We start from the raw sequence: 56,067 nt of genomic DNA on the forward strand, positions 1-56,067 counted from the left end.
CTCGTCAGGGAGTAAGATATGGGACTTTTCAACAAACGCAAAATTCAGGGCGACGAGCTTCTAAACTATCTCGATTACCTTGGAGAAGAGTGGAAGCTTCGAGCTTTTCAAGAAAAAGAGGCCGCGCTATACACTGAGGCGCTCGATGGTTACAATCCTCATAATTCCAAGGACGCGTCTGCCCTCGAAGGACTTCTGGACGCTTCCAACCGGTTGGCGCTTTCCGCGGCTGAACTGCTACGGCGCAAAGACGCCATTACCTCGGTGCCGGACAAGGCGACATCTCTTTTCTTCGCCTGGCACGCTGCGTACATGGATTATCTGGCATGGGCCGTTGCCCAGGCAGAATCTCTGGAAGCACGGCTGAACAACGCGGTCGCCGACACTACGACGGTCAAAGAACTCCAGGCTAAGAGCGAAAAATCCCGCAGCGAAGCCGATGCCGAAGAGCAAAAGCTCATGAAACTGCTCGGATTCACTGACGCCGACATGCAGCAGTTACTCGACCGTGTCGCTCAATCCGTCGAGCAGGATACATGGCGCCCCCGCTCCCTGAGCCCCCGCAAACGTCCGGCGTCCGGAAGATAACATTTCAATTTCGTTCTTTAGGAGATCGCCCTGAAAATACTGGTAATCGGCGGCGGCGGGCGGGAGCACGCCCTCGTCTGGAAACTCAAGAGCAGCCCCAGGGTTACCGCCGTTTTTGTCGCGCCAGGTAACGGCGGCACGGCGGCTGTCGCCCAAAATCTGGATATCGAACCGACGGACTTCCCACGACTGCTGGCTGCGGTGGAATCCAACGGCATCGACCTGGTGGTAGTTGGCCCGGAGGGACCTTTGGCCGCCGGCATCGTCGATGAGTTCCAGTCACGGTTCATTCCCGTTTTCGGCCCGTCACGGGCGGCGGCGCAACTTGAAGCCTCAAAATCCTTCGCCCGATCGATAATGGAAAAATACGCCATTCCCTGTGCCCAGGGACGGTCCTTCACGAATTACACCGAAGCCAAGGAATACCTGCGAAACCAGGCGCTGCCGCTGGTAATAAAAGCTGACGGCCTGGCTGCCGGCAAAGGCGTCAGCGTCTGCGCTACCATGGGCGAGGCCGAGACGGCGCTTTCCAGGATCATGGAATCCCGGGCTTTCGGCAATGCCGGCGCGACGGTGGTCATCGAGGAATGCCTGATCGGGCAGGAGATGAGCTACCTAGCCTTCACCGACGGCAAAACCGTCCTGCCGATGCCTCCCGCCTGCGATTATAAGAGGGTTTTCGACGGCAACGCCGGTCCCAATACCGGCGGCATGGGCGCCTACTGCCCGCCGCCCTTCTTCACGCCCCGCTTGGCGGCACAGTTGGATGCCACTGTCATGTACCCTGTCATCCGGGCGCTGGCTGATGAAGGGATCGCTTACCGCGGCGTTCTCTACGCCGGGATGATGCTGACCGATTCCGGACCTAAGGTACTTGAGTTCAACGCCCGCTTCGGTGACCCGGAAACCCAGGTCATCGTGCCGCGCCTGAAGACCGACCTGGTGGATATCATGCTCCATGTAATCGACAGTTCCCTGGATAAGATCAATGTCGAATGGTCTGAAGACGCCTGTGTAACCGTGGTCATGGCTTCCGGCGGATATCCTGATAATTACAAAAAAGGTCTCCCGATCAGCGGCCTCGATGATATCAACTCCGATGCCACCGTCTTTCACGCCGGTACCAAACTCTCAAATGACGGCAGGATAATCACCGCCGGCGGCCGTGTCTTGAGTGTCACCGGGTGCGGCCAGTCTCTCGACGAAGCGCGCCGCAAGGCTTATGATAATATAAAGCATATCGCATTCGACGGCGCCCACTACCGCCGCGATATCGCGCTTTTTAACGCGGTATAAACCTTTGCGAGGTAATGTCTATGCCTAAAGTTGCAGTTATTATGGGTTCCAAATCCGATATGGACACTATGAAACACACCTCCGACGCCCTGGAACAGATGGGTATCGAGCCTGAAGTGCTGGTCATGTCGGCCCACCGCCAGCCTGAAAAAGTACATGCTTTCTGCACCGCCGCCCGTGATTCAGGTTTCGAGGTCATCATCGCCGGCGCCGGCGCCGCCGCCCACCTCCCCGGTGTTATCGCCTCCTGGACGACGCTTCCGGTAATCGGCGTGCCTATCTCATCGAGCGAACTCAAAGGTGTCGATTCCCTTTACGCCATCGTCCAGATGCCGGCCGGAATCCCAGTTGCCACCGTGGCCGTCGGAGTAGCCGGCGCTAAAAACGCCGCTTATCTCGCCGCCCAGATACTGGGTTTGAAATACCCGGATGTCGCCCGGGCGTATGAAAACTACCGTACCGAATTAAAAGGAAACTAGGTTATGATCGAACGTTACAGCCGGCCCCAGATGAAAAAAGTCTGGAGCGATGAAAACAAATTTGCCAAGTGGCTCGATGTGGAGATCGCCGTCTGCGAGGGCTGGGTTAAACAAGGGGTCATCCCGCGTGAGGCGCTGCCCAAGATCAAGATGGCGCGCCTCAACATCAAGCGCATGGAAGAACTGCTCCAGGAAACTCACCACGACATGACCGCCTTCCTCGGCTCTGTAGCTGAAAGCGTCGGTGAGGAATCCAGGTTCATTCACCTTGGTCTTACCTCCTCCGATGTCATGGATACCGCCACCAGTCTGCAACTCGTCGAGGCCTCCAAGATCCTGGCCGACGACATCAAGGCGCTTATCACCGCCCTGGGCAAACGCGCCATCGAGCACAAGTACACCGTCATGGCCGGTCGGACCCACGGCGTCCATGCCGAACCGATCACCTTTGGTCTGAAACTGGCGCTCTGGATGGAAGAAATGCAGCGCAACCGCCAGCGTCTGACCGATGCCGTCCGCGGCATCGCCGTCGGCAAGATGAGCGGCGCGGTCGGCACTTACGCCACGGTTCCGCCTGATGTAGAGGAATACGCCTGCGCCAAACTCGGCATTGCCCCGGCGCCGGTCTCCAACCAGGTTATCCAGCGTGACCGGCACGCGCAGTTCATGACCACTCTGGCCATCATCGGCGGGTCGTTGGAGAAATTCTCCACCGAGATCCGGGCGCTGCAAAAAACCGAATTCCGTGAGGCGGAAGAGCCGTTCGGCGCCGGGCAAACCGGCAGTTCTGCCATGCCCCATAAGCGCAATCCGGAACTGTGCGAGCGCGTCAGCGGCATTTCCCGCCTGCTGCGCGGCTACGCCGTAACCTCCCTGGAGAACATCGCCCTGTGGCATGAGCGGGATATATCGCACTCCTCGACTGAGCGCGTCATCCTGCCTGACGCATGCCTCGTGCTGGACTACGCCATGAACATCTTCACTTCCGTCATTAAAGGCATGACCGTCTTCCCGCAACGCATGCGGCAAAACATGGACCTCACCCGCGGCTTGTTGTTCTCCCAGCGAGTGCTCCTGGCGCTAATCGATAAAGGTCTTTCCCGGCAGGCAGCCTATAAACTGGTGCAGCGCAACGCCATGGCCACCTGGGGTAGCGAGGACCAGAAGTTCATCGACCTGTTGAAAGCCGACGCTGATGTGGCGGCATCTCTGTCAGCCGAGGAACTGGACGAACTGTTCGATTATAAATTCTATACCCGCCATGTGGATGACATCTTCAAACGCCTCGGTCTTACCACCGCGCAGTGGAAAACCCGCGCTGACACCGATGCTGATAAGCTGTCGCCAAGATCGCTATAATCAAGGAGTTTTATAGTGACCGACAATAACGTCGTCTTAAAAACCGATCTTCCTCTCAAACGTTTCATATCTGGGAAAGTTCGCGACACCTATGACCTGGGTGATTATCTCCTGATCGTGGTCACCGACCGCATCTCGGCTTTCGACGTCGTCCTGCCGGTCGGTATTCCCGATAAAGGAAGGGTGTTAAACCTGATTTCGGCTTTCTGGTTTGAGAAGACCGCCAAGATCATCCCCAACCACGTCGTCGCTGTCATCGAGGATGTGAAACAACTTGATGAATACATTCCTGAAGATCAGCGTTTCGACTATCCGGCCTACCTCACCGGACGGTCGATGATCGTCAAGAAAGTTCAGCGCTTGCCGGTGGAATGCGTCGTCCGCGGCTACCTGGCCGGTTCAGGATGGTCGGAGTATAAGAAAAGCCAGTCAGTTTGCGGCGTACCGCTGCCCCCCGGCCTGCGCCAGAGCCAGATGCTGCCGGAGATCATCTTCACGCCCACGACTAAAGGCGATGACACCCACGACCTGCCCATGACCTACCAGGAAGTAGAGAAGACTGTCGGCGCCGCCCTGGCGCTCAAACTCAAGGCCATCAGCATCGCTTTATACGCCTTCGCCCGAGACTACGCCCGCCACCATGACATCATCATCGCAGACACCAAGTTCGAGTTCGGCCTGGATAACGGCAACCTGATCCTGATAGATGAAGCACTGACGCCGGATTCATCCCGCTTCTGGGACGAAAAGCTCTACAAGGTTGGCGAAGCCCAGGACTCCTACGACAAGCAGCCTGTCCGCGACTGGCTGGAGGCCTCTGGTTGGAATAAGGAACCCCCGGGCCTTGCGTTGCCGCCGGAGGTCATCGAAAGCACACGGCGACGATATGTGCACGCGTTTGAGGTGTTGACGGGGAAGCTGCCTTAATAACGCGGCAGAGGTGTAATTTTACCCCTCAATAAACTCTTTCGTAGAAGGCAACCTGTCGCTGATACGCGAATCAATCCGCGTCGCCTTATCCAGCGCCCTGCCCAGGGCTTTAAACACCGCTTCAGCCTTGTGGTGGTCGTTGGTACCATAGGCTACACCGGCATGAAGGCAAAGCCTTCCTTCCGCGGCGAAGCTCTCCAGGAAGTGGCGGATGAGGTCGGCGGGGAAGCCGGACATGTCGTTGTTCTCGAATTCCATATTCAGTACGGCGTAGCCGCGGCCGGAAATATCGATGGCTACGGTCGCCAGCGCCTCATCCATGGGGACAGTGGAATCCGCCGCTCGCACCAGACCCTTTTTATCTCCCAGCGCCTCATTGAAGGCCTTGCCCAGGCAGATACCGACATCTTCAACCAGGTGATGCACGTCGTCGCCTGTGGCTGACACCTTTATGTCAATTACACCGTGGCGGGCGATCTGCGACAACATATGGTCAAAAAGACGTATTCCGGTGCACATCTCGTCTTTGCCGGTGCCGTCTAAATTCACCGCCACACTGATGGTGGTTTCTTTGGTTTCCCGTTTGACCGTAGCTTTGCGTTCAGCTTGTGGTGAGCTTTGTCGAACTACCATGTTAGATCTCTCCTATTCTCTGGAGCTCCGTTATTAGCCTATCGGTGTCCTGCGGCCGGCCGATGCTGAAACGCAGGCTGTTTTCCATTTGCGGTGAATTGAAATACCTGACCAGGATGCCGCGGCGTTCCAGTTTTAACTGGATGTCCAGGGCGATTTTCCCGGTAACTTTGCACAGTATGAAATTAGCGCTCGACGGGTATGGTTTCAGGTAGTCAATCTGCGTCAAGGCATCGAAAAGTCGATCACGCTCCCCGACAATCAAATTCACCTTATGCATGAGGTAATCGACATCCTTAAGCGATTCCCGTGCCGCTACCACCGCCGCAGAATTGACGCAATACGGGTCCTTAAGGGCGTCCAACCGTTCAGCCACGGCGTGGGGGAAGAGACCGTAGCCGACGCGCAGACCAGCCAGACCGGCCCACTTGCTGAAGGTCCTTAGAATCATCAGATTGGGAAATAAATCAAGCGCATCAGCCAAAGTCTGGCCGGTGAATTCATAATACGCCTCATCGACTACCACCGGCAGCCCCGTTTCGATGAGCTTCATCACCACTTCGACAGGGACCTGTGTGCCGGTGGGGTTGTTGGGCATAGCGATGAAGATGAGTTTGGTCTTAGGCGTCAGCGCCCGCGGCAGCCCGTCGAGAACAACATTGTAGTTCTCATCGCGCGGCACCGCCACGAATTTCCCGCCAGCCAGTTCGGTAAAGAACTTGTACATAGCAAAGGTCGGGGTAAAGCTGAGCACTTCATCGCCGGGGTTGACGAACAACCTGACCAGCAGGTCGATGAGTTGATCAGAGCCGGAACCGGCCACGATGTGTTCCGCGGCGACGCCAGTATAACCTGCTAGCGCTTTCCTGAGTTCAGTCTGACAACTATCAGGATAAATGTGATAATCCTCGAAGGAAGCAAAAGCGGCCTTCACCCGAGGCGACGGACCATAAACATTCTCATTAGCGTCCAGCTTCAGGATGCCCATGCGCCGGGTTTCTTCGTCCAGGGCTTCCGGCGATTTGCAGGCGGCATAACCGGCAAACTTGTTTAATTCTGGGCGCATGAATCTCTTAATATCGCTCATCAAGCATCAGCCTTCATTCTAACTTCAACAGCTTGAGCATGGCTTTCCAGCCCTTCGGCGCGCGCGATGGACACCGCCACCGGACCGAAGTTCTTTAGCATATCATCATCGACATCGACGACATCAATGATCTTCACAAAATCCAGGATATTGAGCGGCGAGCTGAAACGCGCTGTGCCTCCGGTGGGCAGTGCGTGAGAGGGCCCGGCCACATAGTCACCAACCGCGACGGTGGCCCGTTCCCCGATGAAGACGCAGCCGGCATGGCGGATCTTCGGCAAGTATTCCCTGGCATCGGATGACAGGAAGCATAGATGCTCCGGAGCGTAAAGGTTAGCCAACTCCACCGCCTCATCCAAGGTATCGACGATAGCGATAACGCCGCGTTCTTCCAACGACTTCTCGATAATTTCACGCCGTTCCAGACCGGCCAACTTGTCCTTGATCAAACCCAACACCTGCCGCGCCAGAGCCTGGGAAGTGGTCACCAGCACCGATTGCGCCATAGCGTCGTGTTCTGCCTGGGCCAGCATATCAGCGGCGCAGTATTCAGGATTGGCGGTGGCGTCGGCGATGATAAGCACCTCGCTAGGCCCTTGCAGTCCATCTATCGCCGCAGCTCCATAGACCAGGCGCTTGGCGGTCATGACATAGACATTGCCCGGCCCGCAGATCTTGTCTACCCGAGGTACAGATTCCGTGCCGTATGCCATGGCGGCGATTGCCTGTGCGCCGCCGATACTGAAAACGCGGTCAACTCCGGCAATCGAGGCCGCAGCCAGTGTCGGCGCGGGGATTTTACCGTCCGGGCCGGGGGGCGTAGCCAGGATGACTTCATCCACGCCGGCCACCCTGGCCGGAATGGCAGTCATCAACACAGTGGAAGGATACCAGGCTTTACCGCCAGGGGCATATACCCCGACCCGTTCAAGCGGTCTCAGCAACTGTTTGCCACGCATGGCAATGATGGCGGCAGCCACGGCGTCGCGTTGCTCCTCGTGGTAAGCCCGGATGCGTCCGGCCGCCGCTTCCAACGCGCTCAGAAGGTCCGAGGCGATAGTGTTACGAGCCTCAGCGATCTCCGCAGCCAGTACCTCAATCGCTTTCAGATCCGCGTTGTCGTACTTTGCCGTAAGGCGTTTTAAGGCAGCATCGCCACCGCGTACGACCTCATCGATGACAGCTTTAACGGCCGCTTCCACTCCGGCGCTACCCGCCGCGGGATTGACCCGCCGCTCAAGGAGTTTTTTTGCCGCGGCGAAGCCGGAGACGAGGCGCATTACCCCTGCTCCAGGGCTTTGGCCAGACGGTTCACCAGGGCTTCCATCCGCTGCCGCTTCACCGGATTATCGGCTGCCCGGGTATTGCCGATAACGCAGGCTGTCGATTCGAACAGCGTGTCGATGATACGTAGGTTATGCCGGGCAATGGTGCCGCCGGTCTCGGTATTTTCGATTAAAAGATCGGCGTCCTCCGGCAGAAAGGCCTCGGTGGAACCCCAGGTCGGGGCGATACGGTAGCGCCCGAAATGGTTGTTGCGGGCATATTCATCGGCGATGTTGATGTATTCGGTGGCTACCCGGAGGTTCTGGCCGCGGAAGTATTCTTTCAATTCGGCGGCGTTGGTCACCGGCACTTCGTTAGCCACGACGGCGACGATGCGCACCCAGCCGTATTTCAGATCCAACAGCCGCTTGACCGGACTGCCGGGGAACTGGTGCAGATGATCCGTCAGCCAGTCCCAGCCGGTGATGGCCAGGTCAAAGTTGCCGTTGGCTACCTGCAGCGGCATGTCCTGCGGCCGGATGGTCTTGATGGCGAAACCTTCCAGGTCGCTCTTGGGCCGCCGGAAGCCGCGGTCTGAAGGATAGTCTTCCATGCCAATGCCCGCGGCGTCCAGTATTTTGCGCACGTGGGGCTGCTGGTGGCCATCCGGCAGCGCCAGGCGCACCACATCTTCGGCGTATTCATGGTAGGTTTCGAGAGCACCGGTAGTCGAGGATGTTTTTTCTTCGACCGAGGCTGCAACAGGCTGAAGACTCTCAAGTATCGAACCGATGGCCGCCGACAGATCCTTGTTGGCCAGGCTTTCCCGGTTGGCTACCAGTACAGCCTTGAAGTCCAGCACCTTGCCCAGCACCTTGAGACCCTTGGATTCCAGTTCCCCGGCGCTCTTTCGCGGCAGGATGACCACTTCCGCCGTTTCCGGCGGGTAGGCCTCGGCGCTGCCCCACAGCGGGTAGACAGCGAAATTCTTAAGCCGCAGGTCGATGGCCAGTTTTTCGGCAAGGTTGGGATACTCGGAGGCCAGGCGCACTTTGTCCTTGCGCTCCGAGAGGTCGGCCAGGGAGTTAATCCCGTCTCCTGCCGCGGAGGCGGCGAACAGCGCCCCATCACCGTAACCCAGGTTCTTGACTTTAACCAGGGATGATAACTTATAGCGGGAGATAAGTTCCTCCACCCAGTCGGCACCGCAGATACCCAGGTCGTAATTGCCGATGGCCACCTGGATAGGGATATCTTTTTCATGAAGCATCTTGGCGGATAGTTCCGGGTATTTACCACTTGTCAGGCGGTAGAGCCGGGCTTTGGGTTGGTAATCGTTAAGCTGCCAATCGGCGCGTTCGAGAAGAGACGCCGTATCGGCCAGCAGTCGTCCTTTTGGCAGGGCGATCCTCATTCTTCAGAGGCCTCCCCGCCCAGCATCTCGATCATCTCATCGACGGTATCGAACTCGAATTCCTCATCCGTTTCGGTATCGGACAGCACCAGGGTTCCGTCGCCGGTGATGTTGAGCACCCAGTCATATTCCTGTACATCCGGGTCGCCCATTTTGATCTCCGCGGTATAGTCGGCATCGCGAAGTTCGGTGGCCACGCTGAAGGCATGCGCTTCAGCGCCCGGCGGGAAGTTGATCAAAAAGCGATCAGGCTCATCGATACTGTATCCCAGGATGTCGACATACTTCATTATCTCGTCAAGATAGAGGGCGAAACCAGCCGCCGGCCGGGGCTCGCCTCCCATCAGGCCGATCAAGTTGTCATATCGCCCGCCGCCGCCCAACGCCTTATCGTCGATAAAGAAGTGGAAAATGGCGCCGGTATAATATTCAAAGCCCCGTCCCGAGGCCAGGTCGATATCGTAGGCCACACCCAGTTCATCCAGCATATCCAGAGTATCGCTGAAGCTGGCGGTGGCGGCTTCCAAGTCAGCGGAATAGACGAAAAGCGAACGCAGATTGTCCAGGTAGTCCGACGTGGCGCCGGTTACGTTGAGAAGTATTTCCAGCCCGGCCATGAGTTCCGGTTGGCGTTCCTTAAGCCGCGAAAGAACAGTTTCATTGCCGTCCAGTATCTCGTCAAAGAGTTTGTGACGTGCTTCCGCGTTAGGTTCCAGTTGAGTTAAAACCGCCTGGATGACGCCGGAATGGGATATCTTGACCCGGGCGTTGAGTCCCAGCAGTTCCATCACTTCCAGTGCCATGCACACCAGTTCGGCGTCGGCCAGAGCGGAATTGGCGCCGATTAGTTCGGCGCCGCATTGCCAGCGCTCACGGCTGGCGCCGGGATTGTCCTGAAAGCGGAAAACGTTGATCACATAGAAAAGCCGGGCCACGTCCCGGCCCGCCATGTTATCGGCGAAAAGGCGGGCGATGGGAATGGTGCCGTCAGGACGCATTACTACACGCTCACCGCTCCAGCCATCCCAATCAAGGAAAGAATACACCTGACCCAGCATGCCGGGGGTAAGTGTGCCGGTGGAGGTGAACAGGTGTAAATATTCCAGGGTGGGGGTGCGAACTTCTTCGTAGCCCCATTTGAGCGCCGTATCGATGAAAACCGATTCCGCCAAGCGGAATTTCAGCATTTCTGCCGGGACAATATCGCGACAACCGCGACACCGGTCTTGACTCATAATATCTCCCTTTTACAATGAATGGCTTGATTTTACACTAGCTATACGTATGCATCAAATATCCGCAGGATAAACATCAGTCCGGCGAGGGTTGCAGATACTGATGATAAAACAACAAATTTACTAAATGATTGCCAGACAAAAATTTGGTGATATAATCAAGTTGTTCACCCTAACCCAATTGGAAGTGGAACTGCCGGAAACGATGCGCCGTTCAATGGCCGCCCAGGCTGAAGCGGAACGGGATCGCCGGCCAAGATCATCCATGCCGAAGGTGAATTCCAAGCGTCGGCCAAGCTGTCCGAGGCCGCCCACGTCATCGCCAAGGAGCCGGTGGCCCTGCAACTCCGCTACCTCCAGACACTGTCCGAGATTGCATCCGAGCGCAATTCCACCCTCATCTTCCCCATCCCCATCGATTTCCTGAGTGCGTTTATGAAGCATATGACCGATGGGAAAAAGTAGCGACCCGCGGTTTATGTAAAAATAAGTTGTGTAATCAGACAGCGTGCCGCAAAGTGACGTCCCCGGCGACGACTACATAGTCGTTGCCATCGCTTTGACGGATGACCAACGCGCCGTCATCCGTTATGTCGATCGCCATCCCTTCGATAACGGTATCGCCTAAAGTTGCCCGGACCGGCTTTCCCAACGTCACCAATTTTTTGCGCCAGTCCTGAAGTATCGCAGATACGCTGAACTCCGTATAAAGGGTCTCCAGACTGACGACGGCCGCCCGCAACAGAGCCATGGCATCGACAGGGCTCCCCGCCTCATCCGAGAGGCTTGTGGCGATGTCCGCGATCTCCGGATACCCTGAAATATCAACGTTGACGTTGATCCCGATGCCGAGGACCGCAAAGTGCCGCCCACGGACCATACCGCTTTCTACCAGAATGCCCGCAACTTTCCGGCTATCGATGAGAACGTCATTAGGCCATTTTAGATCGGTCCTAAGAGATGTCGTCCGTTCGATGGACTGTGCGACGGCCAGTCCGGCCAGCATGGTAAGGTAAGGTAATTTATCCGGCGACGGGTACAACAGCAGTGATAACGATAACGATCCGGCTGGCGACAACCACGACCGGGTCAGCCGACCCCGGCCGGCGGTCTGCTCCGCCGCCACAACGAGGGTGCCTTCCGGCGCGCCCTTGTGAGCCAGTGCCCTGGCCTTGTCCATCGTCGAGGCGATGCACTCGAAGGTCAGGATAGTCTGGCCCCAGCGACAGCCGGAGAGGGCGTTTTCCACGCTGCGATAATCGAGTTTCACACCGAAAGTATAGCATCAGATTCATTAAAACCGCCATTGACACAACACCACAGCCACCTGATAATGGACTGGTGAGGACTGAGATGACCGCAGAAGATAAACTCAAAGAATACCGCGCCAAACGAGACTTCAAACGGACCGCCGAGCCGGAACCGGAAGTCGCAGCCCCCTCGGCTAAGCCGATGTTCGTGGTCCAGAAACATGACGCTTCCCGCCTGCATTATGATCTTAGGTTGGAGATCGACGGTGTCCTGAAAAGTTGGGCAGTGCCCAAGGGCCCTTCCATGGATCCTGAGGTCAAACACCTGGCTGTGCCCACTGAGGATCATCCGATGGCCTACGGCGGCTTCGAAGGCACGATACCCAAGGGTGAATACGGCGGTGGCACGGTCATGGTCTGGGACACCGGGACCTACATCAATATTCAGGCTTCAAAAGAGAAACCGCTGACAATGGCCGAAGCTTTCGACGCCGGACGAATCGAGGTTTTCCTGGATGGCAAGAAACTCAAGGGGCTATTCGCCCTAATCCGGACCGCCCGCGGTTGGCTCCTTTTTAAGATGAAAGATGAACACGCCAAGGCAGGCGATATTCTAACCGAGGCGCCGGACTCCGCTGTGACCGGGCGGAATCTGGAAAAGATAGCGGCTGCCGAATAATCAAGCTTCCCCTACCACAACGAACCGAATCAGCCCACCGCCCGCCGCATCGCCATCAGATTAGCGTCGGACACACCCAGCGAATAAGTACAGCCGGTACTGAGCATTAACCGTCTAGATCTCATTCCAACGATCGCATCCCGCGCCTGCGCTGCCACATCCTCCGGCGTACCATCGAGCAGCAGCCGCTGCTGTTCCACTCCGCCCATCAGCATCCCGGGAAACAGTTCAGCCGCGGCGGCAAGGTCGATATCAGAAGTGCGGTCATGCCAGTTCACAGCCTGCACCGGGTAATCCGTAAGCTCTTTCAACATCGGGTGCTGCCCGTGGAGATGAAGCACATTCAAGCAGCCTCCCAAAGCGGCTCCCAATACTTTCAGGTCGAAAGGCCGACCGAAGGTTGAGTATTCGCCCGCGCTCATCATTTCATAACTGGCAAATCGGGTAGATAAAAATATGCCGTCCGCTCCGCGCTCAACGCAAGCCTGGGCGAAGCGGGCGCTGGTTTCAGCCAAAGCATCAAGTGCGGGTAATATTTTTTCCGGAAACTGGCGTAAATGGGCCATCAGCAGTTCATCACCGGCCAGGTAAGCTGCCATGGACAAGGGATTGAACATGGTGACGATCACCGGTGTGTTCACATCCTTCTTCTCGACGACGAGTCCGAGGGAATCCAGATGCCAACCGTAAGTACCTTGGGCGACGTTCAATGGCTGGATACGTGCCCAGTCATCCGGAGAATGAACGACGCGTGACAAATATTCCCGGTCGCCGATGAGGCTGCCGCGATATGCGTGCTTTATACCGTAGTCGTCAACACAATAAGTGGAAGATACAGGTAACTTTATAAGATCAAGATCATAGCGGCGTTGATATTCCAGAGCCACTGCCGCCAGCGATTCAGGACGCATATCGTCACCGGGCCAGTGCCGCCAGAAAGCGACGGGGACGCGGTCTATCGGGTTCCCGGCTATCACCGCCCGAATTCGTTCTTTTTTGGTCATCTCCGCCATGATGTGCTCCACCTTGATTCAGAATATCAGTCGATCGAATTTCAATAAATTGGAATCGTTATAACTAAATTATGTGCACGGACAATGATCTTGAATTTAAGGGAAGAAGGAAAGGAACACGATGGAGCGGGTGACGAGACTCGAACTCGCGACAGCCTGCTTGGGAAGCAGGTACTCTACCAACTGAGTTACACCCGCATGGATGCCCATTCTAACTAAAGAATGCACCGCTGTCAAAATGACCATTCACCCCATCATTTCCCCATAAAGTTGCAGGTATATTTCCATCGAACTCTGCCAGGAATTGTCGATAGACATACCACGAAGGATCAGATCATGCCAATTCGTCCCACATTGGTAGACATCCAAAGCACGTTGTATTGCCGACAAAAACTCGGCTCCACGGTAATCATCAAAAAGGAAGCCGTTACCCGCATCCAACATTGGGTCGTATTGATCAACGGTGTCAGCCAGCCCGCCGGTCCGGCGGACAATAGGAACGGTGCCGTACCTGAGCGCATACATCTGGGTTAGTCCGCAAGGTTCACGAAGAGATGGCATTAGCAGCATGTCTGCACCGGCGATTGTCTGGTGGGCTACGGCCTCATCGAAGACAATTTTCACACCAGCCTGCCCAGGATACCGTGAAGGCAAATTCAGGAAGAATTCCTCGTAATATTTATCCCCGCTGCCTAATATGACAAACTGGGCTCCAATCTTCAATAAATCATCTAAAATATCCGTAACCAGTTCCAGACCTTTGCCATCAGTCAATCGGGTAACCATGCAAAACAATGGAATTTCAGGTTTCTGCTGCAGGCCGTAACTGTTTTGGAGAGCCCGTTTGCAGAATGCCTTGCCATCCATTTTTTGCCTCGAATAGCGTTCGGCGATGAGGGAATCGGTCTCCGGGTTCCAGATAGTGTATTCGACGCCGTTCAGTATCCCCGAAAGGTCTTTCGCCCGTTCTCTGAGAACACCCTCAAGACCAAAGCCGCATCCATTTTGCTGGATCTCGCAAGCATAGGTTGGGCTCACCGTCGTTATTCGATCGGCGTTGACCAATCCGGCTTTGAGATAATTCACCATTCCGTAAAATTCGAACTGGCACAAGTTAAAATGGAATATGTCGAGATCGAGAGCAGGAAAATGATCACATGGGAAAAGGCCCTGGTAAGCCAGGTTGTGAATGGTGGTCACTATCTTCGTTTGGGCGAGTTCGGGATACCGTTCCGATTGCAATCTGAGGAATGCCGCCGCCGGAGATGCCTGCCAGTCATGGAGATGCAGTACCTGGCTGCGATTCAGCCTGGCAACCTCTAGTACAGCTCTCGAAAAAAAGGCAAACCGCTCGGAATTATCCGGAAAATCACCGGAAACGTCACCGTAGTATCCTTCCCTGTCGAAATATTCATCGGCGCGAACGAAATAGACATCGAGAAGAGGGGACAGACTTTCTCTAAACAATCCCCCCTTCACTACCCGGCCGGCAATATCGATTTGAATGGACCGATCAGGTATCCGGCCATCGATATACTTAAGAAGTATCGGGCGATATGCTGGGATGACCATGTTGACCTTGACGCCAGCATTCGCAAGCGTATTTGAAAGAGCGCCCACCACATCGGCTAGGCCGCCGGTTTTAGCGAACGGCACAATCTCCGATGCAGCCATAGTAATGTCGAGGCAACCGGGAAGCCAAGGATCGATCTCCTGCATCAACCCGGAAGACCCAGCTGTTTTGCCGTCATGCCGGGTTCGATAACCGTTCCGGCCGGGATGACTGTATTCTTGGGTATAACCACGATACCGTCCTGGACAGCCCAGGTGCCGAAGTCGTCGTTGATTCCCCGCGGAAAGGACTTAATCACCGACCCCGGACCTATGCTGACGTTCTTATCGATGATCGCACCCTGAATATAACAGTTCTCACCGATGCCGATCGGCTGGTGATGGTTAGGTGAGTCGTAATAATCAGCGCCCATCATGATGGAGTCGGTGATAACACAATTACGCCCGATCTGGCTCCGGATACCGACCACGGAATGACTGATACTGGCATGTTTGATCAGACAGCCTTCACCTAATAGCACGTCCTGTAAATTGGTGTCCTCCAGAATAGAACCGGGTAAAAAGCGGGCATGAGTGTAGATCGGGCCCTGCGGATCGTAGAAACTGAAAGCCGCGTCATGCCTGGTAAGTTCCAGATTGGTGTCGTAAAAGGAGCGGATGGTGCCAATATCCCGCCAGTATCCGTCGAATTCATAGCTGAAAACTGATAAGTTTCCTACAGCGTAGGGAATGATATCCTTGCCAAAATCGTCAAAATCAGGGTTATCGTTGAGAATAGTGGCCAGAATTCCGGCTCTGAAGATGTAAATACCCATAGAACCGAGATAACAGCAGTTGCGGTCGGGATAACTGACCATAGCCGACTGAGCAGCCGGAGTTTTCGGTTTTTCACAGAATGAAATGATACGTCCGTCATCCCCGCGCTTGAGTACCCCGAACCGGTCAACCTCTTCGCCGTTGATGGGAATCACGCCAACGGTAATATCGGCGTCGTTAGCCCAGTGATATTCGACCATCTTGGAGTAGTCCATTCGGTAAAGATGGTCTCCAGCCAGGATAAGAACATCGCTGGGTGATGCTGATTGGATCTGGAGAAGTTGTTTCCTGACGGCATCCGCGGTACCCTCGTACCAGTCATTGGAGCCCGTCGTTTGTTCGGCGGCCAGTATCTCCACGTAGCCGGAATGAAAAGAATCGAATCGATACGTCCGGCTGACGTGGCGATTAAGTGAAACGGAATTGAACTGAGTCAACACACTTATGCGTGCGATGCCGGAATTGATGCAGTTGCTGATGGGGATATCGATGAGTCGGTATTTTCCGGCGATCGGAATAGCCGGTTTTGCTCTGAAGGCAGTCAAAGGATGAAGTCTGACACCTTTGCCGCCACCCATGATAATCGCCAAAACGTCTTTTAGAGTAGGCATCGACCCTCTCTTTCTCCTGAGCGGACTTGTTCACTCAGGAGAATCACCTTCGCACTGTCGTTTCCAAGGTTCTAAATAGACATCACCTCTGTTTTCCAGAGATAACAGCCCTGAGAGTACTTGCGTCTTCGAGGAAAGCCGTAATCAGGTCACTCAACTGAAAAACGTTCATCGGTTCCTCGTATTTTCGTGCAAATATCATGTCTACCTGTGCGAACGCCTATAACCGATTGATTGTACGATAACTGAAAGCAAGCCGCAATAGCCCGACCTCATCCCTTTGAATCTTCTGTTTGTGCGTAGAATGACAAGGGAATGCACATTTCAGATGCACAGGCTGATGCTGGTTGGATATTTGGACAATTAGACCGAGACAGAATGGATGATTTTCGACTAATTCCCTAATTTCCCCGAGACAAGCGCGCCTTGTACCTTACTATTCCTCCCGGCTTGTTTGTTCGACAATCTCCACCTTTTTTGACACCCGAAAGCACCCTCCGGTTATAATTGGATATACGGCGTCCCCTTTAGAACCTTGGCGACCGGGGATTCCCTACTGTATCGGAGGTTTAGTGACCGATTCGAAACCCGTTCCCGTAGAATTTATAAACCAAATTGCTAACCTCAAGCCGGCCGCGAAGGAAATGTACGGCTCACCGGTAATCGCCGTGGATACCGAGTCCAATAGTCGCCACTATTACCCGGAACAGCTTTGTCTCATCCAAATCGCTACCCGTCATAAGATCTTCATCATCGATACTCTTGCTCTCGGAGAGCTGACTCCGCTCAAAGACATTATGGCTGATCGGACCATCCAGAAGGTGTTCCATTCGGCTGATTACGATATCCGGAGCCTTGACCGACACCAAGGACTACTCATCCGTAACATCTACGATACCCAGGTATCCGCCCGATTCACCGGCATCACCCAATTCAGCCTGGCGGCATTGCTCAAGGACGTGCTTGGCATACCCATAGAAAAGAACGCGCGCTTACAGAAGGCAGATTGGGGGTTGCGCCCGCTTTCCGATGAAGCGATCGCCTACGCCGCGGACGATGTCCGCTATCTGCTGCCTCTGCAACAGGAACTGGATCAGAGGCTCCAGGCATTGGATAGGACCGGATGGGCGATCGAAGAATGCCTCCGGCTCGAAGAGGTCCGGTATTCAGCGCCGGACTTGGAAACCACATACCGGTCTATCAAAGGTGTAACTAGTCTCGATAGCCGCGGTGTGGCGATTTTCAAGCGCCTGTTCTTGTTCCGCGAGGCCCAAGCCCGCCGCTGGCACCGGCCACCTTTTTACCTGATACCTGATTCCGCTATGCTTAGTCTGGCTGCCGATCCGACTGTCAATTTGTCCGATGTACCCGGTATCGGACAAATCTGGTTGAACAGGTTCGGCCGGGACCTTCAGCAGGCTCTGGACCAAGGTCAAAAGGAACCGCCGATCAATTTCCCGCCCGCCGTCAGACCGCCACGACCAACGGACGAACAAATCAAACGGCTCAACCGCCTCAGGGAATGGCGTGCTGCATTAAGCGTTTCCCTGGCGCTCGACCCATCCCTGATTTGGGCCTCCGCAAGCCTCGAAAGACTGGCTGAAGCGCCTGATACGATCACCGATGAGCTAGGACACCCCGGTATCCGGCGCTGGCAGAGCCAGACCTTCGGTGCGTCTCTCGCTGATTTGTTGAAATCGTTAATCGATAACGGGTAAACCTATTGATCGTGCGGCCTGAGTGAATTCCGGGCAATCGCAGCCCCTGGTAACGTAAGATATTTGACAAATTATCCTGTCTGGGTTATATTTTTTCTGTAAAAAGAATATTTTGCTTACAGGTGCCGGCAGATTTTGTCGGAGAATAGGGAACCGGGTGATACTCCCGGACGGACCCGCCACTGTAATGGGGAGCATCTTGTCGATGCCACTCCTCCGGGGGGAAGGGACAAGATAGCGGTGATCCTGAGTCAGGAGACCTGCCTGTAAGTTTACGGCGTCAGCTCTGGAATAGGCTGGCTGTTGTGAGGATGATGGTAAAATCCGCACCCGATCGGGGCGCGGATTTTTTTTATTCAAAAATATCAGATATGAAAATGGGATTTACACTGGCGCTACAATTTTTAACGAGGATTCCCGTCACCATGGCCAGCATCGGAAATGATGAGGTCATGGCCCGGTCGATGTCATATTTTGCCTTCATCGGTCTTTTAATCGGCGGAGCGGCTGCCGGACTGCACTATTTGCTGTACCAGGGTTTCTCCCCGGCGGTAGCCAATCTTGGCGCCATCATCTTCGTCATTTTCCTGACCGGCAACCTCCACGGTGACGGCCTGATGGACACCGCCGACGGTATTTTCAGCGGCCGCCCCCGGGAGCGGATGCTGGAGATCATGAAGGACAGCCGGGTGGGTTCCCACGGGGTGATGGCGGGAGTGCTGGTGATACTGCTGCGGTTCGTGCTGCTGGGAGAAATGGACAGGACTACAGTGATGATGGCGCTGGTGCTGGCGCCGGTGCTGGGGCGCTGGGCTCAAGTGTATGGGGCCGCCCGATACCCATATGCCAGAAGTTCCGGCGGAACCGGTTCTTTTACCTCCCATGTTGGCTGGCGGGAACTGGGTTTCAATTCGTTCGTGGCGATTGGGACGGCTTTGGTACTGCTCCAGGTTTCCGGCCTGGTGCTCTTCAGCGCCGTTCTGGTGGGCACGGTTTTGTTCCATGGCTGGGTTAGAAGCAGACTCGGGGGTATCACCGGCGACACCCTGGGCGCGGCCAGCGAAACGATAGAGATACTGACACTGCTGATGATAGTCGCTTTGTTATCTTTCACTTAATAGGCAGGTATGTAAAGATGCGTTTATCTTTGACAGAAACCTTGGACGGCATCCGCCCCGTCGATAACGCCTGGCGGGTCAAAGCCCGGAAGCGGTTGGATGACCTGGCTATCCCCCATAACAGCCTGGGACACCTGCTGGACCTAGCGGAACAACTGGCTGCCATTCAAGAAAGTATGACGCCTTCCGTAGCCCGGAAAATGGTTGTGACCATGGCCGGGGATCATGGGGTGGTTGCCGAAGGCGTCAGCGCTTTTCCCCAGGAGGTCACCCGTCAGATGGTAGCCAATTTTGTAGCCGGAGGCGCGGCCATCAATGTCCTTGCTGAAGCCGCGGGCGCCGGTGTGACCGTCGTTGATATGGGTGTGGCGGCGGATCTCAGTCACTTGGCGAATGAGGGGAAGATACTTTCATATAAAGTTGCACCGGGTACGCAGAATATGGCCATGGGTCCGGCGATGACCCGGGACCAGGCGATACAGTCTCTGGAAGCGGGCATCGAGATCGCCGGTCTCCTGAAAGAAAAAGGTGTCGAACTCTTGGGCACCGGGGACATGGGCATCGGCAATACGACCCCCTCTAGCGCCATCCTGTCGGTCTTTACCGGGCGCACCCCGCGGCAGGTCACCGGCCGGGGAACCGGTATCGATGACGCGGCCTTGGATAATAAGGTCAGGGTTATCGAAAAAGCCATCGCCTTGAACAACCCGGATCCGGACGACGCCCTGGACGTGCTGGCTAAAGTAGGCGGCTTTGAAATAGGCGGTATCGCCGGACTGGTGCTGGGCGCGGCCTACTACCGGATTCCGGTGGTGATCGACGGTCTGATCTCATCCGCCGGAGCCCTGGTAGCCAAACACCTGGCGCCCTGGTCCGTCCATTATATGATTGCCGCCCATCAGTCCCTGGAACCGGGACACCGCTACATGCTGGAGGCCCTGGGACTCAAACCCGTGCTGAACCTGAACCTGCGCCTGGGAGAGGGCACCGGGGCCGCCCTGGCGATGAATATTGTTGAAGCAGCTTCCCGGATAATCCATGAAATGCTGACGTTTTCCGGCGCCGGGGTTTCCGGTCCGGGCACCGCTGGGGGCGCTTCTCATGCATGATCCGCAGGATATGAACCCCCAATACCTGGAGGACTTGGCGACGGGCTACTGGCACTCCGAGGTGCTCTTTACCGCCGTGGAACGGGGTCTCTTTTCGCTGCTGGAACCCGACGGAAAAACCGTGACAGCGCTGGCCGGGGAACTGGGATACGACGCGGCGACGCTGGAACGTTTTATCCATGCCCTGTCCGCGCTGGGACTGGTCTTTCAAGCCGGCGGGTATTGCGGCAATACCAAGCTTTCCCGGAAATACCTGGTCCGGGGCGCGGCGGATTATCAAGGGGACTCTATCCTCTGGCGTAAATACCTGGTAACCAACTGGAAAACCCTCGACCAATGCCTGGAGAAAGGCACGCGAACTCTCTTTCCACCGGCGGAGGAGCCTGAAGCCGCCGTCAGGGAACGCTTCCGCCGCTACTGCCTGGGCATGGATTGCGTCGTCAAGAACAAGATCGAACAGATCCTGCCCATCTTTTCCGGACTGAAGACACCGAGAAGCATCCTCGATGTCGGTTCAGGACTGGGCGCCTTTTCCATCGGCTTCCTGAAACAGTTCGAAGGCGCCACCGCCACCCTGCTGGATATGTGTCAAGTCCTGGAATACGCTTCAGAAACGCATGCGGGTCAGCCGTATTCAGGTCGCATCGAATATCGGCCAACCAATGTCCTCGAACCCTGGGACCTGCCGGAGAAGTACGACATAGTCATCCTGTCCAATATCGTCCATGCCTTCGCCGAGACGGAAATAGAGCATGTGCTGTCCGAGACGATCGACCATCTGAGTGATGACGGACTGCTGATCGTTCATGATTTTTTCCTGGAACATAACCCGGAAAAGGCGGCCTTATCTGATCTGAATATGCTGATCAACACCTACAATGGCAAGGTTTATAGTGGTGACTGGGTTCGGCGGCAACTCGAAAAACGGGGGCTGACCTCAACCGAATTGATCCCCCTGAAATCGGATACGGCCATCCTGGTCGCGGCGAAAAAGCCGGATAAACTGACCGGATTGTGCCTGAGCCCGTTGCAACAACTCGCCACCCAGATACAGTCGCTGGGCTTCGATTTAGTGAAAGAGATCGACGTAACGTCCATCCAGGTGCCGGAGTGGGTCGGCCTCAAATGCGAATTCGGCTGCGACAGTTTCAACAGCTCACACTGTCCACCCAACTGCATCGACCCCGAAAAAACCCGATCGATGCTTAACGATTATATGAAGTGCCTGCTGCTGCAAGGCACCCCGCCAACCCGTGCCTTTCAAACGCTGGTGTTGCAAGCCGAACATACCGCCTTCAAAGCCGGCTATTACAAAGCCTTCTCCCTGTGGTCTGGTCCGTGCAGTATCTGCCTGGATTGCGGCGGCCGGGGGAATTGCACCAACCATAAGAATGCCCGGCCTTCCATGGAATCATCGGGTATCGACGTCTTCGAGACGGTCCGGCGAGCCGGACTGTCCCTGAAAACATTGCCGGAAAATGATGATTATGTAAAATACTTCGGCATCTTGTTATTGGAGTAAAGCATTTGAAAATACTATTGATTCAGGCCCCGTCCGTTGAAAGCGCCACCACCGAGCGCGTTTATCCGATCGGCATTGTCATAGTGGCAACGCATCTCGTCCGCGCCGGGCATCAGGTGGCGCTCCTGGATATGAACATGGAAGCCGACGCTTACGGGGCGTTGAAAAACCGGCTGCTGGCGGAACGGCCGGACGTGGTGGGATTGTCCCTAAGAAACATCGATCCACTGGCTAACAAGACCAGTTCTTTGATACCGCCCTTCATCATCACCACGCGGATGGTCTGCGCCATTTTGCCGGAAACGCCTATTGTCGCCGGGGGCACCGGTTTTTCGCTCTTTCCCCGGCGCCTGATGGAAGAACTGCCGGAGATCCGCTACGGCCTGACCGGAGGCGCCGAATCCAGTTTCCCGGAACTGTTGCAGAACTTCGACCAACCGGGGAAGATATCGGGTTTATGCTACCGCGAAAACGAACGCGTGAGGATCAATCCGGTAAGCGCGGATTATTCTTTCGACAACTACCTGGTACCCGACCGGGACCTGATATCCCCGGATCCATACAAGGGGGTCAATGCCTATGCTCCGATATTCGGCATTGAAACTAAAAGAGGCTGCCCCCTGAAGTGCGCTTACTGCGTCTATCCCCAGCTTCAAGGCAAGGTAATGCGCTGCCGCAAACCTATCGATGTAGTCAACGAAATGGAAATGCTCCAGACCAGATACGGAATCGGCGATTTTCATTTCAACGATCCGGTGGTCAACTTGCCCGCCGGCCACCTGGAGGATATCTGTGAAGATATCCTCAGACGTAAACTTAAAGTCACCTGGACCGGGTTCTTCCGGGAAGACGCGCTGGATGAGGACAAGGTCAGGCTGTACGAAAAGGCCGGTTGCAGTTGTTTTTCTTTCTCCCCCGATGGTTTCTGCCAGAGTTCACTCGACATCCTGCAGAAAAAGTTAAAAGTGTCCGATATCATCAAAGCCGCCGAACTGACGGCTCAAACCGACGTGTTGTCGATCTATCATTTCATGACCAATGTGCCGGGTGAAAACTCAGGAACCATCCAGGAGGCCAAGGCGCTGATCGATCGGCTGTATGAGATTCACGCACCAAAGCGCAACCTGGGCGCCATCATCCTCAACAACATCCGCATCATGCCCGGAACTTCGATCGAAGCCATCGCCCGAAACGAAGGGGAGATCGACGCCGATACGGACCTGCTCTACCCGGTCTATTACAATCCCCGGAAGCACGAGACCATGCGATACGAACTTGAAACCTACCACACGACGAAGAACGTATTCACATGGCAAAAGGTGGAACTAAAATGAAGGTTTTCCTGTTAGAGCATCCACGGCAGATCGCATCAGATCGGTGTAACGACATCGCCAACGCTCCTCTGGCTTCCAGCCTGGTCACCGGCTGTATCGCCGGTCTGCTGGACAGCCGCGGGCACGAAATCATGATCGCGGAAGGCTTCTTAGACAAGCTGACATACGAAAATATTTTTCAGCAGATCCGTGACTTCGATCCTCGAGTGCTGGGAGTCCACCTGATCTACAACTGGGAGAACAACCTCCAATTGTTTGCCTTTCTCAAACGCCTGAAAGCCGAAGGTTGGACCGGCAAGATCGCCGGCTACGGCTATTACCCCACCTTCGCCTACCGGGAAATCTTCGAGAACTGCCCGGAATTCGACGTCCTGATGATCGGCGAACCAGAACAAACCTTCACCGAGTGGCTGGACACTGGAGAGCCGGTGCCGGGTATGGCCTGGGTGGACCCCGCCGGGCTGATACAGATACTGCGCCGGGACGTACAACGCGATCTGGACGCCCTGCCGGACCCCATCCGGACCGAGGCTATGATGCGCATCGGCGAAGTCAATATCGAAGCCAGCCGCGGCTGCTACGGCAGATGCACCTTCTGCTATATCAACCCCTACTACGGTGCGGGATCCTGCTGGCGGCCCAAGAGCCCCGAGCGGGTGATGCAGGAGATCGATAAGGTCATTGCCAAACACGGGCCGGTCAAATTCTACTTCACCGATCCCAATTTCTTCGGCCCCGGTAAACAGGGACAGGAACGGGTGCTCAGGCTCGCCGCCATGCTCAAGGAGCGGCGTATCCGCTTTGGCATCGAAGGGCGGGTCAACGATATTCACCAGGATACCATCGCCGCCCTGGTGGACGCCGGTCTGGAGGAATTACTGATCGGTCTCGAAAGCGGACGCGATGAGGCTTTAAAGCGGCTGGATAAACTGACCACCGTCGAACAGAACGAGCGGGCTTTGCGCATCCTGCGTGCCAATGGCATCGAGCCCAGCGTGGGATTCATCATGTTCGAGCCTGATTCCTCACTGGCGGATGTGCGCACCAATTTCGAATTCCTTAAGCGAAACGCCCTGCTGAAACAGATATTTACCACAGCTAACGTGCTCTATCATCCGCAGATCATCCTTCAGGGAACCAGGGCATACCAGGCTTTGCAACAGGAAAGCCGGCTGATCCTGAAAGATACTACTTATGAAGGTATGGCGGGCTATTCGGTTCCTGAAGTGGCGTGCCTGGCCAACGTTATCGCTCAGGTCACCAACTACTTTTTCGTTACCATGGACGAGGTCTGGAAAGGCCGGTTGGTTGAGCCTACAAACGCCGCCACCCTCTACCAGGAGATCAATGGATTGCTGGTAGATTGTTTCGAAGAAAACCTGAGACGCCTGGAAGCAGGCGAAGCCGTGGACGACCGGGCCGCCGGCGCCGCTGCTCACGAGGTCAAGGAGAAAATCAGGCACGTTTTTAATCAATTCACGGAGACTGGGGAAAACAAGGACGGGATAAAGGACCATCAGGCCGGTTGTTGTAATTGAAACTTCGAAATGAAATTCAGGAGGGTTGTATGTTGATCGCAGAAGATGTCATTAAAGGAATCACGGAAGAGCAAATCGACGCTGTCGCGGCTGTCGAAGGCGTCAGCGCCGATTTAATCCACCGGGGACTCACCGCCGGCACCATCGTGGTGCCGTGTAACCCGGCTCACCGGGGGCTGAAACCGGTCGCCATCGGTACGGGTCTGCGGACCAAGGTCAGCGCCAGTATCGGGCTGGACAGCTGGGAGGGCGCCGTTACCGATGAACTGGAAAAGCTGCGGGTAGCCCTGGCAGCCGGAACCAACGCGATCATGGACCTCAGCATCGCCGGAGATATGGACGGCGCCCGCCGGGCGATCCTGGAATCTTCGCCAGTACCAGTCGGCACCCTGCCACTGTACCAGACGGTCGCCGAGGCCAGCCGGAAATGGGGCTCGTCGCTCAAGATGACGCCGGAGCAGATGCTTGAGGTCATCGAGCGTCATGCCGCCGACGGCGTGGACTTCATGGCACTCCACTGCGCCACCACCCTCGCCACCGTCGAACGCGCTAAGAACGAAGGCCGGATCGACCCGCTGGTCAGTTACGGCGGTTCTCATATCATCGGCTGGATGGTACACCACAATAAAGAGAATCCGCTGTACGAGAACTATGACCGGATACTGGAAATCGCAAAAAAATACGGCGTGACTCTCAGCCTGGCGGACGGCATGCGGCCGGGCTGCCTGGCGGATTCCCTGGACGGAGCCCAGGTACAGGAACTGATCATACTGGGGGAACTGGTGGACCGGGCACGTGACGCCGGCGTTCAGATCATGATTAAAGGTCCCGGCCATATGCCGCTCAATCACATCAAGGACACCATCACCCTGCAGAAAAGCCTGTGTAAGGGGGCGCCCTACTTTGTCTTCGGCCCCCTGCTGACCGATCTCAGCGTCGGCTATGATCACATCAACGCAGCCATCGGTGGCGCCATCAGCAGTTGGTACGGCGCGGAATTCCTGTGTTACGTGACACCTGCCGAACACATCGGCAACCCCGATGCCTCCCAGGTGCGCCAGGGCGTCATTGCCGCCCGCATCGCCGCCCATGCCGGGGATCTGGCCAGGGGCATGCCGGAGGCCATCCAGTGGGACCTGGAAATGTCCAACGCCCGCCGCGATCTGAAGTGGACCGAACAGATCAGGTTGTCTATCGACCCGGAACACGCCGAATATATGAGAAGAACCCGGAACGACGGTGAGATCGATACTTGCGCCATGTGCGGTAAGTTCTGCGCTATGAAAATCATTGCCGAGCACATGAATTTCGACCGGCACACCTGTTAAGTTTGAAAGAAGAGTGAGGAAGATATCATGACCCAGGTACTTAAAGCCCGCGCCGGGAAAATCACCGAGGAGATGGAAGCCGTCGCCCTGACCGAAGGGTTCGACGTCGAATATATCAGAGAGAGAGTGGCCGACGGCCGGATCGTCATTCCGCGGAACAAGAACCGCAAACCCTTCCGCTATTGCGGCATCGGTGAGGGCATGCGCGTCAAGGTCAACGCCTTAATCGGAACCTCTTCCAACCGCGACGATATGGCCATGGAGGCCAGGAAACTGAAAGCTGCCCAGAACGCCGGCTGCGACAGTTTCATGGACCTTTCAACGGGCGACAGTATCGATGCCATGCGGCGGCAGACCTTAAGCATGGCCGAGGTCGCCGTGGGCTGCACCACCATCTATCAGGCGGGACAGGAAGCTATCGACAAGTATGGCTCGGTGGTCGATATGCGGGTCGGGGACATAATCTCCAACATCGAGAAACAGGCCGCCGCAGGCATGGACTTCATGGCCATTCACTCCGGGTTCAATAACTCGGTCTTAAAGATGATGCAGACGCGGGGACGGGTGACCTGGGTCGTTTCCCGCGGCGGCGCCTTTATCACCGGCTGGATGCTGCACAACAAGAAGGAAAATCCCCTCTTCGAGCATTTCGACCGCATTCTGGAAATATTGAAGGCTCATGACGTCACCCTCTCCGTCGGCGACGCCATCCGCCCCGGCGCGACGGCCGATTCGCTGGACGGCGCCCAGATGCAGGGACTCCTGGTACAGGGTGATCTTACCAAACGCGCCCAGGCCGCCGGCGTTCAGGTGATGGTGGAAGGGCCCGGTCATGTTCCCCTCAATCACGTGGAAACGACCATGAGAATGCAAAAACGGATTTGCAACAATGCTCCTTACTTCATCCTCGGCACACTGGCCACCGATATCGCTCCGGGCTACGACAACATCACCGGCGCCATCGGCGGCGCCTTTGCCGGTTCCTGCGGTGCGGATTTCCTTTGCTATCTTACTCCGGCGGAACACCTGGGTCTGCCGCTGGAAGAAGACGTGCGCACCGGCGTCATCACCACCAAGATGGCGGCGCAGATCGCCGACGTGGCCCGGGGACACAAGCAGGCCATCGCCCGGGAAAATGAGATGGCGCGCGCCCGCGTAGCCATGGATCTCGACCGCCAGGTCAAAGCCGCTCTGGCGCCGGACAAGCTCATGGCCGCCGGGAAAAGCGGGCATGGTCAACATCTGTGCGTTGCCTGTGGCTCTGACTGCGCCGCTGCGGAAGCCGCGCGGTATTTTGGGATCACTTGACCTTCCATGTTGCGTATTAGACGTCGGTGTAAAATACTCCGACTGATTCAAATAGACCTGAACGAACCGACTTACCGAAACCAAGCAAAAATATAAAACCAGCGCCGGTGCGTTAATGGCACCGGCGCTTTGTTATTGATTATTTATGCCGCCAACCTTTCGGTTAACGGCTGATTAACCCGTCTGGAAGCTATTCGTCTTCATCAGACGGCGGCGGCACTACCGGGAGATCCTTCTTTGCCGGCTCACCTTCAGCGGCAGGTTTTTCGGTTTTCTCCACCGGTTTGTTTTCGATCGTAGATTTGACCGATTTCACCTGTTTATCCAGGTCCTCCTGGGCGCTCTTGAACGACCTGAGACCTTGCCCCAGGGATTTCCCCAATTCCGGTAGTTTACCGATGCCAAAAATCAGAATAACGATAATTAGGACGATGATTATCTCTGTAGGCCCGATTCTCATATCAGACTCCGTATCTTTAGTTTCTTTTATTATACCACGATATCGCAGGTTTCACCGCTGTTTTTAATGTGCCCTTCGTTCCCAAGTCTGTTACCATTAGAATGGAGATGCGGATCATCTTGCTACCGGTGGAGTGAGGACTCAAGTTTGAGCGCTGCAAAAACCAAAGCTACTGAAATCCCGGTACCGGCGTATATGTCATTTTTCGGCATTCGCGATCCGGAACAACCGAACGGTAATAGAATTCAGTATAATGTTCAACCGAAGTTTGCCGCTGTTCAATCCAGCTGAATTAAAAGATAGGTACCTTTGCCCTGATGAACTAGGTAGTGATACGTATTACGGCTAAGTCGTTATGCCGAGATATAATAAATCAATAATTGGAGAAGGAAATTGTCCGAGCGTCGAATAGGTGTTGCCCGGCCGAAAATTCAGTGCGGACACCTTTAACGGCAGCACCGTCGTGAAGTTCATTCCCGTCGGTAAGGAGGTTTAACCATGGCACAAGCGGTGTTCGGTGGCGGTTGTTTCTGGTGTCTTGAAGCTATCTTCAATCGCCTGAAAGGCGTGACCAAGGTCACTTCCGGCTATGCCGGCGGGCACGTGCCCAATCCAACCTATGAACAGGTCGGTTCCGGAAGGACGGGGCACGCCGAATCGGTCAGAATCGATTACGATCCGGCGATTATCGGTTATCGCGATCTATTGGAGGTCTTCTTTCAAGCCCACGATCCGACGACACCCGATCGCCAGGGGGTCGATATCGGTCCGGAGTATCGCTCCGTCATTCTCTATGCCGACGACGCGCAAAAGAAGGTGGCGGAGGAATTCATCTCTGAACTTGAGGCCTTAGGCAGGTATGCCCATCCGGTCGTAACTGAAGTCAAACCACTTGAAGCTTTTTACCCCGCCGAAGAGTATCATCAGGATTATTACCAGAGACACCCCGGCCAGCCCTATTGCCGCGCCGTGATCGAGCCTAAGCTGGCCAAGCTGTTCAAAAAATGAAATAACATCCCTGTTTTATCAGAAGAAAGGAAAACCCTATGCCATGTAAAGCAACGTGGAACGGTCAGATTGTCGCCGAGAGCGACGCCTGTATCATCACCGAGGGCACCCTGTATTTTCCTCCGGATTCTGTTAGACAGGAATTTCTGAAACCCTCGGATCGTCGTTATCACTGCATCTGGAAAGGCGACGCCGGATATTACAATTTGGTTTCGGGAGACGCAACGGTCAAGGACGCCGCCTGGCATTACGACAAACCCAGTAAGGCCGCTGAACCGCTTAAGGATTATGTCGCTTCCGATGAAGGATTGGGCGTCACAGTAGAGGGCAGCGCAAAACAGGAAATCAAGAGGCCGTGGTAACGCGGAAAACTGTATTACGTGGTTTCACACCTCAAATTAAGTAGTTTCACCTATTCCGTTTTATTACCGGATAACGTAGATTGAGCAAGCATCTGGCACCGGATTAGACATGAGAGGGCTGCAGTGCGTATGATCAAAGAAACGGATACGGTTACGCGGATATGCTATTGCGGACAGGCAGTTACGGTCGATTCCGATGCCCGTTTCACCTATTCCACTTGCGCTCGTTGCCCACGGTGCGGCGCCGAAGCCTTTGTCACCCGATACGAACGGTTTGGTACGTCGCTCAACCAGTTGGTCTTCAAGTGCAGTTCATGTTTCGACCAGTTCGAAGCGGGCATCGACAACATTTCACTGATGTAATGGAAGTGCTAGTCTCGGGGATAACATCGTTACGCCCTGGTCTGAGTTCCTCGGTGAATTCCAACTCCCCGTATTTGCATTTGTATGTTTTCTTAGGAGTAACAGATGGGTAACATCCGAATAATCAGCCACAGCCCCAAGGCCTTTACCGACCGTATTGAGGCGGGAAGACTGCTTGCTGCGGAACTAATCTCTTATGCCGGTCGGAAAGCAGTGGTGCTTGGCGTACCCCGCGGCGGTATGGCCGTGGCCAGGGAGATCGCCCGGCGTCTCGATGCCGACTTGGATATCGTCCTGTCTCGCAAGTTGCGCAGCCCGGGCCAGCCGGAGCTGGCCTTCGGCGCCATATCCGAGGACGGCCAGGTCTCGCTCAACCGGAACGTCGTGCAAATGCTCGGCATCAGCGACGACTATATCGAACGGGAAAAATCTTTCCAGATGGCGGAGATCAGCCGCCGTAACCGGCTGTTCCGTGAGGTCAGGCCCAAGGTGCCGCTGGCCGGGCTGACCGTCATCATTACTGATGACGGTGTGGCCACTGGCGCCACTTTCAAAGTCGCGCTGGCCGCCGCCCGCCATGAGTCACCAGCCCGTCTTGTTGCCGCCGTGCCGGTAGGACCGGAAGACACCATTTCCGAGATGGCGGCCATCGCCGACGAGATACTCTGCCTCCGCAGCCCGGCCGGTTTCGGCGCCGTAGGCCAATTCTATGAAAGCTTCGACCAGCTTGAGGATGAGGATGTATTGGCCATCCTTCGTGAAGAGAGCCAGCGTTCACCAAATCAGGCCACTGCAGGCCAATCCGCCTGAAAAACCGACCGAATCACTGAGAATTTGATAAAAGCGCAAGGGGCAGGATGATCATCCTGCCCCGGTTTTTGATACCTGGGTTGCCACCTCTCAATCGCCACATTTCAACATTTTTCTGAGTTTAAATATACTCAAGGTAAAAACGACCCTCACCCGTCTCCTCATCCCACTGATCATTCAATTTCCCGGGATTGTAAGATCAGCGGCGACCGCGGCGGTGTAACTGTTCAGCCCTTGCCTGTTCCATGGTCAACACTTTTCCCGGATAACCCACATATCCACACTGGAAACACTGGGCGTAAGTCCCATACTCATCGCTGTCCTCGAACAGATCCCCTTTTCCACACCTCGGGCAACTCTTGAAGTGGTACATAGCCTGGTCCCCTTTCTTAAATTCTATCGGTTAACCCGGGGAAAATTGAGGTCTTCCCTTACCGGTTCTACTTGCTGACTTTGCTGGTCATGATCGAATTCACCGCCGATCTTCCATGCCCCAACGATGCCCGCCCCCAGCAGCAAACCCATGCTTATCACCAGTTCCATTTTTAATACCTCGCGACCGGATATTTTCCGATGTGCTTATTGAACCTTAAAATAATCTGTTAGGAAATACGTAAAACTACCTAGTATTGGCGAAAAATGCCCTGAATTTTGATCGAATCACTATTCTTGGTTGACATAGCGTTGTTAAGAAATAAATTTCAAAGAAATCTGTTCTGGCGGCTGGAAGTAATTTGAGTTATAATTTCTAATATGCTGTCGGGAATTGATTTACCCCACAACTCAGGAGGCGCACCATGACCGTGACAATCTTTCTGGCGGATGATCACAGCGTGGTACGCAGCGGCATAAGGGCTGTGCTTGAAGGTCAGAACGATTTCGAGGTGATCGGAGAGAGCAGCGACGGGCTGGAATCGGTGCAATTGGTGGAAAAACTCCATCCGGACGTGCTTATCGTTGATTTGATGCTTCATGGGATATCCGGCATCGAAGTTTGCCGTCAAGTAGTCAAGCGATCGAATCGGACGTGCGTTATCCTTCTGTCGATGTACGGAAACGAAACCTACGTCCAGGGAGCCCTGCGTGCTGGCGCCAAAGGGTATCTTCTCAAAGAATCCACCGTCGATGAATTGGTCGCCGCTGTCCGGGATGTCATGACCGGCCGCCACTATCTTTCGTCGGCATTATCGCAGCGGGCTATCGAATCGTATATCAAGCAAACCGAAAACGACGCTGTCGTCGACCCGTACGAACAGTTATCCACCCGGGAACGGGAAGTCCTGCACATGGTGGTCCGGGGACATACCGGCGCTGACATTGCTAAACGCCTGTTCATCAGCCCTCGTACTGTTGAAGCCCACCGGGCGAACCTGATGCGTAAGCTCAATCTCAAGAACCACAGCCAGTTGCTCCGTTACGCCCTGCAGAAAGGCTTCGTGCCGCCGGAACCGGAAACCCTCAACGAAGCAGCCGCTCCCGACACGGAATAATTCTCCTGGCAAGTCAGTGTCGATACGGCTTGATGGCGTGGTCTATTAACCGGGATTAGCGGTCAGGTACTTAACGAACCATTTTCCCGCCAGCCGCTGTACTTCATCCAGCTTGCCGGGCTCTTCGAAGAGATGGGTGGCTCCCGGCACGATGGCGAGTTCTTTCTCGACGTGTAGCTGCTCCATGGCGATCTCGTTGAGCCGGATGACCTCTGTATCGTCACCGCCCACGATCAGCAGCGTCGGCGCCGCCATCTTGCCGAGATATTCCGCCGCCAGGTCGGGACGCCCGCCCCGGGACACCACCGCCGCCACCCTTTCCGGTCGTTGCGCCGCGGCCACCAGCGCCGCGGCGGCTCCGGTGGAAGCTCCGAAATATCCGAGTGATAATCCCCGTGTTTCGGTGCGGGTACCCAGCCAGTCGGTAACACTAACCAAACGTTCCCCCAGAAACGGGATATTGAACCGTAATTCCGCTGTAATATTATCTATGGATTCTTCGCTTGAAGTGAGAAGATCGAAAAGCAAAGTTCCCAGCCGCGCTTGCCGGAGTCCGGCCGCCACCCGCCGGTTGCGGGTGCTCAGTCGGCTCGAACCGCTGCCGTGAGCAAACACCACCAATCCGGTAGCCCCTTCCGGCAAGCAAAGATCTCCGGACAATCGTGTCTCACCGACCGGGATCGTTACAGGACATTCACCACCGTTCATCTCTGACTCCTGCGAAAGACTAATATCACCTTTATTGTATTCCTTGATCCGCCAATTCCATAGTGAACAACGAGGAGGGAATCGTCACAGTATCTTACACTCGCTTTCATGAACGAGCGAAACCTCTGGCAATCTCCTTACGGCAATACGCGCGCTATTTTGCTATAATCCCCTTTTATTAATTTTCAAAGGTGTTTGATGACATTACCTTCAAAATGGAAAACGTCCTCCCGGCTGGCTACCGCCGCATTGCTGGTGGTAGCCGCGGTTTGGGGATCGACTTTCGTCGTAGTCCAGGAAGCCGTGTCCCGAATGCCGGTCCTGGATTTCTTAGCCGTACGCTTCGCCGTGGCAGCGTTTGTTATGATCGCTATACGTCCGCACTGCTTCCGAGGTATGACCCGGCTGGGCTTCGCACGTTCGACGGGCCTGGGTTTAACTCTCGGTCTGGCATATATCGCCCAAACATTCGGACTGCAGCAGACCTCAGCTGCCATTTCCGGTTTCATCACCGGCATGTTCGTGGTGTTCACGCCGTTATTGTCGGCAGTCATTCTGCGCCGTAAAATCGGTACCAATGTCTGGATAGCGGTCGCTCTGGCTACTGCCGGTTTAGCGCTGTTGAGTCTGTACGGTTGGTCCGTCGGCGGAGGCGAGATTCTGACACTCCTCTGCGCTCTGCTGTTCGCTCTTCACATCATCGGCCTTGGCGAATGGGCCGGCAAACATGATGTCTATGGCCTGGCGGTGATTCAGATCGGCTTCGTGGCCGTGATATCCTTCGCCGCCGGCCTGCCCGACGGCCTGACGCTGCCGCCTGATGCCGCCACCTGGGCAGCTGTCGGCTTGACGGCTGTCTTCGCCACCGCCGCCGCCTTCCTAATTCAGACATGGGCGCAGTCCCTCATGTCACCGGCGCGCACCGCGATCATTATCACCATGGAACCGGTCTTCGCCGGTGTTTTCGCCGTTCTTTTCGCCGGTGAGCACCTGACGATGCGCGTTATCGCGGGCGCCGCTTTGGTGCTGGCGGCAATGCTGCTAGTGGAACTCAAACAGGCGGCCTCACCGGTCGGATATCGCACCGGAGCCGTCGAACCGGTTGAAATCGCACCTGATCCGGTGGCTATCACCGCCGATTTCGAGTCTATCGAATCGGCATAATTGGACCGTACCAATCTCGTCCGACGCCGGTTTACACCAGAACTTCAGTCCAATAGATGTGTGTATTCCTTGACGGCGTTTTGAGTCTGGAAAAAACCGTCCTATAATCAAGTTAAACAATGATGGAGGTACATGATGAGTGACCAAAGAGTCCCGTTCACGGTAGAAAACGTAAAAAAGTGCGTCTGCGGCAAATGTCCGGTCCAAGCCGGTAGCCAGTGTTCCAAGGGTAAAATGGGCGATATCCAGAATGCGCTGGCGCAAAACCCTTTGCAGGCTGATGCCATACCGGGTCTTTACTGCGCTACAGGAAAAGCCGCGTGTGGTGACCTCGATATGTCCAAGATGTGCATGTGCGGAGCCTGCCCCATTTGGGAGGAGTTCTCACTGCCGACCACCACGCCCATGGGGTACTATTGCCGCGATGGCAAAGCAAAGTAAAATAGACAGCGGAAATCCCGCCATTTCCTATAACTACATCAATCCGGGCCGACTTGCAGTCGGCCCGGTATTCTTTTTGGACGATTGCGCCTATCAGATGTGACGTTCACTTTCTCCCGGGCAACCGCCGGAGGACCGCACGCGCCGGAGCGCCGTCACCGCCCCCGATCTTCAATGGCAGACAAGCCAACTGGTACCGACCGGCGCTTACCCCGGACAGGTCAAGCCCTTCGATTATCCAGATTCCGGCTCCAAGTAAGGTGCGATGTACTTCACCGCCATCCTTATGGTATCCGCCCACCGACAGGTAATCCACCCCGACGGCAGAGATATCTCTTTCTGCGAGGTAACTCGCCGCTTCTACGGTTATGTAAACAAAGTCTTTGTTAAACTCGGTTCTTTCTTTCCACAATGCCGAGTTGTGCGTCTTGAAGAGGATTCTCTCTCCCTTCCGCAAACGGTGGCGGACGAGTTCCTCTGGCTTGATCGATTCCATGTCATCGATCTCTACAACCCTTGCCGGTCCCAGCAATACGCCCGGATCTAATTCATCCACTGCCGCCGCTCCTTTCAGAAAGTGTGCCGGCGCGTCCACATGAGTGCCGGAGTGTGACCCCATCGTCAACTGAGACAGTGTATGGCTGTCGCCTTTCGCTAGATCCTGAACGCGCTCGATGCGTACCGGAGGATCTCCCGGCCAGTGAACCATACCGTCGCACAGCGTTACCGAGATATCTATCCATTGATCAAAATATGTGCTCACGCCGGCATCCCCCAATAATTACTATCTCCATAAAATATAACAAATTACTGACGAAAGCTATATTCCGGCCTCTCAAATCAGATTTCGTCATGATTTTGGGACTTGCGGTAATTCAGGCTATCATTTTTGCTCCGAATTACGGGCAGTGTTATAATCCGCCCGCATGACCATGGGATATTTCATCTCAGTTATCGGCGCCTCACGCGCCTCCGCCGCCGAACTCAAGGTCGCGGAGGCCGTCGGCCGTGAAGTGGCGCTGGCTGGCGCTACGGTCGTCTGCGGCGGTCTGGGAGGTATCATGGAAGCCGCCTGTCGCGGCGCGGTGGAAGCCGGCGGCATGACCATCGGCATCCTGCCCGGTGAACACCGGGAGACCGCCAACCCATACGTGCGGATCCCCATCGTAACCGGTCTGGGTTATGCCCGAAATTCCGTGGTGGCTAAAACCGGCCAGGCGGTGATCGCCATCGGTGGCAGTTACGGAACCCTGTCGGAAATCGCCTACGCACGGCAGGCCGGCATCCCCGTTATCGGATTAGGTAGTTGGAGTATTTCCCGGAATGGGACCACGGATACTTCGATAATCTGCGCTGAAACCCCGTCAACCGCCGTTAAACTGGCTTTGTCTAAGATCTCCGAAGTCCTCGAATAAGTCATAAATTAGTGAGGTAGTTTTCGATGCTGACAATCAAGAACGTTATCGGCCATGAAATTCTGGATTCCCGCGGCAACCCCACCGTTGCCGCCACCGTGACGTTATCGGACGGGGTTACCGGTTGGGCGGCGGTACCGTCAGGCGCCAGCACCGGCACTCATGAAGCAGTAGAACTGCGTGATAACGACCCCAAACGCTATCATGGTAAAGGTGTCCTTAGGGCGGTATACAACATCCATAAAGAGTTGGCCCCGATGCTCCTCGATTGGCCGGCCAACGATCAGAGATTCATTGATCACACCTTGATAACGCTCGACGGAACGGAAAACAGAAGCCGCCTGGGAGCTAACGCTATCCTGGCTGTGTCGCTGGCATCAGCGCGGGCGACCGCCAATTCCAAAGGGATATCATTATTTCGTCATTTGAACGGGATCGGCGGCTACACCCTGCCGGTTCCTCTTCTGAACATTTTGAACGGCGGCCGCCACGCCGCCAATTCCACCGATTTTCAGGAGTTCATGATCGCCCCGGTAGGCGCGTCGACCTTTTCAGATGCCCTGAGCATGGGTACCGAGATTTACCAATCGCTCAAAGCCATACTCAAGAAACAGGGGTATAGCACCAATGTCGGCGACGAAGGCGGCTTCGCCCCATCGCTCAAATCCAACGCCGAGGCGGTCGAGATCATCATCAAGGCCATCGAGAAAGCCGGCTACGCGCCGGGCAAGGACTGTTTCATCGCCCTGGACTCCGCGGCTTCGGAACTCTACCGTGACGGTAAATACGCCTTGGAGCGAGAAGGTAAAACGCTTTCTTCCGCCGAGCTTATCGAGTTTTACGCCAAATGGGTGACGGACTACCCCATTATCAGCATCGAGGACGCCCTGTTCGAGGATGATTGGGAAGGCTGGAACCTTCTGAATCAGAGGATCGGCGCCAAGGTGCAATTGGTCGGCGACGATCTTTATGTCACCAACCTCAAGCGCCTGGAGCGCGGTATAAAAGAGCAGTCTTCGAATTCGATCCTCATTAAGCTCAATCAGATCGGCACACTCACCGAGACCATCGCCGCCATTGAGATGGCTCATAAGAGCGGTTGGACGGCTATCGCCAGCCACCGCTCCGGCGAGACCGAGGACACCACTATCGCCGACCTGTCGGTCGCCCTCGCTACCGGACAGATCAAGACCGGGGCTCCCTGTCGAGGGGAACGCACTTGCAAATACAACCGACTGCTGGCCATCGAGGAAGAACTGGGAACCGAGGCGCGATACGCGGGAAGAGCAGCCTTCAATGGACGATAATGTTCCGGAATATTCACGAACAAATCCAACCGTTAGTACGGTCTCGGAACGATCATCGTGGTGGCGGGGACGTTGCGGACTATCGAAGACGGTTTCCGCCGCTCGTTCAACGTGCCGTTAGATCCAGTCGATATACCTGCCACGCTTCCAGGTGTCGCGCTCCCATTTTCTTATAAAACTGGTGAGCTGGCGTATTCCAATCCAACGCGGTCCACTCCATCATACCGCATCCCCGCAGTTCCGCCTCCCCGATTATCGCTTGAAACAGCGCTTTGCCAACTCCCCGCCCCCGATACTCCGGGAGAACGATAATGTCTTCGAGGTACAATTTCGGCATAGCATTGAAGCTGCCCCAGGTCTCGTAGACGATGGCGCAACCTGCTGCTTTCCCATCATCCTCCACCAGGAAGGTTTCAAACCGCGGCCGCTCCCGCTGCATTTCGGCGACGCACCGCTCCCGGGCCGCAGCGTCCGGCGGCTCTAGTTTTTCGAATTCAGCCAGGGCGGTGATGAGATCGATGACAGCCCCAGCATCTTTGGCGGCAGCACGGCGGACTACTATTTTTTCATTCATATATTAAGTCTTAAAGTAACCAGTCCCGGGCGCGGGTGGTCTCAAAGCAGATCGACGGCAGGCATCCCCGGGCGGCGCCGGAACTGCGTTTCGTACAGCCGAGCGTACAGCCCGCCGCGAGCCATCAGTTCCGGATGAGTTCCCTGTTCGATGATACGCCCCCGATCCATAACCAGGATCTGGTCGGCAGCCAGTATCGTGGACAACCGGTGAGCGATGACGATGCTGGTGCGCCCGGCCATCACTCGTTTCAGGGCTTCCTGAATCAGGGCTTCGGACTCGGAGTCCAGGGAACTGGTAGCCTCATCCAGTACCAGGATGCGCGGGTCTTTCAGGATGACCCGCGCCAGCGCCAGCCGCTGCTTCTCGCCGCCGGACAACCGATAACCCCGCTCCCCTACCACCGTATCGTAGCGCGCCGGCAGTCCGGTGATAAAATCGTGGATGTTCGCCGCCTTCGCCGCCGCCTCCATCTGCTCCTGTGTGGCGTTAGGACGGGCATAGAGCAGGTTCATCCGTATGGTGTCGTGAAACAGGTAGGTTTCCTGGGTAACCATGCCTATTTGTTCCGTCAATGATGCTAATGTCACATCTTTGAGGTCGATGCCGTCGATCAGGATATAGCCGGAGACCGGATCGTACAGCCGCGGGATAAGATAGGTCAGCGTCGTTTTACCCGCCCCGCTAGGACCCACCAGGGCCACCAGTTGTCCGGGTTCGGCGCGGAACGAGACATGTTCAAGCGCCTGTTCCCGCGCCTGGGTCGGTAAAACGATCCCGACTCCTTCGCCATTGCCCTCGCCGTTGCCCGGTTTGACCGCCCGATCCCCGGACAGCACCGCCATCACATCCTGGTCCCCACCGAACCGTTTAACGTCCTTGAGCAGCATCTGTTCATCGACCGTATAACGGAAGCTCACGTCCTTGAATTCCAGCTCGCCCCGAACATCCCGCAGCACCATCGCGCCGGGTTTTTCAAATATCTCATGCGGCAGGTCGATAACCTCAAAAACCCGTTCGAAGCTGACCATAGAGGTAGCGAAATCCACCGGAGCATTGGTCAGCGTTTGTAACGAGTTATAAAGACTGGCCAGGAGAGCCGCGAGGGCGACGATTGTACCAATAGACAACGCGCCCTGGATCACCAGATAGCCGCCGACGCCGTAAACCAGGGCGACACCGACGGAAGATAAAAGTCCGATACTGACGAAAAAGATCATACCGGTGACTGCCCGGCGAACGCCGGCTTCCCTGACCTCGGCGGCGCGTTCCTTAAAACGCTCGTCCTCTACGGTGGCACGGCCGAACAACTTGACCAGCAGCGCGCCGGAAATATTCAGCAGTTCATGCATCACCGCGTTCATCTTGGCGTTATAATCCATTTGTTCGCGGGCTATAATCTGGAGGCGCCTGCCCAACCTGCGGCCGGCCAGCAGGAAGAAAGGCATCACAATCACGCTGATCAGGGTGAGCCGCCATTCCAATACCGCCATCACGGAAATCAACACTATCGACTGGATCAGGCTGGTGAAGATTGTGACAAAGGTATTGGAGATGGCGGTCTGCGCCCCCACTACGTCATTATTGAGGCGGCTCATGAGCTCACCGACCTTGGTGTTGGTAAAGAAATTGAGCGCCATCCGTTGCAGGTGAGCGAACAGCGCCACCCGGAGATCATAAACCACGCCCTCACCGACCTTGGCGTTGAATCGCCGGAGCAGCACGTTCAGAACGCTGGTCAGTATAGGGACCAGCAGCAGCGCGACAATGAGCCAGCCCAGTTCGGTCAGGTTCCCATCTGGTAGGGTTTTGTCGATCAGCCGGCGCAAAATAAGAGGGGTCGCCAGCGCCAGGCCGGTGGTGGCCATGGTGATGAGCACCATCGCTCCAATCCACCCCCGGTACGGCGTCGCATAGGTCAAAATCCGTCTGAGCAGTCGCCTGGTCACTTTTGGTTTGCCGTCCTGGGCGCCTATGGTCGCCCAGGGAAACCCGTGGATCATCGACATGTTTTGTTTCCGTGGGCTGACTTCATGGGCAACGTTTGAGGTAATCGATCCCGGTTAAGCGGCGGCCATTGTGTCTGGTGCATTCGCTCTGCGCAAGTGTTTAGAGAGTAATATAATAATCGTTTGAACATTGTGTATTATGTTATCACAAGTGTATCCAGGTGCGCTCTGCTGCCAACGATGTATGGAGTTTACACGCCGATGACAGGTGTACCCAGTAATAACTCAATTCAGTTTACCGCTCGACCGGATACCCGTGAACCGGGCTACGTACCATTTGAAGATCAGGAACAGGCGACAAATGGCGGCACGTCACCATCGGCTTTCGCCGCCCTGAACTGGTCCGCGGGCACACCCGTCAGCAGTTTCGCCGATAATCCCTTGATTTCCGGATCATTGGACTGATCGAGGGCGCTTGAAGCATATCGGACCACCAGATCCCAACGTTTTAATTCTGTAGCAGCCACCGCCGCGACAAACGTAGGCACCACGGTTTTGGCCCAGAAATTAGCGGATTCGTATTTTTGAAGTGCAGCAGCCGGGTTCCCGGCATCCAGGAGTTCCTGCATGGCTACCGCCATCGCCGTACCCGGAGGATCGGCGCCTTCGGTTATGCCGCCTTTATGCAAGGCCAGGCATCCACCGAAACAGCGGCCGTCTTTGAAATGAGGGCAATCGACGCAATGCGGGAAGCAGCCGCTTTCGAGCAGTTGATAGTCGGTATTCAGCCGAAACCAATCGCTCAATTCCTGTTCGCTGCTGAAATCGGTCACTTTTACCCGCTGCAAGGTTGAAAGCGCAAAGCACCGCAGCGCCTCCAATTCTGGAGTGACATCGATCACCGGTTCACACGACCCCATCCGAGAGGCGGTGCCGTCATGGTACTGTCTTACCCAGGCCATCTGCTCATCGGTGAAAAAACACAGCGGCAGCGGGCAGTCGAGCAACGCCTCTATCTTCAGGCGAGCCGCCTCCTGAAGCATCTCGAAACACTTGTCGGCGGTCACCCGGTACTGCTCCGGTGTCACCACGCTGGATGGGAAATCCCTCTGGGGGTTAGCCACCGTCCAGCGGAAATTGGATCGTCCCAGCCGGTGAGCCAGTTCAGGCATGAACTTGGGGTCGAAGTCCGGCCGCCAGACATTGAATCCCAGGATCACCCTGAAGCCCCGCCTGATAGCGGTCTCGATATTATTCATGACCTTATCGAAATGCTTGGGATTGCGGTAGTCCCGGGGTTCATTAACATTGAAAATGATACCGGAATCGTCAGGCCCGATGTTTTCCAGCAGCCTGTTTTTAAAGATCCCCCCGGTCAAAATGCGCAATCCAGTGCCGGGACTGGTCTTCCGGAAAAGCGCGATGATAGCCGGTAGTTCCGGATGCAGGAATGGCTCACCACCTAGGAGCGAAAGATACGGCAATTGGGACTGACGCGCCCAGACCGCCAGTTTCACCACATTTTCCATCGGCACCAACGCCGCTTTGCCTTTTTCTCGTTCGCCGGACTCAAAACAGTAAGGGCATGAGTTTGTGCATGCCCTGGCCAGTACCAGATTCATATCATCCCCATCGCTTCAAAAAATCTCTAAACAGCCTCGATTATATTCCGTAACCTCGATGCGGTCAACGGGATGCGGACAATCCGATCAAGCAAATTACCCCCGTTTGATCAGGGGAAGTTGGACGTTCACAACCAGAGAATTCCAGACAAATCTGAACACCAGCCTCATCCCCCGTCCAAAGACGGATGCTCCTTCTCCACGAACCAACCTGCCGGATCGGACAGGTATTCCTTATAATCGAGGAGCGCTAACTCATGCTCCCATTCCTCATTCGCGATAGACCCGAACAATTCCTTTTCAGTAGTGTATGCGGCTTTATCCGAGTGATCCTTGTAGAATTCATAGCTCTTCCTCTCCTTGTCGATCGCAAGCTGAAGAGCCTCAACTTCGCTTGAACTACCGTTCACCGTCACTCCCAACTCCCGGCAAGTCTCAATGAGATTGTTCCGGATGTCGTGAACACCGCGTTTTTCGGGTCCGGATGACGGCCAGCCATGCCCCTTGGTTATAGATTCATAAAACTCTTCGAACCTGCGCCGATGCCCGTCCTCCTCCTCCGCCAGAGACAGGAGCAGTTTCCTTCCGGCCTCGTTATTGCTCCCTTCGCTTGCGACCAGGTAGCATTCCTTGGCTTCCGACTCCATCTCCATGGCGAGGTTGATCGCCTCAAGCAGTTTTTCCTGTTCGTCTGTAATATCCATGTTGAATCTCCTGATCTCGGTTTTTATGGCATTGCTCTCTATCCAAGATATGGGCTTATCACGTTGTTGTCAAGAATTGGCTGCGAATTTTTCGACCGGGTTGGTCTGTAAGCTTAACAATAAAGCCCCCGAAATCGGAGGCTCTGGCTTAATATATTTTGGCGCGCCTGGAGGGATTCGAACCCACGACCCTTGGTTTCGAAGACCAATGCTCTATCCCCTGAGCTACAGGCGCGGGGAAGCGGATTGGGGTGGGTAGTGGGGGTCGAACCCACGGTCTTCAGGGCCACAACCTGACGCCTTAACCACTCGGCTATACCCACCGCGCAAATAGTTATTATAGCCAATGTGTCCCCCAACATTCAATTTATTTGCCGGTGAGATTAAACGACTGGTCTTTTCCGATGTCCAGCCCCATCGGTATCCCCTGTCTTGAGAACTGATGGCTGCAGACTGATAACTGAAGACGACAACAGGATGCTAACAACTCGAATCGTTGAATTATCATTCAACAATATGCTATAAATAACCAGTTTAGCTTGAGGTACGTTTAAAGATGTCCTACAAACACACCGCTCCGGATTACACGCGCCGCGTCGTCATCACCGGCATCGGCATGGTCAGCCCGCTCGGCCTGAACACCGAAACTACCTGGGACGGTCTCATCAACGGCCGCAACGGCATTGAATACCTGACCCTTTTCGACGCCTCCCCCCTTGAAACTAAATTCGGCGGCGAGGTCAAGAATTTCGAGCCAGGGGATTATATCGGTAAAAAGGACATCCGGCGCATGGACCGCTTCGCCCAGTTGGCCGTGGCCGCGGCGCGGATGGCTGTCGAGGAGTCTAAGGTGGACGTCGCCGCGAAGGGCGAGGGGATCGGCGTCATCGTCGGCTCCGGAATCGGCGGCCTCACCACCCTGTTCGATCAGGCGCAGGTTTATATTGAAAAAGGCCCTTCCAAGGTTACGCCGTTCCTCATCCCGATGATGATCTCGGATATCGCCGCGGCCCAGATCGCTATTTCCATGGGCCTCAAAGGCCCCAACTTCTGCACCACTTCAGCCTGTGCCTCCGGTTCCGACGCCATCGGCACCGCTTACGAAAGTATCCGCCAGGGCCGCGCCGACATCATGCTGGCTGGCGGTACCGAGTCTGGCATGAACCCCCTGGCCTTCGCCGCTTTCAACTCCCTGAACGCCCTGTCGACCAACAACGACGATCCCCACCACGCATCCCGTCCCTTCGACGCCGCCCGCGGCGGTTTCGTCATGAGCGAAGGTGCCACCGTGGTCGTCCTTGAGGAACTTAACGAAGCACTCGAACGCGGCGCCCATATCTACGCAGAGGTCATCGGCTACGGCTCTTCCTGCGACGCCTACCATATCGTGCAGCCCGTTGAGACCGGCGCCGGCGCCGCCCAGGCGATACAAATGGCGGTCGACCGTGCGGGTATCGACCCGAACGAGATCGATTACGTCAACGCCCACGGCACCTCCACCCAGCTCAACGACAAGATGGAAACGGCAGCCATCAAGACCGTGCTTGGCGATCACGCTTATAAAGTAGCTATCAGTTCCACCAAGTCGATGCTGGGGCACCTTATCGGCGGCGCCGGCGCCATCGAATGCGCCATCTGCGCTCTGACTATCAAAAATGGTATAATTCCGCCGACGATCAACTACGAGACTCCGGACCCGGATTGCGACCTGGATTATGTACCTAACACCGCCAGAAAAGCAGAAGTACGCACCACTCTGTCCAACTCTTTTGGGTTCGGCGGTCATAACTCTGTGCTCATTTTACGTCAATACGCTGAGGAATAGCGCTTGCGCGGCGCCCGCTGGCAGGTAGCTTCCGCTCCGGTGCCGGAGGACCTCAGCAGGTGTTATCCGGCGCCCATGGCGCGCATCCTGGCCAACCGGGGCATTACCACCACGGAACAGGCCGAACTCTTCCTGACCGGCGATGCCCGCCTCTCCGGCGACCCGATGCTCCTGCCGGATATAGAACAGGCCATGACCCGCGTTTATCAAGCCATCCTCCGTGGCGAACACATCGCTGTCTACGGCGACTTCGACACCGACGGCATCACCGCTACCGCCATAATGGTCACCGGCCTGAAATGCCTTGGCGCCGATGTCATCCCCTATATCCCCCACCGCATGACCGAAGGTTATGGCCTCAAGACCGCCGCCCTGAAAAAACTGTCAGAAATAGGCGTCACCCTGGTGGTCAGCGTGGACTGCGGCATCAGCGCCGTCACCGAGGTCAAGGCCGCCACGAAGTTCGGTCTCGATATCATAGTCACCGATCATCACCTGGCACTGCCGGAACTGCCTCCCGCGGTGGCTGTAGTCAACCCACGGCGGCCGGGCTCCCGGTACCCCTATAGTGACCTTGCCGGCGCCGGCGTGGCCCTAAAGGTCGTAGAAGCCCTCTTCGGCGGCATGGGTAAGGCACTGCCCCGGGAACACTTCCTGGAACTGGCCGCTCTGGGTACCGTGGCCGATATCATGCCGCTCACCGGAGAGAACCGCTACCTGGTCAAGGAAGGTCTGAAACACCTGAACGACCACCCCTCGCCGGGACTTTTAGAGATTATCAACCTTTCCCGATTAAAACCGGGGCAGTTAGAGGCGGAAAGCATCTCCTGGACGGTGGCGCCGCGCCTGAACGCCGCCGGCCGGCTGGATCACGCGATGGCCGCTTACGATCTGCTCACGGCTGCCACCGCCGAAGATGCCAGGGACCTGGCGGCTGTGCTTGAAGAACGAAATCTGGAACGCCAGCGGCTGACCCTGACCTACGTCAACAAGGCGCGGGAACAGGTGCTCTCCGGCCCGCTCGGCCCTTTGCTATTCATCGAAGACGAGGAGTGCCCGCTGGGCATACTCGGTCTGGTTGCCGGGCGGCTGGCAGATGAGTTCTACCGGCCGAGCATCGTCGTCCGCCGCGATGCCGAAAAAGCCACTGCCAGCTGCCGCTCGATCCCGGGGTTCAATATCACCGGGGCAATAGATCGATGCGGCCATCTGCTGACCCACTATGGCGGTCACGCGCAGGCTGCCGGCTTCAGCCTTAAAACATCCGACCTGCCGGAGTTATCCGCACTGCTAACGGAGATCACCGCCGGTGAATTGGCCTTACTCGATTTACAGCCGGTGCTGTCGATAGACGCTGAGGCTACACTACGGGAATTGGGTGGCGGGTTATTCCCGATGCTCCAGGAGTTAGCGCCCTTCGGCGAAGGTAATCGCCCGCCGCTCTTCGTATCCCGGTGCGTCAGTGTCACGGATTATCGCACTATGGGTTCTAACGGAGAGCACCTGAAACTGCGTCTTACCCAAGGGGGCGCTGTCTGGGAAGCGGTCGCTTTCAGGCAGGCAGAGGAGATAAAGAAAATCCTCCCTGACCCGTTGGATGTGGTGTATAATCTGGAACTGGACCGGTTCAACGGCCGCGAGACGCTGCGCCTGAACATCGTGGATTTCGCGCCGTCAATCTAACCGCAGGGGTCGACATGAACGATACCGTGGGAATTATTCTGGCACTGATCCTCGCCTATCTGGTCGGCAGCGTTCCCCTGGCCTATCTCATGGGACGTTGGATCAAGGGTTTCGACATCCGCCTGGTCGGTACTAAAAACATGGGCACCATGAACACCTTTTACCAGGTGGGATTCTGGCCGGGCATGCTGGTGCTCACCGTTGACATCGGCAAGGGCGCTCTCGCCGTCGGTATCGCCCGCGCTCTGGAGACCCCGCAACTAATTGAACTGGCTGCCGGCATGGTAGCCGTGGCCGGCCACGTTCTCCCGGTCTGGTTGAAGTTCAAGGGTGGCAAGGGTGGGGCTACCTGTATCGGCGTACTGGCGTTTCTGATGCCCTGGGGGATACCCATCTACGCCGGCGCTTTCGGTGTGTTTCTTCTCATTACCCGTTTCCCAACGTTAAGCTACAGTGTCGCCTTCGTCACTTTCGGGTTCGTCGCGTGGCTGATCTATGATTCGCTGCTCTACGTCGTTTACACCCTGGCGTTGCTATTGATCCCGGGTTTCCAATACATTATGAGGGTGAAGCAGATCGGCGAACGATCGACCGGTTTCAAAGACGCCGTATTTAGAAAGAGCATCCGGGATCGGCGTTAACAGGGGATATCATCGTTCGGGGAAAGTGCCTGCTCCCGAACGGCCGATATGAACATGTGGCGACGGTTCGAATATCCGGGGTTTGTTATTTATTCCCCGCAGGCTTCCGTTTTCCTTCCGGACCATAATAACTGGGATACAGTTTGCCAAGGCATTCCGGGCAAATACCATGGGTGAACTCGGCTTCCGAATGGGTGCTGATATACTTTTCGACGCTACTCCAGTATCCCTTATCGTCACGTATTTGCTTGCAGTTGGCACAAATAGGAAGCAGTCCTGACAGCGTCTTGACCTGGGCCAACGCTTCCCGTAATTCCGCTTCAACCCGGCGGCGTTCAACAATATCCCGCTCCAAGGCCAGGTTAGATTGAGTCAACTCCTTGGTGCGGTCTCTAACCCGATCTTCCAATAATTGCTGATATTCCAGCAATCGTTTCTTACCTTGTTCATAACCGTTTATCAGTCCGACTTCAGCTAAGCCTATAAGACCGATTATTATCATTTCCAGAAAAAGATACGGGTGCCAATTCGTTGAAAGAAAAATCGTTGCATATGGAATGGTAATAGCCCCGAGCGCCGCCCAGAAAAAGAAGCCGACACTGAGACCGAAACGCCATGTCGCCAATGCCACCACCGATAAGAATACCGCTTGCTGCAAAGCAAACAACGTCAGCTGCAGTTCATCGCCTACCGGTGCCTCACCCTGGATCAGACCGGCATAAACAACAACGGTAAAAAATAGTCCCAAGCCCGCTATGAGCCAGAACTGGCGGTTGCGGTAAAGATTCACCGGTACTCCTGAACGAATATAACTCAGCATTTAATCATATCGTTTTCTGGAAAGCAAAATTGTCGGAAAACATGGATTGATATAACTCTGGAAGTTTCGATGAGCTATTAAGGAAGGTGAATTTCATAACTTGAGGTTGATTTTATTATATCAATTACAAGTTAGTTATTCAAAGCTGATCGCGAACTGAGGTCATTCCAAGTAATCCCCGCAATAAATCCTGCGCTGCCGCTTTATCGAGTGGTTCGTTGTTATTGCCGCATTTGGGTGATTGGATACAGGCCGGACAGCCTGATTCACAGGGGCATTCTTCGATCACCTTCAGGGTGGCTTCCCACATCTGTATCATCATCTCATAACCTTTCTCCGAGATGCCGACGCCTCCCGCATGGGCGTCATAAATGAAAATGGTCGCCGCGTCGGTATCGGGATGCAAAGGAGTTGACAGACCGCCGATATCATTCCGGTCGCATAATGCGTAAAGCGGTAGAATCCCGATTGCGGCGTGTTCCATTGCATGCAATCCTCCGGCGAAATCCCGTTCAATCGAAGGATTAGCGACCTGATGCGCCAGCCTTTCCGGTATCTCAAACCACAAGGCTATAGTCTCGAAGCGTTGAGGTGGCAGGGATAAAGGCTCTTCACCCAGCACTTCTTCAGTAAATTGAGCCTTGCGCTTGAAACCGACGACCGTGACCGTGACCTCCACTTCTCCAAGATACACCGGCACACCTCGGACAAAACTCGATCGTAGAACCTTCTTTACCGATAGTTCGGTAATGTCTTTTACCTCGGTGTAATACGTATCTTCGGTCGCTTCGACGCGTGCGATGCGACTGTCGGTATCCAACGCGCGGACAATATAGCTTTCTCCCTGGTGCAGGTAAATAGCTCCGGGGAATAGTTGAAAGAAAGCGGTGGCTGAATCCAGGACTTCCAGCAATGCGCCCGTGCCGCCGTCAAACACGGTGTATTCCTTTCCCGAGGTACCACGGATGCTTAATTCTCTCGCGGGATAAGAGATATCGGCAGTCAGGTAATAATGACCGCGGCGCTCTTTCAGGAGCCCCTGGTTGAGCAATTCGGTCAGACGCTCGATGTAGCCGGTGCCGAAATACACCTCATCCCTCATCGAGAGAGGCATCTCCCAGGCGGCGCACAAGATGTGGCCTGAGGCAATGTATCGATTATCCGGGTTCAACAGCGCGGCTTCATTCGAACGTCCGAAGAAAAACTCCGGGTGTCGCATGAAATACTGGTCCAACGGATCATTGCGGGCAACCAAAATCGAAAGTGAACGTTGTTGCCGTCTGCCGCTGCGCCCCGCTTGCTGCCATGCCGAGGCTACCGATCCCGGATAACCCGTGAGTACGGTAGCGTCGAGTGAGCCGATATCGATGCCCAGTTCCAGTGCGGATGTCGCTACCGCACCGTCTAAAAGCCCCCCGAATAGCTCCCGTTCGATCTTGCGGCGGTCTTCCGGCAAATAGCCCGCCCGATACGACTTGATACGGCCGGTTTTTTCGGGTGCGATCTTTGATAGCCGTTCCCTGGCATGGACATATATCACTTCTGCCAAGCGCCGCGTCCGGGCGAAGGCCAGGCTGCGGATGCCGCGTGCGATAAGGTCAGCGAAGAGAACCGTGGCTTCCGCCGAGGCGCTTCGGCGCTGACTTTTTGCAGGATCGGTGAGTGGCGGATTCCAAAATATAAAGTCTTTGCCGCCATAGGGCGAGCCGTTTGTATCGATAATCGTGAAATCTACACCGGTCAACGCTATTGCGAAGTCTTTTGGATTGGAGAGTGTAGCCGAGGCTAGGATAAACTGCGGCCGCGCCCCGTAACGAGCGCAGATTCTCCTCAAACGCCGCAAAAGAAGCGCCAGGTGAGAACCGAAGATTCCCCGGTAAAGATGGGCTTCATCGATGACAATATACCTCAAATTCGCCAGGTAACGCCGCCATTGCTGATGATTCGGCAGAATGCTCATGTGGAGCATGTCTGGATTGGACAGGATGAAGCGCGCTTCCCGGCGTATCGTGGCACGATCGAAACCCGGTGTATCGCCGTCGAAAGTATCGAACTCGTTCCGGTGGATGATATCCGGGCAAAACAGTTCGGTGATATGGCGTTTCTGGTCCTGTTCCAGCGCTTTGGTCGGCGATAGGTAAAGCGCCGTAGCGTTGGGATCTCTCAACATCGAATCTAACACCGGCAAATAGTATCCCAGGCTTTTACCTGAGGCCGCCGGAGTAGCGATAAAGACGTTTTCACCCCTGACGGCGGCATTCATCGCATCCGCCTGGTGGCGGTAAAGCGGCCACAATTTATGAGCTTGGAGACAGGCCAATAGCCTTGGATCCATAGGGGTATCGAGTGCCCCGAATTCCGCCGGCCGGGAGGGGATTTGTTCAAGATGCGCCATCTGATTTGCCATGTCCGACGTGGCTTGTAGATAGGCGACAAACTCCTGAGTGTTCATACTAGATATCTATTATTTCGATACTCGACTCAAGCATTTCCAGATCGAACGTCGACGCGAAGGAGAGTGCCTTGCTGAGAACTTCGTTGGTATGACGTTTGTCGTTGGAGAGACAGGCAACGGCGATGGCGGCCGTCTGCCAGAGATCCTGATCATCCACCTCGGCAGCCGTAACGTTATACCGGTTATGGAGTTGTGCCACCAGGGATTTTACTACCTGCCTTTTCTCTTTCAGAGAGTGGCTTTCCGGTAGTCTTATGCTGAATTGCAGTATGCCAACATTCATATTCGACCTCAATGGTGGCTTCACTTCATATCAACTAGGGGAACGGGTTCGCTCAACAGAACCCGATGCTGACCGGCGATCACTAGTCTTTCAATCGATATAATACGATCCCCGACGGCAATTTAGGATAAAAGTACGTACTTTTGCGCGGCATGCGGTCGCGGGCATCGGAAATGGACTGGATCGTCTCCGGCCGTACCGGCTTCAGGATAAAGGCGAATTGGAACTCACCGGACTCCACCCGAGACACTGTGGATTCACGATCATGGTCATAGGCGATACGTTCCTCGTCCATGGCGTTCATACCAAGAATCTTTTCCAGCACCACGTGGTCCACCACGCTTACATCCATACCTTTATAAGTTGCGGTATGATCCGCGGGCATCAGGAGTTCGACGATGGCAGGATCTTTTACCGTCAGACTCAACAATTCTTTACCATTCAAGCCGTAAACGAAAAACCGGGAACTCTGCTCGCCCATCAGCGGGTCGATCTGCTGCCAGCCACCGGGTAAGTCGAATCGCTCGACGTCGAAGTATTCACCAAGCCGCCCGGTCAAAGATTCGATACTCTCCACCGGCAGGCCTTTGACCAGACGATGTGTCGGCAGTATAAGCAGCCCCGGATCGGCCATATCGGTCAGCGACATCATCACAAAGTTGAGAGCGGCATCACGCGGAATATCCGGGTTGGCGGCATAACTCTCGTTACGATATGCCAGAGCGCTTTCGTAGCGGTGGTGGCCGTCCGCGATATAGATCGGCTTTTCTATAAATGACCTCTCGATGGCTGCCGCCGCCGTCACATCGTTCACCATCCACAGGCGGTGGAACTCTCCGTTTTCCCCGGTGAATTCCAGCGTTTCCGGCCAGCCGGATACTTGCTCGATGATATCGGCAATCGATCTTTCTTCATCCTGATACAAACCGAAAACTGGGCTGGTGTTGGCCTCAAGTGTACTGATAAGTTTGATGCGGTCCCTCTTGGGACCGGCAAGAGTTTTTTCATGAGGCCGGACGATCATCCTGTCCCACTCCTCCAGCCTCACCCGGGTGAACAGTCCACGGCGCCGCGCTGTCTGGCCTTCGTAGCTGAAGGTGTGTTCATGGAGATAATACGCCGGGGTTTCGTCCTGTTGCAATACACCGGATTTGAGCCATGATTCGAGGTACGTGAGCGCACGGGTATATCGGTTCTCGCTGTCGTCATCCCCCGGCAATGCCTTCGAATACTCGATGCGGATATAATTGTGCGGGCTGCTTTTTAATAGTTCTTCTTCCTGCTTTGGCCCGATAACATCATAAGGAGGGCAGATAACCGCAGTCATGTTTTCGATGGCAGGTTTGTAGCGTATAGCGTTAAAGGAACGGACGTCGGCCATAAATAATCCCTTCTTTCGTGATAAGGCGGAAAACCGTTAGTTTACCCGATTACCAATTGCCTTTCAACTGCCGTAATCGTATTTCATCATTCCCCGAGGTATCAGCGAGATTCGGACACCGTGTCTTCAATTCTATCAAAAAGCCTTCCTGGTTCGCCGGTGATACGTAAGTGGTGCCCGTAATATAGTTCTTACCATGGCGGAGTTCTATCATATTGCTCGATAGAGCCATGGATGAGATCATACCCTTGAACGGTCTTGCCGAAGTGATACGGACATATGGAATTCGCTCAAAGAAAGGTCCCATCCGCGCCAGCAGGTAAGTATTCCTGAACTCGTAGTAGGCGCCAAACCAGACCCAGAGCATGAACCCGATACCGGCGACCCCTCCGATAACCGCAGCCATCCGATATTCTCCGGGTATGATGATCATAGAGACGGCGAGCAGAACAATGATCCCCCAGATTAACAAACCGAAACCCGCGCTTTTGGCTGAGGGATAACGCATGGTTAATTTTCTACGCGATTGAAGCGGTTCATAGCTGCTTCAAGACCGTCCTCAATCATCACTTCGATCGCCTCGACGGCCCGGGTTACTGCCTCGTCGGCAATTTTCCGGTCTATAGCATCAAAATCCGAGAGAACGTGATCCACCACGTATCGCCCCGGTGTGCCTGCGGTTTCCGGCCGTCCGATGCCGATCTTCAAACGGGAGAACTCGGTTGAGCCGGTAGACGCTATGATCGATTTGAGACCATTGTGCCCCCCGGCGCTGCCGCCCGCCCGTATCCTGATGCGTCCCAGCGGCAGGTCCAAATCATCTTGGATGACGACGATATCGCCGATCTTGACCCGATAACGCCGCATCAGTGCGGCCACGGCGTCACCGGAAAGGTTCATATAAGTCTGCGGCTTGGCCAGCGCCACATCCAGCCCGGCAATGCGGCCTTCACCGGCGCGTGAGTGGCAGCATCGTTTGTCGAAGTTGATGCCGTGCTTCCGGGCCAGGGAGCTCAATACAGCGAACCCTATATTATGTCGTGTTCCCGAGTATTCCCGTCCCGGGTTGCCTAATCCGATGATAAGTTTCATCAGAGCAACCTCGGTTGCGGGTCGGTTGATGGTTTCAACTTCGCCAGCAATTCAACTTCGGAGATGATCTCGATACCCAGAGTTCTGGCCTTCTCCAGCTTGGATCCGGCCTCTTCACCAGCGACAAGATACCGTGTGTTTTTTGTGATATTAGGTTTGGTCACTCCACCAACCGCCCGTATCTTTTCCCAGGCCTGTTCCCGGCTCATCGTCTTCAAGGTGCCGGTGATAACAAACTCTTTGCCCCCCAATAGCGACGTTTCTTTCTTAAGCATCGAAACGGGTGGAGTCTGAAGTGCCGAGATTAAACGTTTGACAATCTCCTGATTCTGCGGCTGACCGAAAAACTCGATGACGCTGTCGGCGATCTTGTCGCCTATGCCGGGAATACCGCCAAGTTTCTCCCGCTCCGCTTTAGCCAGGGCTTCCAGGCTACCGAACTCACGCGCCAAAATGGCTGCGTTCTCCTCGCCTATGTGCCGGATACCCAGGGCAAAAATGACATTCGGCAGCGGGCGTATCTTGCTCTTTCCGATAGCGGAAATGATATTGGCAGCACTTTTTTCTCCCATGCCCTCACGGGAAGCCAATCGCTCGGCTTCAAGGTCATAAAGGTCGGCGATGTTCTTGACCAATCCCTCGGCTAAAAAGGCCACCGCTAACCGCTCCCCTACGCCGCGGATATCCATTCCCGGTCGTGATACGAAATGCTCCAATTTTTCCGCGAGCTGGGCCGGACAGGCGGCGTTGGGGCAATAGTACATCGCCTCACCTTCGGACCGGACTATTTCAGCCCCGCAACCCTCCACCGGACAACGGGCTTTCCCATCAGCGCTTCGCAGTTTGTCCTCGATACTGAAAACGGGCGGATTGCCCCTGCGCTTTTCCAACACCGGTCCCACCACTTGTGGAATGACGTCTCCCGCCCGCTGGATGACCACTGTATCGCCGATACGGATATCTTTGCGTCTGATATCATCTTCGTTATGTAATGAAGCTTGCCTGATGACCACCCCGCCCACAAATACCGGTTCCAGTATGGCATAAGGATTCAATGTGCCGGTGCGTCCCACGCTGATACCGATATCTTTCAACTGGGTTGTAGCCCGGTGTGCCGGGAATTTAAAGGCAATAGCCCATCGTGGTTCGCGGCCTGCCGCCCCCAGTTTCTCTTGCTGTACCAGGTTATCCAGCTTGACTACGATACCGTCAGCTTCGTATGGCAGTGTTTCCCGCTTCTCCAGCCACTCGTCATAGAATTTTTCGACTTCATCCATGGTGTCGAATCGTCTGTTGTTGGGATTGGTTCGGAAGCCCCATTCCTTGACCAGGTTTAAAGCCTCCCAGTGACTTTGCGGCATCTCGCCGTTATTCACCCAGCCGAGCATATAGATGAAAATATCCAGCGGGCGGCGGGCTGTTACCTTGGGATCCAGTTGCCGCACCGAGCCGGCGGCGGCATTGCGGGGATTGGCAAATAGGGGAAGCCCTTCCTTCTCCCGCTCCTTATTGAGCTTGTCAAAATTGGCTTTGGGCAGGTATACCTCACCGCGCACCTCAAATCGTTCCGGCGCTGTACCGTGCACCGCAAGCGGCAGACTTCGGATGGTGCGCAGATTCTGCGTCACGTTCTCACCCTCTTCACCGTCGCCCCGGGTCGCTCCGGTGACCAGGCTTCCGTTCTCATAGGTCAGGGCTACCGCGAGGCCGTCCATCTTGTGCTCACAGACGAAACGGAGATCCTCCCCCGGTAAGAGTTTGATAACGCGCTTGTGCCAATCGCGGAGTTCCTCTTTATTGAAAGCGTTGCCCAGCGAGAGCAGCGGTTTACGGTGCCTGATGATACCGAAGGCTTTTAATGGCTCCGCGCCGACCCGTTGAGTCGGTGAATCCGCCGTAACCAATGACGGGTGCTCTGTTTCGAGATGTTGCAACTCGCGGAGCAAAGCATCGTATTCCTCATCGGAAATTTCAGGCGCATCGAGGACATAATACAGATGGTTATGGTGGTTTATTTGGCGCCGCAACTCCAGCACCCGCTCATGAGCATGTAAGAAGTCTGTCATAGCTGTGATAATGTTATATCATAACTATTGTGGCAGTGGATACCTCCGTGTTCCTAGTATTCCTTTTGACCAAACCCTTTAACAATTACGCAAAAAATGCATCACCTTTACGTACATCTACGAATACCATTCACCATTCTATTACGGTCATAATGTTAAGCAAGCGCTGCCCTACTGGCTTGAGTTATATTCTCATTCCCTTCGGCTAGCAACAGAAATTTTTCGGTTTGGAGCAAGGGTGATGGCGGTTGAAAATAACATAACATTCGTGGTGCTTTCATTCGAAGGACCGGACAGGTATTCCCTGGCAGGCGGATTGGGCGCCCGGGCATCCAACATGTCGTTAAGCCTGGGACACAAATTTGACACTCACCTTTTCTTTGTGGGCGACCCCAAACAACAGGGACAGGAGACCGTGCCCGAGACCCGTCTGACGCTTCACCGCTGGTGCCAATGGATCAGTGAAAATTGCCCCAACGGCGTCTACCAGGGTGAGAACGAAAAGGTCGAAGACTTCAGTCGTTCGATACCACCATTCGTCATCGAAAATATAATCAAACCTGCATTAAGCCGGGATGACCGTGTGGTAATTCTCTCGGAAGAATGGCATACCGCTGAAACCGTTTGCCGCTTGAGTGAACAACTCCACGATCACGGACTCCGGGACAAAACAGATATCCTGTGGAACGCCAATAACACCTTCGGATTCGACCGAATCGATTGGACAAGGCTCACTGCCAATTCCACCATCACCACCGTCAGTCGGTATATGAAGCATGTTATGCGTGAAAAGGGTATCAATTCCCTGGTCATCCCCAATGGCATCCCGGAGGAATTGCTACGTGAAATTGATACCGGGGAATCCGCCAGATTAAGGTCGGAGGTTAAACGCGATGTGGTGATGACCAAGGTGGCTCGTTATGACCCGACCAAGGGCTGGAACGAAGCTGTCGAAGCGACGGCAAGACTTAAAAAACAAGGTAAAAAAGCGCTTCTCCTGGCCCGCGGTGGCATCGAGCCGTTCGGGGAAGAGGTCATCTACAATGCCCGCCACTCTGGCCTTAAGGTCAAAGATGCCTTCGCCGGCGGTTCTGGCACCGCTGAATGCTTGGATGCCATCGGGGAAGCTGCGGAAGATGCCGATGTGGTAAACATGAGGTTCCATTGTACCCCGAACCTATTGAAAGTCTTATACAACGCCTCGGACGCGGTGTTGGCTAACAGCCGGCATGAACCCTTTGGCCTCGTCGGTCTGGAAACCATGGCCGCCGGCGGGGTAGCGTTTACCGGAGGAACCGGTGAGGATTATGCTGTCCATCTGGACAACGCGGTTGTACTTGAATCCTGTGATCCCCTAGAAATTGAAGAATACGTCTCATATCTTGATAGGAACGAAACTCATGCGAATAAAATCCGCGCCGCCGCCAGGCAAACCGCCCAACGCTACACATGGGATGAAGTTCTTAAGGGGTTGGTGGGAAAGGTTTCCGGCGTTAAAGAACCAAGCATGACTTCATAGCAAAGTCAACAGTTTATCTGATTGCGGACGGTGGAGCGGGCGACGAGGCTCGAACTCGCGACAACCTGCTTGGAAGTTACTAGCTCAATATCAGCTCCCTATTTCTCAAAGCTGAGACAAACGTAATTCCAATGTCAAAACCACATGGTACAAAACGCTGTAGACCAACTAACTATCAACCATCTCGTCCCATTGGACTCGCTCCAATCCTTAGTCAAAGGATATCTCCTGAACTGTCGCTGTGAAAACAAATCCCCTAAAACCATTGAGGTCTATCAGATGGTTCTGGACAATCTAGTCTGGTTCTTTGAGCAACACAACTTCCCAACTCAGGTTCATCAAATCAATACCACACACATCAGAGAATTCCTTTGGTATTTGACCAGTGAAACCCACCGTTGGGATAGTTCCCACCCCTTAGCGTGTCGTAAGGCAAGTCCTAGCACCGTTCACATCTATTATCGTTCTATGAAAACATTCTTTAATTGGTTGAAAAGAGAAGACTTAATCTCAACCAACCCCTACAGCTTCATCAAACCACCTAAACAGGAAAAGAAGGTGATACAAGCTCTTGCCACAACCGAAATTCAGCGACTTTTTGAGGCGTGTGAGGGTAAAACCATGTACGATGTCAGGAATAAAGCAATACTCTCAGTGTTGCTTGATAGCGGATTGCGTATCTCTGAATTGACCAATCTCAAGTATGAAGACTTTGACCAAAC

The 56,067-nt window shown here is 55.0% G+C and carries 52 protein-coding genes, 3 tRNA genes, 1 pseudogene and 1 riboswitch; of the genes and pseudogenes, 29 read left to right on the forward strand and 27 right to left on the reverse strand.

Annotated features, from left to right (window positions below; translation table 11 throughout):
- The first annotated feature begins 18 nt into the window (after nt 1-18).
- Genes ABFB09_RS04555 through ABFB09_RS04575 form a run of 5 tightly spaced genes read left to right on the forward strand, consistent with a single transcriptional unit; the run spans nt 19 to nt 4,649 of the window.
- On the forward strand, nt 19-588 hold the full coding sequence (locus tag ABFB09_RS04555; RefSeq protein ID WP_347000236.1) for a hypothetical protein: 570 nt from the start codon (nt 19-21) through the stop codon (nt 586-588).
- A gap of 39 nt (nt 589-627) precedes the next feature.
- A complete protein-coding gene (purD, locus tag ABFB09_RS04560) occupies nt 628-1,884 on the forward strand; it encodes a phosphoribosylamine--glycine ligase (RefSeq protein ID WP_347000317.1) in 1,257 nt (418 codons plus the stop codon).
- A 20-nt stretch (nt 1,885-1,904) separates the two neighbouring features.
- On the forward strand, nt 1,905-2,363 hold the full coding sequence (gene purE / locus ABFB09_RS04565; RefSeq protein ID WP_347000237.1) for a 5-(carboxyamino)imidazole ribonucleotide mutase: 459 nt from the start codon (nt 1,905-1,907) through the stop codon (nt 2,361-2,363).
- Nucleotides 2,364-2,366: 3 nt separating this feature from the next.
- Nucleotides 2,367-3,722, forward strand: coding sequence for an adenylosuccinate lyase (gene purB, locus ABFB09_RS04570; protein WP_347000239.1), 1,356 nt, complete (start codon nt 2,367-2,369; stop codon nt 3,720-3,722).
- A 15-nt stretch (nt 3,723-3,737) separates the two neighbouring features.
- A complete protein-coding gene (locus tag ABFB09_RS04575; RefSeq protein ID WP_347000241.1) occupies nt 3,738-4,649 on the forward strand; it encodes a phosphoribosylaminoimidazolesuccinocarboxamide synthase in 912 nt (303 codons plus the stop codon).
- Nucleotides 4,650-4,670: 21 nt separating this feature from the next.
- On the opposite strand, the gene hisB is transcribed toward ABFB09_RS04575, so the two are convergent.
- Genes hisB through ABFB09_RS04600 form a run of 5 tightly spaced genes read right to left on the reverse strand, consistent with a single transcriptional unit; the run spans nt 4,671 to nt 10,287 of the window.
- A complete protein-coding gene (hisB, locus tag ABFB09_RS04580; protein ID WP_347000242.1) occupies nt 4,671-5,285 on the reverse strand; it encodes an imidazoleglycerol-phosphate dehydratase HisB in 615 nt (204 codons plus the stop codon).
- A 1-nt stretch (nt 5,286) separates the two neighbouring features.
- Nucleotides 5,287-6,375 (reverse strand): histidinol-phosphate transaminase, encoded by a 1,089-nt coding sequence (hisC, locus tag ABFB09_RS04585; RefSeq protein ID WP_347000243.1) that lies wholly within the window; start codon nt 6,373-6,375, stop codon nt 5,287-5,289.
- On the reverse strand, nt 6,372-7,652 hold the full coding sequence (gene hisD, locus ABFB09_RS04590) for a histidinol dehydrogenase (protein ID WP_347000245.1): 1,281 nt from the start codon (nt 7,650-7,652) through the stop codon (nt 6,372-6,374). The genes hisC and hisD overlap by 4 nt, the downstream gene beginning before the upstream one ends.
- Nucleotides 7,652-9,052: an ATP phosphoribosyltransferase gene (gene hisG / locus ABFB09_RS04595; RefSeq protein WP_347000246.1), complete on the reverse strand. Its 1,401-nt coding sequence runs from the start codon at nt 9,050-9,052 to the stop codon at nt 7,652-7,654. The genes hisD and hisG overlap by 1 nt, the downstream gene beginning before the upstream one ends.
- On the reverse strand, nt 9,049-10,287 hold the full coding sequence (locus tag ABFB09_RS04600; protein ID WP_347000247.1) for an ATP phosphoribosyltransferase regulatory subunit: 1,239 nt from the start codon (nt 10,285-10,287) through the stop codon (nt 9,049-9,051). The genes hisG and ABFB09_RS04600 overlap by 4 nt, the downstream gene beginning before the upstream one ends.
- A 184-nt stretch (nt 10,288-10,471) precedes the next feature.
- Between ABFB09_RS04600 and ABFB09_RS04605 the strand changes: the two are divergent.
- Nucleotides 10,472-10,752: pseudogene (locus ABFB09_RS04605) on the forward strand (slipin family protein); the annotation flags it as partial.
- 34 nt (nt 10,753-10,786) lie between these two features.
- Here ABFB09_RS04605 and ABFB09_RS04610 read toward each other — a convergent pair.
- Nucleotides 10,787-11,557 (reverse strand): biotin--[acetyl-CoA-carboxylase] ligase, encoded by a 771-nt coding sequence (locus tag ABFB09_RS04610; protein WP_347000249.1) that lies wholly within the window; start codon nt 11,555-11,557, stop codon nt 10,787-10,789.
- 83 nt (nt 11,558-11,640) lie between these two features.
- Here ABFB09_RS04610 and ABFB09_RS04615 point away from each other — a divergent pair, with 83 nt between their 5' ends.
- Nucleotides 11,641-12,216 (forward strand): DNA polymerase ligase N-terminal domain-containing protein, encoded by a 576-nt coding sequence (locus ABFB09_RS04615; RefSeq protein WP_347000251.1) that lies wholly within the window; start codon nt 11,641-11,643, stop codon nt 12,214-12,216.
- A gap of 29 nt (nt 12,217-12,245) precedes the next feature.
- Here ABFB09_RS04615 and ABFB09_RS04620 read toward each other — a convergent pair whose 3' ends face one another.
- The 4 genes from ABFB09_RS04620 to ABFB09_RS04635 form a co-directional block, all read right to left on the reverse strand.
- Nucleotides 12,246-13,229: a uroporphyrinogen decarboxylase family protein gene (locus ABFB09_RS04620; protein ID WP_347000253.1), complete on the reverse strand. Its 984-nt coding sequence runs from the start codon at nt 13,227-13,229 to the stop codon at nt 12,246-12,248.
- A gap of 122 nt (nt 13,230-13,351) precedes the next feature.
- Nucleotides 13,352-13,427: transfer RNA gene (locus ABFB09_RS04625), tRNA-Gly, on the reverse strand.
- Nucleotides 13,428-13,475: 48 nt separating this feature from the next.
- Nucleotides 13,476-14,948, reverse strand: coding sequence for a glycogen synthase GlgA (gene glgA / locus ABFB09_RS04630; RefSeq protein WP_347000254.1), 1,473 nt, complete (start codon nt 14,946-14,948; stop codon nt 13,476-13,478).
- Nucleotides 14,948-16,228: a glucose-1-phosphate adenylyltransferase gene (locus ABFB09_RS04635; RefSeq protein ID WP_347000256.1), complete on the reverse strand. Its 1,281-nt coding sequence runs from the start codon at nt 16,226-16,228 to the stop codon at nt 14,948-14,950. Before ABFB09_RS04635 ends, glgA begins: the two co-directional genes overlap by 1 nt.
- Nucleotides 16,229-16,800: 572 nt before the next feature.
- Between ABFB09_RS04635 and ABFB09_RS04640 the strand changes: the two genes are divergently transcribed.
- From ABFB09_RS04640 to bzaB, 8 genes are all read left to right on the forward strand, one after another.
- Complete coding sequence (locus tag ABFB09_RS04640) at nt 16,801-17,946, forward strand: HRDC domain-containing protein (protein WP_347000258.1); 1,146 nt, start codon at nt 16,801-16,803, stop codon at nt 17,944-17,946.
- A gap of 103 nt (nt 17,947-18,049) precedes the next feature.
- Nucleotides 18,050-18,229: riboswitch (cobalamin riboswitch) on the forward strand.
- 94 nt (nt 18,230-18,323) lie between these two features.
- Nucleotides 18,324-19,064, forward strand: coding sequence for an adenosylcobinamide-GDP ribazoletransferase (gene cobS, locus ABFB09_RS04645; protein WP_347000319.1), 741 nt, complete (start codon nt 18,324-18,326; stop codon nt 19,062-19,064).
- 17 nt (nt 19,065-19,081) lie between these two features.
- Nucleotides 19,082-20,173 carry a nicotinate-nucleotide--dimethylbenzimidazole phosphoribosyltransferase gene (gene cobT, locus ABFB09_RS04650; RefSeq protein WP_347000260.1) on the forward strand — a complete coding sequence of 364 codons (1,092 nt, stop codon included), beginning with the start codon at nt 19,082-19,084 and terminating at the stop codon, nt 20,171-20,173.
- Complete coding sequence (locus tag ABFB09_RS04655; protein ID WP_347000262.1) at nt 20,166-21,695, forward strand: DUF2284 domain-containing protein; 1,530 nt, start codon at nt 20,166-20,168, stop codon at nt 21,693-21,695. The genes cobT and ABFB09_RS04655 overlap by 8 nt, the downstream gene beginning before the upstream one ends.
- 5 nt (nt 21,696-21,700) lie before the next feature.
- A complete protein-coding gene (gene bzaD, locus ABFB09_RS04660; RefSeq protein WP_347000264.1) occupies nt 21,701-23,029 on the forward strand; it encodes a B12 lower ligand biosynthesis radical SAM protein BzaD in 1,329 nt (442 codons plus the stop codon).
- Nucleotides 23,026-24,567, forward strand: coding sequence for a radical SAM protein (locus ABFB09_RS04665; RefSeq protein WP_347000266.1), 1,542 nt, complete (start codon nt 23,026-23,028; stop codon nt 24,565-24,567). Before bzaD ends, ABFB09_RS04665 begins: the two co-directional genes overlap by 4 nt.
- 29 nt (nt 24,568-24,596) lie before the next feature.
- Nucleotides 24,597-25,895 carry a phosphomethylpyrimidine synthase ThiC gene (gene thiC / locus ABFB09_RS04670; protein WP_347000267.1) on the forward strand — a complete coding sequence of 433 codons (1,299 nt, stop codon included), beginning with the start codon at nt 24,597-24,599 and terminating at the stop codon, nt 25,893-25,895.
- Between the two features lie 27 nt (nt 25,896-25,922).
- Nucleotides 25,923-27,203 carry a B12 lower ligand biosynthesis ThiC-like protein BzaB gene (gene bzaB, locus ABFB09_RS04675; protein ID WP_347000269.1) on the forward strand — a complete coding sequence of 427 codons (1,281 nt, stop codon included), beginning with the start codon at nt 25,923-25,925 and terminating at the stop codon, nt 27,201-27,203.
- Between the two features lie 190 nt (nt 27,204-27,393).
- Here bzaB and tatA read toward each other — a convergent pair whose 3' ends face one another.
- Nucleotides 27,394-27,663, reverse strand: a complete 270-nt coding sequence (tatA, locus tag ABFB09_RS04680) for a twin-arginine translocase TatA/TatE family subunit (RefSeq protein ID WP_347000271.1) — start codon at nt 27,661-27,663, stop codon at nt 27,394-27,396.
- 498 nt (nt 27,664-28,161) lie between these two features.
- Here tatA and msrA point away from each other — a divergent pair, with 498 nt between their 5' ends.
- The 4 genes from msrA (at nt 28,162) to ABFB09_RS04700 (ending at nt 30,206) form a co-directional block, all read left to right on the forward strand.
- A complete protein-coding gene (gene msrA / locus ABFB09_RS04685; protein ID WP_347000273.1) occupies nt 28,162-28,671 on the forward strand; it encodes a peptide-methionine (S)-S-oxide reductase MsrA in 510 nt (169 codons plus the stop codon).
- Nucleotides 28,672-28,709: 38 nt separating this feature from the next.
- A complete protein-coding gene (locus ABFB09_RS04690) occupies nt 28,710-29,033 on the forward strand; it encodes a DUF427 domain-containing protein (protein ID WP_347000275.1) in 324 nt (107 codons plus the stop codon).
- Nucleotides 29,034-29,162: 129 nt separating this feature from the next.
- Complete coding sequence (locus ABFB09_RS04695; protein ID WP_347000276.1) at nt 29,163-29,396, forward strand: hypothetical protein; 234 nt, start codon at nt 29,163-29,165, stop codon at nt 29,394-29,396.
- Between the two features lie 105 nt (nt 29,397-29,501).
- On the forward strand, nt 29,502-30,206 hold the full coding sequence (locus ABFB09_RS04700; protein ID WP_347000278.1) for a phosphoribosyltransferase family protein: 705 nt from the start codon (nt 29,502-29,504) through the stop codon (nt 30,204-30,206).
- Between the two features lie 396 nt (nt 30,207-30,602).
- On the opposite strand, the gene ABFB09_RS04705 is transcribed toward ABFB09_RS04700, so the two are convergent.
- Nucleotides 30,603-30,749, reverse strand: a complete 147-nt coding sequence (locus tag ABFB09_RS04705) for a hypothetical protein (protein WP_347000280.1) — start codon at nt 30,747-30,749, stop codon at nt 30,603-30,605.
- Nucleotides 30,750-31,003: 254 nt separating this feature from the next.
- On the opposite strand from ABFB09_RS04705, the gene ABFB09_RS04710 reads away from it, so the two are divergent.
- Entirely contained in the window at nt 31,004-31,696 is a 693-nt protein-coding gene (locus tag ABFB09_RS04710; RefSeq protein ID WP_347000281.1) for a response regulator transcription factor, read from the forward strand.
- 45 nt (nt 31,697-31,741) lie between these two features.
- On the opposite strand, the gene ABFB09_RS04715 is transcribed toward ABFB09_RS04710, so the two are convergent.
- Entirely contained in the window at nt 31,742-32,404 is a 663-nt protein-coding gene (locus ABFB09_RS04715; RefSeq protein WP_347000282.1) for a dienelactone hydrolase family protein, read from the reverse strand.
- Between the two features lie 198 nt (nt 32,405-32,602).
- Between ABFB09_RS04715 and ABFB09_RS04720 the strand changes: the two genes are divergently transcribed.
- Nucleotides 32,603-33,568, forward strand: coding sequence for a DMT family transporter (locus ABFB09_RS04720; RefSeq protein ID WP_347000284.1), 966 nt, complete (start codon nt 32,603-32,605; stop codon nt 33,566-33,568).
- Nucleotides 33,569-33,703: 135 nt separating this feature from the next.
- Nucleotides 33,704-34,009, forward strand: coding sequence for a DUF2769 domain-containing protein (locus ABFB09_RS04725; RefSeq protein ID WP_347000286.1), 306 nt, complete (start codon nt 33,704-33,706; stop codon nt 34,007-34,009).
- 106 nt (nt 34,010-34,115) lie between these two features.
- Here the strand turns inward: ABFB09_RS04725 and ABFB09_RS04730 are convergent, their stop codons facing one another.
- Nucleotides 34,116-34,772, reverse strand: coding sequence for a cyclase family protein (locus tag ABFB09_RS04730; RefSeq protein WP_347000287.1), 657 nt, complete (start codon nt 34,770-34,772; stop codon nt 34,116-34,118).
- 169 nt (nt 34,773-34,941) lie between these two features.
- Here ABFB09_RS04730 and ABFB09_RS04735 point away from each other — a divergent pair, with 169 nt between their 5' ends.
- Together ABFB09_RS04735 and eno are read left to right on the forward strand one after the other, a co-directional pair.
- On the forward strand, nt 34,942-35,424 hold the full coding sequence (locus ABFB09_RS04735; RefSeq protein WP_347000321.1) for a TIGR00725 family protein: 483 nt from the start codon (nt 34,942-34,944) through the stop codon (nt 35,422-35,424).
- Nucleotides 35,425-35,450: 26 nt separating this feature from the next.
- Entirely contained in the window at nt 35,451-36,731 is a 1,281-nt protein-coding gene (gene eno / locus ABFB09_RS04740; RefSeq protein ID WP_347000288.1) for a phosphopyruvate hydratase, read from the forward strand.
- 106 nt (nt 36,732-36,837) lie between these two features.
- On the opposite strand, the gene ABFB09_RS04745 is transcribed toward eno, so the two are convergent.
- The 6 genes from ABFB09_RS04745 to ABFB09_RS04770 all read right to left on the reverse strand — a co-directional run bounded on the left by ABFB09_RS04745 (nt 36,838) and on the right by ABFB09_RS04770 (nt 41,903).
- On the reverse strand, nt 36,838-37,305 hold the full coding sequence (locus ABFB09_RS04745) for a GNAT family N-acetyltransferase (protein ID WP_347000290.1): 468 nt from the start codon (nt 37,303-37,305) through the stop codon (nt 36,838-36,840).
- Between the two features lie 41 nt (nt 37,306-37,346).
- Nucleotides 37,347-39,314 (reverse strand): ABC transporter ATP-binding protein, encoded by a 1,968-nt coding sequence (locus ABFB09_RS04750; protein ID WP_347000292.1) that lies wholly within the window; start codon nt 39,312-39,314, stop codon nt 37,347-37,349.
- Nucleotides 39,315-39,598: 284 nt separating this feature from the next.
- Nucleotides 39,599-40,876, reverse strand: a complete 1,278-nt coding sequence (locus ABFB09_RS04755) for a radical SAM protein (protein ID WP_347000293.1) — start codon at nt 40,874-40,876, stop codon at nt 39,599-39,601.
- A 167-nt stretch (nt 40,877-41,043) separates the two neighbouring features.
- A complete protein-coding gene (locus tag ABFB09_RS04760; RefSeq protein ID WP_347000295.1) occupies nt 41,044-41,580 on the reverse strand; it encodes a ferritin family protein in 537 nt (178 codons plus the stop codon).
- Nucleotides 41,581-41,739: 159 nt separating this feature from the next.
- A tRNA-Arg gene (locus ABFB09_RS04765) sits at nt 41,740-41,815 on the reverse strand.
- A gap of 12 nt (nt 41,816-41,827) precedes the next feature.
- Nucleotides 41,828-41,903 (reverse strand) — tRNA-His (locus tag ABFB09_RS04770).
- A 233-nt stretch (nt 41,904-42,136) separates the two neighbouring features.
- Between ABFB09_RS04770 and fabF the strand changes: the two genes are divergently transcribed.
- From fabF to ABFB09_RS04785, 3 genes are read left to right on the forward strand one after another with little or no spacing between them, the layout of a single operon-like run.
- Complete coding sequence (gene fabF, locus ABFB09_RS04775; RefSeq protein ID WP_347000297.1) at nt 42,137-43,405, forward strand: beta-ketoacyl-ACP synthase II; 1,269 nt, start codon at nt 42,137-42,139, stop codon at nt 43,403-43,405.
- Between the two features lie 3 nt (nt 43,406-43,408).
- Complete coding sequence (gene recJ, locus ABFB09_RS04780) at nt 43,409-45,088, forward strand: single-stranded-DNA-specific exonuclease RecJ (protein WP_347000299.1); 1,680 nt, start codon at nt 43,409-43,411, stop codon at nt 45,086-45,088.
- A gap of 14 nt (nt 45,089-45,102) precedes the next feature.
- Complete coding sequence (locus ABFB09_RS04785) at nt 45,103-45,729, forward strand: glycerol-3-phosphate acyltransferase (RefSeq protein WP_347000300.1); 627 nt, start codon at nt 45,103-45,105, stop codon at nt 45,727-45,729.
- Nucleotides 45,730-45,814: 85 nt separating this feature from the next.
- Here ABFB09_RS04785 and ABFB09_RS04790 read toward each other — a convergent pair whose 3' ends face one another.
- The 7 genes from ABFB09_RS04790 to ligA all read right to left on the reverse strand — a co-directional run bounded on the left by ABFB09_RS04790 (nt 45,815) and on the right by ligA (nt 53,826).
- Nucleotides 45,815-46,549 carry a hypothetical protein gene (locus ABFB09_RS04790; RefSeq protein WP_347000302.1) on the reverse strand — a complete coding sequence of 245 codons (735 nt, stop codon included), beginning with the start codon at nt 46,547-46,549 and terminating at the stop codon, nt 45,815-45,817.
- Nucleotides 46,550-46,688: 139 nt separating this feature from the next.
- The gene (locus tag ABFB09_RS04795; RefSeq protein ID WP_347000303.1) at nt 46,689-49,001 is read right to left on the reverse strand and encodes a DEAD/DEAH box helicase; all 2,313 of its coding nucleotides are present in this window, start codon (nt 48,999-49,001) and stop codon (nt 46,689-46,691) included.
- 1 nt (nt 49,002) lies between these two features.
- On the reverse strand, nt 49,003-49,287 hold the full coding sequence (locus ABFB09_RS04800) for a DUF503 domain-containing protein (RefSeq protein WP_347000304.1): 285 nt from the start codon (nt 49,285-49,287) through the stop codon (nt 49,003-49,005).
- A gap of 82 nt (nt 49,288-49,369) precedes the next feature.
- Entirely contained in the window at nt 49,370-50,668 is a 1,299-nt protein-coding gene (locus ABFB09_RS04805; protein WP_347000306.1) for a DUF1015 domain-containing protein, read from the reverse strand.
- A gap of 49 nt (nt 50,669-50,717) precedes the next feature.
- Entirely contained in the window at nt 50,718-51,074 is a 357-nt protein-coding gene (locus ABFB09_RS04810) for a PH domain-containing protein (protein ID WP_347000308.1), read from the reverse strand.
- Nucleotides 51,075-51,178: 104 nt separating this feature from the next.
- The gene (pth, locus tag ABFB09_RS04815; RefSeq protein WP_347000310.1) at nt 51,179-51,760 is read right to left on the reverse strand and encodes an aminoacyl-tRNA hydrolase; all 582 of its coding nucleotides are present in this window, start codon (nt 51,758-51,760) and stop codon (nt 51,179-51,181) included.
- Nucleotides 51,760-53,826 (reverse strand): NAD-dependent DNA ligase LigA, encoded by a 2,067-nt coding sequence (gene ligA, locus ABFB09_RS04820; RefSeq protein WP_347000312.1) that lies wholly within the window; start codon nt 53,824-53,826, stop codon nt 51,760-51,762. Before ligA ends, pth begins: the two co-directional genes overlap by 1 nt.
- 241 nt (nt 53,827-54,067) lie before the next feature.
- Between ligA and ABFB09_RS04825 the strand changes: the two genes are divergently transcribed.
- Nucleotides 54,068-55,345, forward strand: a complete 1,278-nt coding sequence (locus ABFB09_RS04825; protein ID WP_347000313.1) for a glycosyltransferase family 4 protein — start codon at nt 54,068-54,070, stop codon at nt 55,343-55,345.
- A 279-nt stretch (nt 55,346-55,624) separates the two neighbouring features.
- The coding region (locus ABFB09_RS04830) for a tyrosine-type recombinase/integrase (RefSeq protein WP_347000315.1) at nt 55,625-56,067 on the forward strand (443 nt) is incomplete at its 3' end.

This window comes from Dehalogenimonas sp. THU2 (assembly GCF_039749495.1).
Taxonomy (GTDB): domain Bacteria; phylum Chloroflexota; class Dehalococcoidia; order Dehalococcoidales; family Dehalococcoidaceae; genus Dehalogenimonas.

What these genes read in the sequence shown, in the direction of transcription:
- hisB (WP_347000242.1), bottom strand. Translation starts at nt 5,285, where the DNA reads ATGGTAGTTCGACAAAGCTCACCACAAGCTGAACGCAAAGCTACGGTC.
- hisD (WP_347000245.1), bottom strand. Translation starts at nt 7,652, where the DNA reads ATGCGCCTCGTCTCCGGCTTCGCCGCGGCAAAAAAACTCCTTGAGCGG.
- thiC (WP_347000267.1), top strand. Translation starts at nt 24,597, where the DNA reads ATGTTGATCGCAGAAGATGTCATTAAAGGAATCACGGAAGAGCAAATC.
- tatA (WP_347000271.1), bottom strand. Translation starts at nt 27,663, where the DNA reads ATGAGAATCGGGCCTACAGAGATAATCATCGTCCTAATTATCGTTATT.
- ABFB09_RS04700 (WP_347000278.1), top strand. Translation starts at nt 29,502, where the DNA reads ATGGGTAACATCCGAATAATCAGCCACAGCCCCAAGGCCTTTACCGAC.
- purB (WP_347000239.1), top strand. Translation starts at nt 2,367, where the DNA reads ATGATCGAACGTTACAGCCGGCCCCAGATGAAAAAAGTCTGGAGCGAT.
- ABFB09_RS04705 (WP_347000280.1), bottom strand. Translation starts at nt 30,749, where the DNA reads ATGGAACTGGTGATAAGCATGGGTTTGCTGCTGGGGGCGGGCATCGTT.
- cobS (WP_347000319.1), top strand. Translation starts at nt 18,324, where the DNA reads ATGGGATTTACACTGGCGCTACAATTTTTAACGAGGATTCCCGTCACC.
- ABFB09_RS04810 (WP_347000308.1), bottom strand. Translation starts at nt 51,074, where the DNA reads ATGGCTGCGGTTATCGGAGGGGTCGCCGGTATCGGGTTCATGCTCTGG.
- ABFB09_RS04800 (WP_347000304.1), bottom strand. Translation starts at nt 49,287, where the DNA reads ATGAATGTTGGCATACTGCAATTCAGCATAAGACTACCGGAAAGCCAC.
- ABFB09_RS04615 (WP_347000251.1), top strand. Translation starts at nt 11,641, where the DNA reads ATGACCGCAGAAGATAAACTCAAAGAATACCGCGCCAAACGAGACTTC.
- ABFB09_RS04715 (WP_347000282.1), bottom strand. Translation starts at nt 32,404, where the DNA reads ATGAACGGTGGTGAATGTCCTGTAACGATCCCGGTCGGTGAGACACGA.
- ABFB09_RS04695 (WP_347000276.1), top strand. Translation starts at nt 29,163, where the DNA reads ATGATCAAAGAAACGGATACGGTTACGCGGATATGCTATTGCGGACAG.
- bzaB (WP_347000269.1), top strand. Translation starts at nt 25,923, where the DNA reads ATGACCCAGGTACTTAAAGCCCGCGCCGGGAAAATCACCGAGGAGATG.
- ABFB09_RS04805 (WP_347000306.1), bottom strand. Translation starts at nt 50,668, where the DNA reads ATGGCCGACGTCCGTTCCTTTAACGCTATACGCTACAAACCTGCCATC.
- ABFB09_RS04755 (WP_347000293.1), bottom strand. Translation starts at nt 40,876, where the DNA reads ATGAATCTGGTACTGGCCAGGGCATGCACAAACTCATGCCCTTACTGT.
- ABFB09_RS04555 (WP_347000236.1), top strand. Translation starts at nt 19, where the DNA reads ATGGGACTTTTCAACAAACGCAAAATTCAGGGCGACGAGCTTCTAAAC.
- ABFB09_RS04655 (WP_347000262.1), top strand. Translation starts at nt 20,166, where the DNA reads ATGCATGATCCGCAGGATATGAACCCCCAATACCTGGAGGACTTGGCG.
- glgA (WP_347000254.1), bottom strand. Translation starts at nt 14,948, where the DNA reads ATGCAGGAGATCGATCCTTGGCTTCCCGGTTGCCTCGACATTACTATG.
- msrA (WP_347000273.1), top strand. Translation starts at nt 28,162, where the DNA reads ATGGCACAAGCGGTGTTCGGTGGCGGTTGTTTCTGGTGTCTTGAAGCT.
- ABFB09_RS04690 (WP_347000275.1), top strand. Translation starts at nt 28,710, where the DNA reads ATGCCATGTAAAGCAACGTGGAACGGTCAGATTGTCGCCGAGAGCGAC.
- ABFB09_RS04620 (WP_347000253.1), bottom strand. Translation starts at nt 13,229, where the DNA reads ATGGCGGAGATGACCAAAAAAGAACGAATTCGGGCGGTGATAGCCGGG.
- ABFB09_RS04750 (WP_347000292.1), bottom strand. Translation starts at nt 39,314, where the DNA reads ATGTCGATGATCCACGGGTTTCCCTGGGCGACCATAGGCGCCCAGGAC.
- ABFB09_RS04825 (WP_347000313.1), top strand. Translation starts at nt 54,068, where the DNA reads ATGGCGGTTGAAAATAACATAACATTCGTGGTGCTTTCATTCGAAGGA.
- ABFB09_RS04710 (WP_347000281.1), top strand. Translation starts at nt 31,004, where the DNA reads ATGACCGTGACAATCTTTCTGGCGGATGATCACAGCGTGGTACGCAGC.
- ABFB09_RS04785 (WP_347000300.1), top strand. Translation starts at nt 45,103, where the DNA reads ATGAACGATACCGTGGGAATTATTCTGGCACTGATCCTCGCCTATCTG.
- ABFB09_RS04600 (WP_347000247.1), bottom strand. Translation starts at nt 10,287, where the DNA reads ATGAGTCAAGACCGGTGTCGCGGTTGTCGCGATATTGTCCCGGCAGAA.
- ABFB09_RS04760 (WP_347000295.1), bottom strand. Translation starts at nt 41,580, where the DNA reads ATGGATATTACAGACGAACAGGAAAAACTGCTTGAGGCGATCAACCTC.
- ABFB09_RS04735 (WP_347000321.1), top strand. Translation starts at nt 34,942, where the DNA reads ATGGGATATTTCATCTCAGTTATCGGCGCCTCACGCGCCTCCGCCGCC.
- ligA (WP_347000312.1), bottom strand. Translation starts at nt 53,826, where the DNA reads ATGACAGACTTCTTACATGCTCATGAGCGGGTGCTGGAGTTGCGGCGC.
- eno (WP_347000288.1), top strand. Translation starts at nt 35,451, where the DNA reads ATGCTGACAATCAAGAACGTTATCGGCCATGAAATTCTGGATTCCCGC.
- ABFB09_RS04790 (WP_347000302.1), bottom strand. Translation starts at nt 46,549, where the DNA reads ATGCTGAGTTATATTCGTTCAGGAGTACCGGTGAATCTTTACCGCAAC.
- ABFB09_RS04795 (WP_347000303.1), bottom strand. Translation starts at nt 49,001, where the DNA reads ATGAACACTCAGGAGTTTGTCGCCTATCTACAAGCCACGTCGGACATG.
- cobT (WP_347000260.1), top strand. Translation starts at nt 19,082, where the DNA reads ATGCGTTTATCTTTGACAGAAACCTTGGACGGCATCCGCCCCGTCGAT.
- ABFB09_RS04725 (WP_347000286.1), top strand. Translation starts at nt 33,704, where the DNA reads ATGAGTGACCAAAGAGTCCCGTTCACGGTAGAAAACGTAAAAAAGTGC.
- pth (WP_347000310.1), bottom strand. Translation starts at nt 51,760, where the DNA reads ATGAAACTTATCATCGGATTAGGCAACCCGGGACGGGAATACTCGGGA.
- ABFB09_RS04745 (WP_347000290.1), bottom strand. Translation starts at nt 37,305, where the DNA reads ATGAATGAAAAAATAGTAGTCCGCCGTGCTGCCGCCAAAGATGCTGGG.
- ABFB09_RS04635 (WP_347000256.1), bottom strand. Translation starts at nt 16,228, where the DNA reads ATGCCTACTCTAAAAGACGTTTTGGCGATTATCATGGGTGGCGGCAAA.
- ABFB09_RS04665 (WP_347000266.1), top strand. Translation starts at nt 23,026, where the DNA reads ATGAAGGTTTTCCTGTTAGAGCATCCACGGCAGATCGCATCAGATCGG.
- purE (WP_347000237.1), top strand. Translation starts at nt 1,905, where the DNA reads ATGCCTAAAGTTGCAGTTATTATGGGTTCCAAATCCGATATGGACACT.
- fabF (WP_347000297.1), top strand. Translation starts at nt 42,137, where the DNA reads ATGTCCTACAAACACACCGCTCCGGATTACACGCGCCGCGTCGTCATC.
- ABFB09_RS04720 (WP_347000284.1), top strand. Translation starts at nt 32,603, where the DNA reads ATGACATTACCTTCAAAATGGAAAACGTCCTCCCGGCTGGCTACCGCC.
- hisG (WP_347000246.1), bottom strand. Translation starts at nt 9,052, where the DNA reads ATGAGGATCGCCCTGCCAAAAGGACGACTGCTGGCCGATACGGCGTCT.